This is a genomic window from Fictibacillus nanhaiensis (assembly GCF_019801215.1).
GTDB lineage: Bacteria > Bacillota > Bacilli > Bacillales > Fictibacillaceae > Fictibacillus > Fictibacillus nanhaiensis_C.
This window is the reverse complement of record NZ_JAHVJO010000001.1, coordinates 1,496,648-1,551,662: the sequence shown is the minus strand read 5'-3', so window position 1 is coordinate 1,551,662 and position 55,015 is coordinate 1,496,648. Positions and strand designations below refer to the sequence as shown.

Sequence of the window (55,015 nt, the reverse complement as noted above, 5' to 3'; positions counted from 1 at the left end):
AAAAATTAGAAACCGCAAATTTGTTTTTTGAAACATTTCGATATGAGAATGGTGATTGGAAATTAGTAAGAAGTTATATTGAAGCAGGATTACCTCTAGAGAAGATGGTAGACTTGGGAACTAGTGATTTGATCTTAAAAGAGAAGAGATAGAGATCCTAGTGTTACCAAACAGTTTGTTTTTAGAAGAAAAGAAGAGCTCTCAAGAGTATTAGAGATTACGAATCAACAAAGTATTCTGGAGGAATGTAGCATATGAAAATAATTGATACTGTTTCCTATTTTACTAGTAATTTTCATCCTTCTTTAGAATTTTTAAAGAGCTACTATGAGAAGTATCCACAAATATTTCAAGAATATTTTACGTATCACTGCAAGAACACCGAAGAAAGACTTAATTTATCCATAGCAAAATACTCTGAGTGTTTTTCATTAATACGACAGGTTCATGAAGCAATAATCCCAATTATTAAAGAAGTATCTGAAGAATACTACCGGTTGTACCAAATTACATTTCCGGTTGATATCAATTTGATAGTTGGAGGATTCGGATCAAATGCCTATACACACAGACAAATTATTCCTAACATCACCTTTGCATTAGAGAAACTCTCTCCAGACCCTGACCATTTAAAAACAATCGTAGCACATGAATTTGGTCATGCTGCACAAAACATCATATCAAATGAAGCGGGTATGGATTGGTCAAAACTTAAATGGAACAATCCTCTCACATGGCTTAACCAAGAAGGAGCAGCTACTCATTTTTCCAGACAAACAGCAGTTAATTTACACCCTTCTATTTATTTTTCATTTAACGGTGAAGGCTATGATTGGTTAACATTTGCAGTGAAAAATAAAAAAGAAATTTTTGAAGAGTTTGCAAAAGATTATGCTAACCTATCTCCCCAATCACTGTTTCAGGAATGGTTTTCAATCAATGGTGGTAAAAAATTTGGTTATAGTAGGTTAGCCTATTATGTTGGAGATCAATTTTTCCAATATCAAATAAATAGATTAGGCGAATTAAATGCTGTAATTGCCTGGAAAGAAGAAGAATTTGAAGGACAAATTAAAGAATGGATAGATCAAAAATCGGTGGCTTCAGGTATATAAAAAAACCACCAAAAGATTTTGGCGGTCTTATTGGACTATTGCCCTTCATGCAGAAAGTTAGTTGCACTTAACAAATTTCCATCGGGATCCTTAAAACCAAAACCGCCTACTTCATTAGAATTAACGTTTAGGGGACCGACTTCTATGTTTTTCTCTTTTAGCCAAGTATAGAAATTCTTTAATTCAGGTGTATAGAAATCGATTATGCTATGTACTACATCATTATTTGTGTTTTTAAATGCAATCCCTTTACCTTCTGCTGGATCAGTTTCAACTAAAAAAAACGTCGGGACTCCTTTTTTCTTAAACGTAAGCATCGCGTTTTTCTCGCCTTTAAATTCGACCTCAACACCTAGAACCTCTACATAAAACGCTATTGAATTTTCAAGATTACTTACAGGCACTTCAAGAGTAGCAACATGAGAAACAAATGTGGACATAGGAACCTCCTAAAAAAATTTCTAAACTATATTTCGCTATTTATGAGTACACTCCTGCAAAAAGTCTTAAAGTACACTTTAACGTAAATTGTTATTGACAGATTTTCCAATAAGCCCTATGATAAGTAAAAGTTTTCCATATAAGAAACGCTGTGATTAGGAGTAGTAAGGAGTGTCTGTTGTTAAGAGAGCTGCTGATTTGGTGAAAGGCAGTCAATCAAATTCCCGAACTCGCCTAGGAGTGGTCAGGCTGATTTTATAGGTTTGAACGGTTAACTCCCGTGATAGAGTCTTGAGAAGATTTGCAGTATAGATGTAGGCAAATCAAGAAGAGTGGTACCATGTTAGGATTAGCCTATCGTCTCTTTAGAGATGATGGGCTTTTTTATTTTATAGGGAGTGATGAAAATGGAAGATTGTTTTATCTGTAACAAGCATAAAGGTAATTTGGAGACATCAGGAGTTATGATCTTTGAAGACGATTTTGTATACGTCGGCCATATTGATAACGGTGAAAAACCTTCTTATTTAGGACATATTATGATTGACCTTATGCGGCACGCTCCTTCTCTAGGTGACATGACAATGGATGAAGCTAAAGCGTTCGGCGTCATCATGGCAAGAATAAGTAAAGCCATCAAAGAAACGGAGAATGCTGAACATATTTATTCCGTCGTTTCAGGTAATTCTGTTCCTCATCTGCATATGCATATTATTCCGCGCTATCAAAATACGCCTAAAGAACATTGGGGTCCGTGGGAAGTGTACGATTGGCCGGAAGCCCCTTTTGGGAAGAACGATGAGATTGTTAAAGTGTGTGAGCGGATAAAGAATTATTTGGAGGAACATCCTTATGAATGAGTGGAGCCGGACGGGTAGTGAGAAGCATTTCGTTGATAACTTAGATGTAAGTTTAATAGGTTCCATTGCAGTGGGCAGGTTCGGTGGAAACTCTTCAGTTGGACAGTATAAAAACGAAGATGGGTGCCTGGTTTGGATGAATGAAAGTGCCGATTGGGAGTTCTCTATGATTCTTGATGGCCACAAGACCGCGTCTAGTGTTGAGTTGGTGATTAATCAATTTAATAAAAACAAACATGAGATTCAGAGGGTGCTGTTGTTGCCAGTGGGTGAGGCGTTAAAAAGAATGGATACCCTTATTTTAGACGTTTTTCAAGAACCCGATTTCATGGAGGCATGTCGAAGAACGATAGGAGAAACGGCTTGTATGATCGTGATTCGAAAAGAAAAATACTTGTGGTGGTTTTCAATTGGAGACTGCATTTTGCATATGTTTCATCCAGAGCTGATTGCGCTTGGTGAAAGACAGTTGAATCAGAGAAGCTTTTACGAATGGGTGGGTGAAGTCAATACGTTTGAGATGGCTGTTCCTTGTTACAGCACTGGAAAAAAAGAATTACGGCATGGTGATAACTGGATTTTTATGACAACGGATGGATTGACAGAATGTCCGGGTGTATCGTTTGCAGATCCTAAAGCGGTAGAAGATGTTTGTAAAGGTGTCAGTGTTCATGAAGGAGTCCAGAAATTATTAGAAGAAGTAAAAAGAAGCGGTGTGAGGGACAGTACAACAATTATCTCTTGGTGTGTTAATATTGAGGAAACGGCTACTATGCCTAGTGATCTTTGATGAATGTAAACTGTAGCTGTTTCCTCAGTTTATGCTAATAAGAATTGTGAATGAGTAAATTGTGAGTTATCTCACTTCCAGATAATGCTGCAGGACACGTGGCGGGAAGAATTTAAGAGGCAGTGGACGTAAGGAAACTATAATGGTTGGAGGCATTATAAGATCATGTTGTGCTTGTTTTAAATGGTTATACATGCCTTTTCCGGCAACTGAATTCGCCGAGTGTATGGTAATGCGATTTGCGAAAAGTTTCTCTTCTATCATGATTTGGACAAGCATGGTGCCATTTCTAGTTTTACTCAACAGGTCATGGTCCAATGACAGATGTTCGATATCGAATTTTCGCAATAGTTCAATGCACTCGTCGATGGTCTCGACAAATACATAACCCTCTGGTGGACTACGGTAATCGTCCATAAATACACTGATTTTCTCCATTTTCTTGCACTCCCTTCCATGAACGGAGGGTGACTAAGAAAAGTCGAAAGCCCTAAGTTTTAGTAATATAACTATCATAACATACTTAGTTATAAAAGAAAAAGAAACTGTAAATTACTGGCATAATCCTTCGATGGTTGGTGAAATATGACCCATTGTATTGTAGAAGAGATATGACTCTATTAAGTAGCAATATGTAGTGAACGTCTTCATTGATGGTAAGTTGGTGAGCCGATCTGAGGCTGTATAAGGTACTCAAGTAAACGTTGACTGTATGATAGGAGAATAGCAAATTGGGGAATATGGATAAGCGAAAACGGTTGGAAGAAGAGGTTTTTACTTATAGGGTAACGAAGAACAGTACAATTTTTATTGAGTATAACGGCAAGACAGTAACGACATTAAAGGGTAAGGAAGCGGAGAAAATTCTGAAGAGAATCGAGCAAGCCTCAACAGATCATGAAGTGCAGCTGATTCTAGCAAAAGTGACAGGCAACTTTAAAAGAGGTAATGAGAAGAACGCCTCTAAGAAAAGGCATGAGGACGTATAGAGTGAGACGCTCACGAACAGGAGGATAGACGATGACTGTTGCAGGTATTCTCTCCTACACCATCGTTTTTTAAACGCAAGATGCCTTCTAATAAATATACGCCTTATGATGACATCACAATGGGGAGACAGATTGATGTGATGAAGGACTAGCACATTTACGATACAAAACACGAGATTGAATATAGAGAAGAAATGAGGAATGAAAATGAACCAAAGTATTGATGTAAAACAAATGCTATCTGGACAGAACATTTATATTAGATTACTACATGTTGATGATGCGGAAGAAATGCTGCAACTATTGGTCGAAAACAAAGAGTTTTTTCAAAAGTTTGCAATGGAACGCTCTGCTGATTTCTACACTCTTGAAAGTCAGCAGAAACGGCTGCAAACGCTCGTTGAGAACGCTGAGCAGGATATGGACTATTTCTTTGGTATTTTTACAAATGAAGATGATTTGATTGGTACGATTAATCTGTTCGCAGTCATGCGCGGATCCATTCAAAGTGCGTTTGTTGGATATTTTTTAGATGAAAAGCATAATGGAAAGGGCTTTACGACTGAAGCCTTGAAGATGATTGTCAAATACGCGTTTGAAGAATTAGATCTACATAGGGTTGAAGCAGGAGTCATGCCTCATAATAAAAGTTCCATTCGGGTGTTAGAAAAAGCAGGCTTTGAAAAAGAAGGGCTCGCCCGCAAAAATGTAAAGATTAACGGAAAGTGGGAAGATCACCAGTTGATGGCGATTATTAATCCGGCTGATTAGAAGTTGGTTTGTCATTTTGGTCCTATTAATCGGATTAGTTGGTTGCAATGAGAAAAAGTTGCTTCGAATTGATTATCAGAAAGGCAAGAATCGTTCAGAGGAAAATAAGATCGTAGATGAGAACGAGATTAAGACGATTGAGAGAATCATGAGTAAGGTGGAATGGGAAAACGCCAAGGTGGAGATGACGAGAAAAGAAGACGTGATGCTTACATTCTTTTATCAGTTGGATCCGAACGAACCTGAAAAATTAGAAGAATATCGGATTTGGTTTAATCAGGATATGAATACTGGAATTGTTGACTCAAATCAGAATAGGCATGGCGAGCTGGATGAATCGGATGCCGTAAAATTGAAGGAATTCATTAAGTGATGAGGGAGTCCAGGTGGTAGGTTCTTGAGCGTCTTGATGCCCCAGTGTATGGGAGATTTAACGAATGCAGTATATGGTAGGCCTGCATACTTGATGATAAATGTAAAAATTCTTTGCACTCCTTATTGGTTATATCGGTTGAGATGAGGAGTGCGTAATCCATAAGAGCACGAATATGAGCATTCTTCGATGTATGTTTACATTTTATACATTGCCAATTAGCTGAGATTCGTTCCATCCTTGTGTGGCATTCAGAACATAAGACACCTGTAATTAACTCACTTTTATCAATTCCATAATATTCTAGAATATCTGGATTATAGGGTTCATGGAGTTTCATTAATATTCTATGAATCCTTTTTTTCTCTTTCAAGGTTAACACTTCCTTTTTATATTTTTGATCAAATTCTTGAAATTTTTGTTGTATTCGTGAACTTTTAACGATCGTGCTTATTGTTTGTGAACTATGTATATAGGTTCGGGGATTGGTAAGAACCACGAGAGTTTCAATAGGAACTTCGGGTATTTTATGTTGATTGAGTATTTTGGATAAATGAAAAGATTGTCTCTTTACTTGCTCTATGGGGTCATCAAAGATATCTTCTTTATCGTTGAATTTGCGAATTAATTGTCCATATTTATCATCAAAATAGAGGTGTCCGGCATAATTCTTTATTTCTAAAAGAATAATGAATTTGGAAGTAATGATGAGAGTGTCCATTTGAAAGTAAAAATTCATATGAAGTATTCGAATATTGTGGATAAATTGAACGTCTTGAGGTAAGTACCGGTAAAAGTACTCCAAAGATTTCTCACCGTTTAATCCTGCAAGATGTTTTGCCAGATGTTCTTCAAGTTTTTCGCAAATTTTTGAGTGTTTTGCCACTCTTTTAAGTGCCACTTCTAACTTTTGAATAACCAAAGGATTTTGATGAGGGCTTTTTATAAAAATTCCTCCTTTGCAAGTAATGAATTTAGTTTATAAGGAGTTGTAAAGGGCATCAAAAGTGGATGTTCTTAATGCTGTCATTTTCTAAAGTCATTTATCACATAATTGCTTAGGGTAAACACATAATTTCAAAGCAACATCACATAAGAAATTGAGTCAATCATATAAAAATAGCATCTCATCACATATTTAACCAATTTATTCTAATTACCACTAAGGAATTTCGTTAGATTGCATCTGACCTGTAGTATAATCAGCCTTTCTGCTCTATACTAAGTAATAGAAAGTGCATGGAGTGATAATGATGAGTAAAGCAAAAGCAAATAGCAACAAGAAGAGCGGGGTAGGTCAGGGAACTGGCAAGAAGGGCTGGAACCGTTGGAAATCGAGCGGCAAGAAAAAGGGACCTAAACCGTATGTAAGTAAAGGCACGAAAAAACAAGAGGAACCTAAGGAAAATCAGGATAACTAATTTGACTTAAGAAAAGTCGATAAAAGCTAGTTCACCATTTAAAGGGGAGTTGGCTTTTTTTATTTGGATAAAAGTTATATTTTCATCCCCACCGCAATAAGATTAAATATCAATTTGTAGTAGGGGGACGAGCTGTGGGTAACAAAGTGGATTATTCAATTTCTGAGGACTTGGTGATCAAATACAACACGCTCAATGAGAGGAAAAAAGAGGTTGAAAAGGAATTAGATGAGCTTAAAAAAGTATTTCATATGTATTTCGATAACGTGGTTGGGCCCAATCAAAAAGGTGAAATTACTGTTAATCAATACAAGCTGCAAAGGCAGATCAGGAAAACAGAAAAGTTTCATGATGAGAAGACGGTTCATCGACTAGAAGAATTGAACATGAATGAGCTGATTCATCTCGTAAAAAAACCGGACGAGGAAAAAGTGAAATCTGCGCTTACTCTAGGCTTTATTAATGAAGAGGATTTGGAAGACTGTATCATCAAAAGTGCATCTCAAGCGATTGTGGTCAAACCGATTAAAAAGTGAAGCTGTCATGGGACAGCTTTTTTCTTTTATAAGGAACTGTAGACGGTATTGAGAATTGCCGATAGAATAACTATTAGAAAATATTTACATTGTGAGGCGGTGTTCGTTATCCATTTTTATTCCGTAAATCACTTTCCATCGATCTTAACAGAAAGTATTGCACTTATCCTAGTCAGCATCCTCGCTTACCGAATCTATAAAAAGCAAGACGAAAAGCCGAAGATCTGGAAAGTTCTTCTTTTATTAGTGGCAGGACTCTTTTCATTCTCTATTGATTGGCAGGTGTTTGGTACCTTTTTAAAGATTCCAATCTTGCCGCTTGGGGCTTGGATTTTGTATTTTTGGTTTAGAAACAAAGTGGAGAAGTGGGTTGCATACCGTCCATTTGCATGGTTAGGTTTTTTTGCCAACTTTATTTTTCTGGCTGCAACATTAGCTTCCATTCCGATTCACCATACGTTGTATCCAGAAAAGGAACTATCCACGTATATCTCAAAAGTGGAAGATCCAACAGTGATAACACTTCATCCGTCTGCAAGCAACGTTTCGCTTCAAAAAGGTGTGCTGAAAGAACAATTACATAAGATGAGACCTGAAACTATCGACAGTGATGGCTGGTATAACCAAATTGTCAATATAGATATTGAGCCTAAGGAACGACTAGAAAAGTTCCCCTATCAACTTTTTGGAACCATCCCTAAATGGGGAAGTGGTTTAAGAACATTGGTTTATGTGGAAAGGGACGGGCAAGGCATTTTACTTATAAGCCCCGAAAAGCAATTCTATTTTCGCTCAGATCAATCACTTCTAGTAAAAGGAGGGGGACAAGAGTGAAAAGAACAGTGTGGATACTGTTGGGCTTTATCCTATTTGCATTATTATCTGTAACCATCTATATGTACTTCTATTCAAAGCCAAGTGCTTTTTTGAATGACGATGAATTATTAAAGAAAATAAATAGTACCCATACTACCGCCAAGGCTGTTAGGATACAAGACACCATTTCTGTGGATGACTTTCATTACTTTGTGCCTTTTCAGTCTAAAACCGGAGGACATGGAACGAGTTATTGGGAGTGGAAAAAGAATAAGTGGCAAGTTTTAATGATTGATACTGTCGGTCAACCACTGCTATGGAAGGTTGAAGGAAAAACTCCTTCTACCTATCGTATTGTATGGAATCTGCACCCTGATGACAAGGTGAATTCCAGTCACTACTATTTAACCCGAGAAAGGGGTTATTTTATAACAGGTGACCAGGAAAATTATTTTCCAAAGGTGGAAATGGTTAAAAAGATCACACACGGTAAACAATCATATGGGGTAGTTAAACTGTCTAAAGAGTGGGTCTCTGTTATTGACTCATTGATAAAAATGGAATCCGTAAAACAAACCAATTTTTATGATCATTTTACTTTAAGCCGCTTTATGTATTTAGGTTGGACGCCATATGACCGTTCAGGTAACGAGGTAATAATTGAACACTCCGTCAATGGAAATGGATATCATGTAGATGACATTGATCTCGAGTTTGTCAGGTATATGGACGGAATAGAACTTGAACAATCTGGAGGAAAATAAAAACAGTGAGGCTTCCAAGCGGAAACCACACTGTTTTTTTATCATTACACATTAATATTCACCATTTGATTACGGATAAATTCGTTATTGAAGCAAACAATAAAGATAAAGCAAACGATCTAACGATTACAAGGATTGTGATTTTTTTACATGAGTGAAAATCATTTTTTTTCGCAAATTAAGATTGTTCCACCTAATAAAATATGTACGAAGGAGGTAGGTATACGAATGAATTTCATGCGCATGCTTTTAAGTTTAGGCAATATGCCCATTTTTCAACAGATGACTCGAACGAGAAGAAAGAATAGAAATAATGGAATGATGTTCACGATGTTACTTGTTTCCGTTGCTTTATCAATCTTTGGTATGACAAGAAGAGGTTATGGAAACGGACTCATGAACAAAGGCCTGAACGCCATGACAAACATGTTCCGAAACAATAATGCAATGACCAATCTTGTTCCTAATAAAAATCCGATGAATTTTGCACAGTTTGAATTCGGGAAAGAATTGATCAACATGAAGAACAATTTTAACAAGAAACAACAGAAGTAGTAAAACAAAAACAGTGGGGCTCCTAAACGGAAACCACACTGTTTTTTCATCTATTCTGCTTTCTGCAAGGCGGGTTCAGAGTTTTTGATTCTCTGTAAAATGCCTTGGATGGATGTGTACTCATCGTACAGAAAAACGATTGTGTCGCCTGGCTGTGAGTGCTGCCAAGCTTGTAGCATTGCTTCAGGTTCTTTCGGATACACATGGACCCTTGGTGAATGGTTTGTTTCTTTTACACCGGAATAGAGAAGATGGACGGTTTCACCAGGTATTCGGCCACGCAGGTTTACGTCTTCTTTGATAATAAAAATGTCTGAATAGCGGCCGAAGATTCGACCCATCTCTTGGATGGTCGTGTCTTTTCTGTCACCAGCAGCTGAACCGACAGTGATGATGCGGCCTTTGTTCAAATGTTCAACTGTTTCGAACAATGCTTTTAAACCAGCTGGGTTGTGGGCATAGTCAACCACAATGGTACGGTCATGAATGGTCTGCACGTTAAAGCGGCCGCGGTTTTGGTTTTCGGTCGGCATGAACGTAATGACTTTGCTGCGCAGTTCGGATAATGGACGTCCGAGTGAATGAGCGGCAGCAAGGGCTCCGAGTACGTTTGCACTATTATGTCGGGCCGCTCCGTTAATGGTTAACGGGATATGAGAAACGGGCAGGAATCTTTCTGCTTTTCTGTTCTCGCTATACATCACCCAATCGTTCTCGAGGTACCACACTTTAGAGCCGTTTTCTAATTGTGTTTGAATGACCGGATTTCTGTCAGATAACGAGAAGTAAATGACTTCGCCGTTCGTATGCTGAGCCATGTCTACACATCTCGGGTCGTCCGCGTTCAACACACAGGTTCCTTCGGGAAGAACTACTTCTGCTATCGTTTGCTTTAACTTCTTCAAGTCTTCTAACGTTTCCACACCATTTAACCCCAAATGATCTTCACTAATGTTGGTGACGATTCCAACGTTGCAATAACGGAATGCTAACCCTTCACGAAGCATGCCGCCTCTTGCAGTTTCAAGAACGGCAACATCAACAGAAGGATGGGACAGTACTTTGCGAGCACTTCTTGGGCCGCTGCAGTCGCCTTCATCCAGCTGCTGTTCACCGACCCATACGCCGTCAGAGCATGTAAGTCCAACGGTCACATTCTCTTTTTGTAAAAGGTGTGAGACAAGACGGGAAGTGGTTGTTTTCCCATTCGTTCCCGTAACCGCTACAACAGGGATGGCTGCTTCCTCTCGAGAAGAGAACAAATAGTCGACGATAGCGCCGCCTGCATCTCGGCTTTCTCCTTGAGAAGGATAAAGGTGCATGCGGATCCCAGGCGCGGCATTTACCTCTAGAATCGCCGCTTCTCCTTCAACAAAAGGAACCGTTACATCAGTCGAAAGAATATCGATTCCTGCAATGTCTAGACCGACTGCACTTGCAGCTTCGATGGCCATCTTTCGATAATGAGGATGCACGTCGTCTGTTACATCAATGGCAGATCCGCCTGTTGATAGATTCGCATTTCCCAGCACTTCAAGAGCTTCTCCATTTTTTAAAACAGAGTGTAGGGAATAGCCGCTTTTCTCCAGGTGAACCACAGTACGCTCATCCATAGGAATCTTGCTCATCGCTTTTTCATGACCATCACCACGCAATGGATTCAAGTTTTCCTCATCGATCAGCTCGCCAATCGTTTTGTAGCCGTCACCCTTTACGATTGGTGGAAGGCGGAGACTCGCGGCAACGAGTTCGTTGTTTACTACAAAAAAGCGATAGTCGTTTCCGGCATAATATCGTTCTAATATATAGTGTGTTCCTTCACTATACACACAGTGAAATGCAGCTAACAGGTCTTCATCATTTTGGATATTCGTTACGATGTTCTGACCTTGCCTGCCGTTAAGCGGCTTGATCACAAGCGGGTATCCGATTTTCTCTGCAGACTGAAGCAATTCATATTCATTGGATACCACATCACCTTTAGGAACAGGAAGTCCTGCACTTTTTAGAAGGGTTTTCGTCATATCTTTATCACATGAATTCTCAACAGCTAGATATGACGTCTGACTTGAAATGGTCGCTTGAACAGACTTTTGCTTTTTACCGGTTCCAAGGCGGAGGTAACTGTTCGTCCCGATTCGTTCCACAGGAATCTTGCGTTTTCGAGCCGCATTGTAGATCGCCTCTGTACTCGGACCTAATTTATGTAGATGATAAAGGTCAGAGGTATGCTTAATGAAAGGGTCCGCGCTGATTTCATGGCCGTCAAGTATCGCGGTTACAATTTCAAGCGCTGCTTCAAATGCGTAATAACCAGACTTAGGTTCTACATAATCATAGGTGACAAAATAGATGCCTTTTCGTTCACTCGTAATCGTTTTGCCGCGTTTTACAGAAATGCCGGCAAGATGCTGGATCTCGAGTGCGATGTGTTCTAATATGTGACCCATCCATGTGCCTTCATGAAGACGTTCCACGAATCCGCCTTCGTATCCTCGTGAACACGTATGGGTATGAAGAGAAGGAATAACTTGCAAGAGTTTTTCAGTAAAACCTGGTAATGTATGTGAAGGTTTTTCTTCAAATTCTTCTATATCAAGCTCAATCCAAATGGTTGGTTTGAAGCTGTAAAGATTTGGGCCAGTCAAATAATTAACGCGATTGATTTTCATTTATATGCTCGCTCCTTAAGAGATGATTAATTCTCGTTTGCGTAAATCAAAAACCGCGCCCGCACCAAGTGTATGGAAACGGATATCGGAAATCGTCATATTCCCTTTGTTTTCGGCAACATCAACATAAGTAGAGGTTTTGCCGTCAAATATGCTTACGTTATATTCACCGATCACTTCGAATTGCTCACCATCGTTATGCACCCAGATTGCCGTGTTTTCATCGATTCCGATGCCAATGATCTGAGGGTTTAACGCTATAGCGCGCATTAACCGGCTAAAACGGTCACGCTGGGAAAAATGCTGGTCAATAATAACATCTTCCAAAAAGCCAAATCCTGAACCCATTTCGAGTACAGAAACGTCCTCTCTTTCAAAAAGCTTGGAAGAAATAATCATCAATCTGCTCATGACAGCAGCACCGGCACTCGTTCCGCCGATGATTAATCCGTTCTTCCATCCTTGAAACAGGTGTTTGTAAAAAGAAGTACCACCAAGTATACTCGTAAGCCTCAGCTGGTCTCCTCCTGTCATGAATAGTCCAGACAAAGAAGATAGCTGTTCGGGCAATGCAGGATCTTCCGCTTTTTCACGGGAATCCAAATGGAAAAGCAGTGGCTTTGTTCCATGTAAGGTTTGAAACAATGCATCGTATTCGCTGCCTACTTCTTCCGGAAAGCCGGATGCTGTTGTCAGTATCCCGATAGGGCCTTGACGGTTTTTACATAATGCAGCGAACCTCGACAGAATTATTTTTTTCTCGCTCTTGTCTTCGTTGCCACCAATGATCAAAAGATCACCTTTTGCCATTCTTCATCAGCCTCTTTGCTAAAATTTTGTGCTTCATCGAAAAAGGTCGAGATTTGTGTCTATTTCGACCTGTTATGTATACCACGTTTTTCCATTGTTCAAACCACTTTGAGGAAATTTTTTACTGAATATTTAAAGTGTTAAAATTATTGTAGAAATATATAGTTTTTTGTCAAAAGGCTTAGTATAATTTACCTACTGGAAGTATTTTGCTTTCAACCGTTGTAAAGGAAGGAGGATTGGAAGGTTACGTTAAGTAATAAGGGAGGATGAATAAATGGAAAAAACCATACTTCTAAGTTCTTACGAAATCAATACGAGTACAATGGCGCTCTTACCGTTTTACAATGAGTTTGGCGTTGTTCACACAGAAGTGCTTGAAACGGAAAAAAATGAGAGAGTTATACTCAGTCCTATTAAAATCATCAATGAAAGTTGTTTGTTCTTTGGCTCAAGCTATGAAGGCCGACGAGAAGCTGTCCGCCGCTCTATGGGCTATGTGAGTCTATCCCCAATCATGATTAACCTCGAACTAGGTATTTTCTTTTTTCCTGTAGAATCTCCTAAAAACGAAACATGCATCTGGTTATCCCAATCACACGTTCAACGCATCGAATCCATAGATTCTGACACGTGTAGCGTTCATTTTAAAAATACTGCAAGTCTCATCATGCCCCAATCGAAGTATGCATTAGAGGCAAAGCTTTTTCGGACTGCACAGTACCGGTATATTTTAAGTGAACGAGTAAGTGAAAGAAACATGAGATATTAATAAACAGATAGAATAAAAGAAGCGCCCGATGCAGAATGATGCACGGGCGTTATTTAATGGAACTTTCTTCCTTTTGATTCGTATATTCTACAAAAGAGGAGGGAATGGAATGAGGAACATCATGGTGTGTTTGGTTACATGCCTGTTTTTGGTAGGAGTGAACTATGGTCTCGCAATGTTTTTTAAATGGCAGTTTATAGATTTTTCTTTATTTGTAGGTTTGTCCACTACACTGATCATTCGCTACTTCACTTCTACAGGCGGTATGTCATCAAACATGGTTCGTATGCAGGCTCAAGCCATAACGGGAATGAAAATAGAAGAAACAAAATCAACATTTAAGCCTACGTATGCGTATTACACAGCGATGATTTATACGATCGTGTCTCTTATCGCCGTTTTAGTATATTATAAAGACTACTTTTTGTAAGATGAATGTAACGTGATGTCTACTCTTTTCGACTGTTTATTGAGGTGAAAAAAATGAAAAAACTATTACTCAGTTTGTTGGTGATATCCGTTGTCGGTTTAACCGCCTGTAAGGAAGAAGAGGGAACGATCAGTTCTTCAAACATCGATGCTGAAGAAGTGCTGACACTTAACCCGGATGCTGATATCTTTCAGTGGGATGGGGTTGTCTATAAAACAGGGGTAGATTGGGTAGAGGAACTCCACTTAACAATGAATAAAGAGCTTGGAGAAATCACTTCTCTGTCTCCTAACCCAAACAATTATCGTTATGAAAATGGAATGGCTAATAAATTGACGATTGGTTCAAAAATATACACTTCAAAAGAAAGAAATGACATTCTTCTTGTCGAAAGTGATGGGAAGATCAAAAAATATTTAGGCGTAGGTGAGGGATAAGCCGTGGAATGGAAGGAGCAAATTAATGATTTTAAACTCGGTAACGTACATAAAGGAAAAAGAGCAGCAAGGATTTCCTTTTACCCTTCCATTGCTTGAATCACTCGACTCCATGACATTTAATAAACCAGTTACAATATTGGTCGGAGAGAACGGAACAGGAAAATCCACTCTAATTCAAGCAATCGCAGATCAAGCCCAGTCAATCCGGATCGATCAACAAAATGAAAATCCTTCTGTCCGTCTGCTATCTAATCAATTAAAGCTAACGTGGAGTATTAGAACAAGAGACGGTTTCTTTTTGACAGCAGAAGATTTTGTGAACTATGTGAAACGTGTTTCTGAAATGCGTGAAGAAGCAAAACGAAGCTTGGAAGAAATAGAAATAGAATACAAGGATCGGTCGCAATTCGCGAAGAATTTGGCATCGATGCCTCATAATCATACCTTGTACGACCTGCAAAATCTCTATGATGATGGACTGGAATTCAGGTCACATGGGGAACGCTTCCTTGACTTTTTTCAATCGCGCCTCCGTCCAAAGGGCCTTTATATCCTTGATGAGCCTGAAGTGCCTCTGTCTCCAACAAAACAGTTGAGTTTTATCTCTTTAATTAAAGAGATGACAAAGAAAAATGCTCAGTTTATCATCGCCACGCATTCCCCGATATTGATGGCGATTCCTGATGCAGAAATCATCAGTCTCGATTCATTGCCCCCAAAGACGTGCCAGTATGAGGATTTGGAGCATGTTCAACTCACAAAATCTTTCCTGGAAAGCCCAGAACGTTTCCTGAGACATCTTTAATTTACTGGTGCAGCGAAATAGCCTATGCTAATTGCTGCATTTTTTTTGTTAATAAAAATCAGCTTTTTACAAAACCTATTGAAAAAGGAGGTACGATTCATGGTTTTAGAATTACTGACTGTTGCGATGCGAATTTTTACAATCATCCCTTTACTGCTTGTAGCAACCTTGTATATGGGGAGAAGATCAATTGGCGAGTTGCCGGTGTTTGATTTCTTGATCATTATTACTTTAGGAGCTGTAGTGGGAGCAGATATAGCAGATCCTAAAATTGAGCATATCCATACAGCTGTTGCAGTCGTTTTAATCGCAATCCTCCAAAAAACCGTAATCTATTTAAAAATAAAGTTTAGAAAGTTCGGAAAGCTCATTACGTTCGAACCGGTAATGGTCGTATATGAAGGTGAATTCATGAAAAGCAACTTAAAAAAGATCAAATACTCCGTTGAGAATATTTTATCTTTACTTCGAGAAAAAGATATTTATTATCTCGAAGAAGTAAGAGCAGCTTTCATTGAGCCAAACGGCAATATTTCAGTCATTAAAAAGTCGGGTTTCGATTTCGTAACAAAGAACGATTTGCAGATTACAGATAAAGAGAATCAAATCGCTTATCCTGTTATTATAGAAGGCAGAATACATACAAAATTATTAAATCAGCTGGGCTTTTCTGAAAAGTGGCTGATGGAGCGAATTGAAAATAGAAATATGAACTTGTCTAGCGTGTTCTATGCATCGCTTACGATAGATGGCAAACTTCATGTTTCTCAAGAACATGCCCTTCAACAAATGCCAGACCTGCTTCATTAAACTTTATTATGGTGTGTAATCCTTCTGTTTGCCCATGAAACGTACCATTTCTACATTAAGCTCAGCTGCCGCTTTCGTAGGGATCTGATGCTTTACGTTTTCTATAAATTTGAGCTCGTTATGAGGCAGTTTTTTATGAAGGATCTTTGCATACGCATGAAATTGTCTATCTTTCCTGCCATAAACAAGCAAAACGGGAAGATGGATTTTTTTAAGCTGGTCTGTACAGTTATAATCAAAGCTGTATCCGTAATATTGTTCAATATTTTTTGCGTTGCCTTTCATAGCAGCCTGTAATAACAGCTGATACATGTCATCGTTGTTTGAATTGCTTTTGCAAACCGACAATGCTAGGAGTGGAATAGCCTTTTGTTTTGCGAGAGAATATCCTAAAAAAACTTTATCTTTTAAAACGCCAAATACCTCTGACATCCCGCTGATCACGATGCCTCCAAAGGCTCTATCCCCATACGTGAGCAAAAATTCTAATACGATCGAACCGCCTGTAGAATAACCGCACAAAAACGCTTTTGGAATTTGAAGATGGTCCAAAAGACTTTTGATATCTTGAGCTATTATTGAATAGGTAAGGGGAGTACAAGAGTAACTGCTCTTGCCGTGACCTCTAATATCAAAAGTAATTACCTGATATTGTTTGGAAAGTTCGTCTACCTGATATTTGAAATTCTCAGAGGTAAGGAGAGGTGGATGGATAAAGACGATTGGCAAACCTTCACCTTGCACACTGTAAAATAAAGAAGCACCATCTCTTTCTAAGTGGGGCATGTATAAACACCTCTAAATCTTGTTTTGTACTATAACAGATTATTCTTTAATTCGTTCTAGCGGCAAGGTCATGCAACGGATGCCGCCACCGCCTTTTTCTAATTCGTTAACATTGATCTCAATCAGCCTTTTCTTTTGTAATTTAGGATGATGACTAAAAATTTTCTTATTCGCTCCTGAACTAATAAGTATGGTCTCGGGATCAAGATTCAAGAAATTAATATCAGAGACGGTATGTTTCACCTCACCAGTCCACTCAACATCAAAGCCATGACGATTCAGAAATTCTTGCATCATCTGATATTTTGACGCTTTTTCTGTTATAAGGTGAATAGGAAAATACCTCATGTAACTTTTTGCGATAAGAATATCGGACCCAGCGACATTACAGTTCATATCCAAATGCAAGGTATCTGGTCTTCGAGGCAGATCAATAATGCCAATCTCGGAAAACCCCGCTTGAAATATATGAGGTTTAATTCTTTCAATACTTTCGATGCTTGTTCGAATACCTGTGTTAATAAAGACAGCATCTTTGTTTAAAATCAGCACATCGCCATACTCTAAGGCTTTCCATTCATTGTTCGCTTGAATGCGAAAGGTATCTTTCTGATCAAACCATTTTTGAAACAATACGTGCGATTGTACATATTCAGGCCGTCTCATAGAAGTTCCTGCTTCACCAGGGATAACTATATTTCCGAACACACAAGCTAAGTCACGAACAAAGATCCTGTTAATCAATTGCTCATGAAGCTGTAAGTCATCAGAAGACAGATACTCCGAATAATCTATAACTTTAACACCCGCTTGTTCCATTGCACGAACCAGGTTTTCATGATGTTGAAAGGCAATTCTTTGATCAACCGCTTTTTCCCATTGGACATCCTTTGCGGTCTGCAAATCTGGTACATCTAAAGCGGAAGGAGAACAAACAAGGACCGTCTTTAAAGCATCATGCTCACTCCAACAATTCGGATAAATGTTCATTTCCGTTCAAACTCCTTTATGAACTAAACTTTTTTTACTATCTCCCAGATGTAACAAATTATTCTAGAAATGGTGGGATCAGTAGGATTGTGAAGGTTATCAGACAAATAAAAAAAGCCTTCACGGTCGAAGGCTTTTCATTTTATTCATCATAGCTGTGAAAGGGCATTTTGAAGGAGTGGATTCATCATCACTCAAAAAATATTGTTTCCACTCATGATTATCTTTCTGGCCATACCATTTTAAATTTGGATGCGGATCGACACCATCGTAGCTGATGAGGCGTCTGCGTATTGCTTTTTTTAATTTTTGCCCAAGCGATGTAGAAGCATTAATCTCATCAAACACAAATCTTGGTTGAAAAGCTAATAGAAAATAAGGGAACTTTCGGCTTTTTCGAACCGAATGAGCAGGTGTCGCACAAAAGGCAAAATACGGTTCACCATCAAAGCAAAATTCCCACGCGCTATCATGCGGATCTGTAGGGATGTGCTCGGGCCAAGGTGTTTGATCTATTTCATGAACACCATTTAATATGGACCAAAACAAATCTTGATACGTCTCGATACTTGTCGAAGGATCGATTGAACGAGAATCACAAAACACAACAAGTGAAGCGTATTTTCCAGTTTCACGCGAGACCTTTCCATATGATTTAAGTAACGAGGCAAGCTGTTCACAAGAAGCGGTTTCTCTTGGGTCATCTACAAATCCGAACCTTAAGTTGTCGTCTTGAAAACCGATCTTTCCAGGAACACACGGATAAGGGTGTGATTCATCGCAAATCATCTCAGTAAAATGGTTGTATGCTGATTGCTTCCAATTTTCAAGCTTTTGTACATGTTGATCGAGCCAACTCTTAGACACTAAATCCATTAAATAATCCCTCCCTAGGCTAAAATTATCCTATTAGGAGGGGGGGAGTTAGGTGTCTGTCTAAGTGATAAATTGGTGTAGAGCTTGAATGCCAAAATAGATGCCAAAGCCAATAAGAACGATGCCAGACAATACGGAAATACCACGTTGTACTTGAGGGTTCACCATTCTTCTCGCTCCAGTCGCCACACCAGCCATGGTCAGGTCCCATATAGTAATACCAAGAAAAATGCCTGTACTATAAAGGAGGAGCTGATAAGATTCATATTTACTAGAGGTTTGTGCCAGAATGGAACCGTATATGCCTAACCAAAACAATATATTTAACGGGTTAGAAATGGCCATAAAAAAACCGGTTCCGAACGATTTTTTCTTCGTTTCGTGACGGCCATTTCCATTTTCGAGGTGTGCTGACGCTTTTGATTTAACAATACTCTCAATACCTGTATATGTTAATACGAAAAATCCGAACAGCCAAAGAAATGTTTTGATATAAGGGGTATCCACAAAGCTGGCAACTCCGAAGTAAATGAAAAGCATGAATATACCATCCGCTGCCATAGCTCCTACACCAACAAGCCAGGCATGCATAAAGCCATATCGGATACCCTTGTCCAATTGAGCAGCATTGATCGGACCCATAGGGGCAGACAACGACAATCCTAATAAGATGTAACTAAAGAATACACTCATATGTAGACCACCTCTCGCATCATCCGTATAGTATATTCGGACATGTCTGGAAGTATTAACGGTTTTGAAAGGAGAAGTATGATCAAACATTCATAAAAAAACCTGGGCGTTTTCAAGATAACGTCCAGGGGGAGACTCTACTTAATGAGGCATATTTCCTTGGTTCGGCTTTCCTTGTTGTGGTGCGGGTGCAGGAGCATAGCTTTGAAGCATAAGAGCCATATCTTGATCATTTAATTGGGGAACCTGGTAATAACCGTGTTTATTTTGATAAAGGTACGTTTCATAACTCATCTCAATAAAGTTAGGTACGCTGTCAGCGATAACCCGGCGTAGAACAGGATTAGTCATCTCTAGTGCAGTCATGGCTAATAGGGATGCTAATGATTTTGTGTTACCTAGCATATAAGCAGATAAGCCTTGGTCGGATAGATCATTCACTGATTTATTAGGCTTCTTCGGCTGTCCCGGCTTAACACCATATATCGAATTATTGTTTTGGTTCATTTTATATTGTTGAGTAGGTACTTGTGGATCTTGTCCTGTTTTGAAGCAGTCCACGATCGTATTGTACATTTGTGTAACGAATGCAGCTTGACGGTGGTTAATGTCCTTTAGTTCTGGATCTTGAATGTGCTGATCATACAGTTGATACAGATCGAGCATGCTGATGATTCCAGCAATAACTTCATGAGCATCAAATAATTCGTGACCACCATGGTTTTGATTCATTGCTTGATTGCCCATCATGTTAGGGGGCATCTGTGTTCCGTTTTGTATTTGATTTTGGTTTTGGTTAGGCATAGCAGTTTCCTCCTAAAAATATCATTTTCGTATTTAGGATACCTACTTTACCCACAATCATGTATGTAAAAATCAAATTTAAATAAAAGGGCTGTTTTCGTAAAACTTGTTGTTTTTGAATGTAGTTGTCTTCGTTACAGGAGTCTCGCCCCTTGCACTCCAACCAACTTGTCAAAGAAGAAAAAGTGACCATTAGCAACATTCTTTGAGAAAAGAACCTAAAAAAACCGGCGCAATTTTGGTTTTGTTACTACCATTTGTGCCAGTCCGTATGTCTTTTATTTAATTATGGTTGTTTGCTTCGTCATCTCGCATTAACCAACCCTCGAAATGCCGTTTCACGTGATTTTCAGCTGCTTGGAAACTGTCAAACGTCTCCTCTACAGGATGAGTTTTATGTGTAATCAACCATGTTGTGTTATCTTCAGAAAATATCTTTGAAACGTCTTGGTATTTGTTTACGTATAACGTTCCATCAGGATTTTCTTTCACGTTCTGCTCATTCTTTGGCGCATCGTTTCTTCGAGGCTGTTCTTGGAAAGCTGCCACGACGAACTTTTCGAATGCTTCAGGTGTCATCGTTCCGCCAGATGCTTTAGGGTGGCCACCGCCTCCGTATTGCTTTGCATAAACGGAACAATCTACTTCCTCATGAATGGTGCGGAGACCGATTCGTTTGTTAGCGATATTAAGAATAACAATCAAATCCAGATGTGGATTTTCACGGTTGATTTCGTTACCGAGTTCAGAATGATAACGTTCAGCGTGTAAAATACCAATCTTGTAAGTCTTCTCCTCAGATCCTTCACCAAGAGACCAAGTATCCCAGATTTCCACCATCTGACGCTGTTTCTTCTTAATATAATCAGCGATGTTTTCTTCTTCGAGGTCTAGGATTGTCGTTTCTGTTTCAGAGAATTCGAATGAATCACCTTTAAGGCGTTCCATGATTTGTGCTTCGAATTTATCAGGAGGCAGGATGAAGAATAAATCGTTCAAGCGTTTCGCTTCTACCTTTTCATCAAACCATTCCCAAGTGTCATAGAGTCTTACAAGTTCCACGTACTCTTTTAAAGCACCGGTATCTTTAAGCTTTCCGTTCTCTAATAAGTACTCATAGAACAAAGAAGTGGCACAAGTAAGACGTTCATCGTCATAACGAACTTGAACGTGTCCCCAGTCAAAGCCATTAAAATGAAGAGCTGTTGCATGGTGATCGATAAGTTTTACTTTTCCGCCTGCGTTAGAACGTTCATCCAATCGCATCATTAAATCTTCATTAACCGCAATATCGGTGATAATAATTTCTGTTTTTCGTTCTTTCGGGTTATCCAATAGCTGTTCTACACGGTCGTTAATGGTGCCGTGAGAACAATAAGATATTTTGCAATTGTCTCCAAATGCTAATTGTGCCAGGTATCCGCACGATTTTCCGTCTAAATCATTGTGTGAAAATAAATGAATCATGTCAGTATCCTCTCTATTTTGCTCTCTGTCTAGAGTATCGTCATAATGCCTAAAGTTCAACCTAAAAAAACATTTACAAAAGTTGGAATTAGGTAGAAAATGGTAAGTGGATATATGTTTCAAACATAATGGAGGTCGTTTGATGAAGGATTTTCTGAAAATATTTCAGAACCGAAACTTTAGTAAGTTGTTCTTTGCCGGTTTTACTTCAACGATGGGTAGTATTATCGGCGTTACCGCATTTATGTTTTATTTATTAGATAAGTTTGGCGAACAGCCCTTTTATGCAACATTGGCAGAATTGATGTATTCTCTTCCTACACTTGCTGTTTTTTTTATTGTGGGTGTACTGGCTGACCGGATGGACCGACAAAAGATTGCCATCTATTGTGATTGGATCTGTGCGGCTCTTAGTCTTGCGCTCATAGGAGCAATTTTGCTGGACTGGATGCCGTTAATTTTTGCCATTCTGTTTCTGCGAAGTGCTGTTAGTAAGTTCTTTTTTCCAGCTGATTCTGCTATGGTGCAGGGAATTTTATCAAAGGACGAATATACGCTAGCCGCAGGTTTAAATCAAATGGTAGGTAGTGTGTTTATGCTTTTCGGAAATATGATAGCGATATTTATCTATTGGACGATCGGAATCCAAGGGGCAATCGTGTTCGATCTTGTAACATATGTTATCTCTGCATTGTTAATAATGAGCATGAAAGTGGACGAAGAAATTCGTCTTCCTAACGGAAATCACAAGTATAAAGATATAAACATCAAATTGGTATGGCAAGATTTTGGAGCGGGTTTTTCCTATATAAAAAGTTCAAAATTACTCATGTCCTTAATTTTTGGTTTCTTTATGTTTGGAGTAGTAAACGGTGGTTTGTCCGTTATGCCTGCGTTCATCATGAAGTACAAACTCGCACCGGATAATTACGAGCAGATGATGATGTGGATGGGAGTCGTCTTTGGTGTTTCAGTTCTCGTTGGCAGTGTGTTATGTTCAATGATTGCAAACAAGATAAAGCTTTCCTATGCCATTGTGCTTGGACTTTTTATTAGTGGAGCAGCCATTGGCTTATGTGCGATTGCCCAACATATATGGACATTCTTTGTGTTCACGGGAATTTTGGGTCTATCAATCCCACTTATCAACATAGGAATTGGAGGATGGCTGCCAAAGATTGTTGATCCTAAAATGATGGGGCGTGTTCAAGGCTGGATTACCCCGATCAATATGTTGTCACATACGATCACTCTCGGATTAATCGCTGCATTCTTCCCGAAATTTGTGACTGTAGAAGCTCTTTTTTGGGTCGTCAGTGTGTCACTAATAATCGTTGGTGTCTTTTATTTACTCACATTACCAAGATATGAAGATGAAGAATCAGAAGCTGAGAAAGAGGTAGTTTTTAAAGAAAAAGTACCAGTTTAAAGCTGGAGAAAGTAACGAACCCCTTATATAATGAAAAGCGGAGGGGAAGTTATGGATTTATTTCAAACTGGTTTATTTTGGCTCCTTACTATAGCACCTATTGTACTGTTTATTGTGGCAATTGCCAGAACATCCTGGGTGCTGATGATCGTCAATCTGCTTTTAACGCTTCCGCTTGTAGGGTTTGTGAGCTGGATTGCAGATCGATATGGAGCTGTACTTGTAGTAATAGCGATTCATCTCGTTTTAGCTCTATGGTTGTGGGTCAAAAGGCAACGAATGTACTAAGAAGAAGTTCTGCTAACCTAATCGTTTGCAGAGCTTTTTTGTACGGTTTGCTGTATGTTAAGAAACGAGTTTTTTTCCTGTAAATGGATGAGAGGGGCTATAATGATGGAAAACACAAGTGATTTTGCAGAAAAATTGTACGAGAATCAAGATGTCATTAGGCAAGAAGAAAAACGCCTAAAAAAAGGCGTTCAATTTAAACTTTATTATTGTTTTTGCCATCGTTCCCCTTGTCAAGACCAGTAATATTATTAACTACTTGAGCAACCAAGTTTAACCCCTGATCCACAGGGTTCATAGAATCTGCTTTTTGGTTACTATCTTTTGATTTATCTTGTTTTTTCATTTTTGTCGCCTCCACTAGTTAGGATTTGTAAAAAAACAAAATATATTACAAAATTAACTTTTTTATAATTTTACACAGTAAGCTTATGTGCGTTATTCTAGAGTCGAATGCATTGATCTAGTAGGTTTAACGTTTTTTCTATTTTTGAAAAAAAGACCGGCTGGGTGGGCCGGTCTGCTGGTGGGGAGGTTAGGTGTTGGAAGTTCTAACCTACATATAGAATAACACGAACAAGTGTTCTTGTAAATGCTTTTGAATCTATTTTTTCCAAACCATAGAAAACGTACTTCCTTGTAGAGAACTTTCTTTTAATACAAGATCTGCACCCAGTGCTTTGGCAAGCATTTTACTAAATGGCAAGCCTAAACCGAGTCCTCTAACCTTTAGTTTCTTCTTTTCTCCCCGAAAAAAACGCTCGAACACATAAGGTTGTTCTTTTTCAGGAATTCCAGAACCCGTATCTTGTACGTCGATGCTGTTTTCGGTAAGAGTTACGGTTATTGAACCTGTAGAATCAATAGAGTGATAGGAATTATTGAAAAGGTTGATCAAAATCTGCTGCAAGCGAAGCGGGTCCGTTTCTCTATAAATGTTGGCACGAGGAAGAATCACTTCTATATCAATATCTTCATTTTGTGTCATTTTCCACTGATGCACGATATCTTCTACCATTTCATTAAAATGGCAGGTTTCGCTGCGAATGGAAAAAGCACCAGCAGAAAGTGAGTTGTAATCGAGCAAGTCCTCAATCATCCTTTGTAAACGGTTGACTTCTTTTAATGTGATTTCCAAAAATTCATTTCGTTCTTCGCCAGAAACAACGCCGTCTTTTACGGCCTGAACAAGACCACTGATTGAGGTGACGGGTGTTTTTAAATCGTGCGTTACACCTGCCAGCAATTCCGCTCGAAGCTTCTCTAGGTGTGATAAACGACTTGTCATCTCCTCAAATGACGTTAATAGTTCATATAATTCCTTTTCTTTTGCGTGGGTGTTCAGGTTGATGTCGTAATTACCGTCTTTAATTTGGGATGCTGCTCGTGCCACATCTTGAATGGGTTTAACGATTTTTTTAGATAGAAAATAAATCACTATCCAGCCTAAGAGGCCTATACCAACTAATAAGAAGATTGGGAATCTGTATTCTTGATTTACGTTCGTTACTTGTGAAGCGGTCTGCACCACAACAACCCATCCAGCTTGATTGCCCTCAAACATAATGGGCTTTTTGACGACATACACGGGCTTGCTATCTATCTTTACCTTTTGAATTGTTTCATTCGTATCTAAAATTTTTGCCGGAATTTTCTTTAGACTTTGAAGTGGATGCTCATTTGGCAATCGGCCTCTATGAGGTGATCTGGCATTTAAAATGTTGCCGTTCAAATTCGTAATAAACAACTCTGGCGGTTTTTTCATTTGAAGTAACTTAGCCCGGTCATCAAGCCTTCGGTTAAAGGAATTAAAATCATTTCTTCTATCTGTAAGCCCGATTCGGTCGGCTGTTTCTGCTGCAGTATATTCCATAAGTGTTAACCGGTTTTCTATTGTATTGTGCCTGATCCACCATAAAGAAAACACGCCAAGAATAAGCAGTCCGATAAAAAGAGTAGACACGTATCGAGTCGTCCAATATTTTAGCAAAGTGGTCCGGTTTTTATTTTTCGTAAACACAGAACTGATACCCCAATCCTCTTAATGTCCGGATTTCTCCTTGGGAACTAGGCCATTTTGCCAATGCTTGACGGATTCGTTTTATCGCAAGATCTACTGCTCGATCGCTACCATCGTAATCCATACCCCACACATTCCCAATCAAGCTGTCTCTCGTAAATGTGCGGTTCGGTCTAGTTGATAAAAAGAGGAGCAAGGAAAGGTCTTTCGGCGTTAATACGACTGTTTCTCCGTTTATCTTAACGACGTGAGAATCCAGGTTGATCGTAAGGCAGCCGTATTGTTTCGTATTTTCCGAATCTAAAACATTTGGAGAGCGGCGCAATACCGCATTGACCCTGGCAATGACTTCCTCGCTGATAAATGGTTTCGTTATGTAATCATCTGCCCCTTGATTTAATCCTTTTAACCGGTAATCAATATCTCCAAGAGCGGTTAACAAGATAACAGGGCAGGAACTGATCTCACGAATCTCTTGAAGAATGCTCCAACCGTCTTTGTCCGGAAGCATGACGTCCAGTATAACAAGATTAGGAGTCTGCTCGAGAAAAAGTGTTAGTGCTTTCTCACCATTAAAGGCTTGCAGCACTTCGTATCCCTCATGTTGTAAGTACACCGTCAATACTCTTGAAATGGTTTCTTCGTCTTCAACAAGCAAAATGGTTTTCATCGCTGCCCCTCCCGTTATCCCTACTATACTTGAAAAATCCCCAGTTTTATAGACTGGGGACCGTTTAACAGATTACAATTCGTTTCCGCTTTCAATCTGTAATTCTGTATTCATTTGGAGTTCGCCTTCACCACCAGAAGGTGCATCTTCACGAAAATTTTTCTGACCAGCGTCATGATGTTTATCCCCATGATGTCCTCTTGATCCGAAGAACCCTTTTTTAACGAAAAAATCATCATCACGTAATTCTTTTATCTTATCGGCATCTTTTTCCCTAATGGCATCAATCAGTTCTTTTGTTGTTTTGTCTTCTGTAGGAATTCCTAATTCTTTTGCTACGTTCTGCACTTTTTTCGTTCGTACTTCAAATGTAATTTCACGAATCCTCTTTCCGTCGATTATGATGTTTAGCTTTTGAGCTTCTAGCTTGACGCGAGCAGATACGACCTCACGCGCTAGCTCTTTTAATGGCTTGCCATCTGTTGGTATTCCAAGTTCTTTTGCTTCTTTATGAATCACGGCTGTCATCACTTCAAGTTTTACAGTGTGCAAATCTTTCCCATCAGTTGAGATATTAAGTTCTTCGGCTTTTTTATACAATATTGCTTTATGAATATCTTCCTTTAGTGTTTGTGCATTTTTTCCGTCAGTAGTAACACCAAGATCTTTCGCTTTTATTTTTAGCTGTGCGAAATGGATTTCTTTATGAAGGGTGCTGGCATCTTTATTGTTAGTAGAGATTCCTAGATTCTTTGCTTTCTTCTGTAGCTTTGCGAGTCGAACTTCCTCACGAAGTGTATCGATGGCTTTGTTCTGCGTCTCAATTCCTAATTTCTTTGCTTCTTCTGTAATCCTCACTTCACGAATTTCTTTCATTAAGGTTCCCGCATCTTTCCCACTCGTGTTGATTCCAAGATCCTTCGCTTTTTGTAGGAGATCTTCTGAGCTGCCCTTAAAATGGCCGTGGCCTTTTCCTTTCAGTCCCCACAGTTTTGATGAGGTGAAGGTTGATTCCGACTTATTGTTGTCCGCTGCAAGAGAGGTAGTCGCGTATCCTCCGACTAGCAGTGCACCAGCAAGTGTAAAACCGATAACTGATTTCTTCATAAAACATGTACCTCCTAGTTGATGTGGTTGTAAAGGTCAATAAATGGAGCTGAACCTTGTACACTTAATGTATCCAATGAAAATGTCAGTACCATGTCAAAAGGATGCAATCGTGAAAAAAACTTTAGAAATAGTTCTCTCTGCAAAGTGATCAAGCAAACTAAATAAAATGTGGAAGAATCGCCATAAAGAAAAAAATAGGAATGTGTCAGGAAGAAGTCAAACGGGAATTATGGGACTAATACCTTGCCGTTTTTTTAAGAAAAAGCATACACTATACTTCAAAACCATAGTGTTCTGATTTGTTAGGAAGGGATTGGCGTTTAAGTGAGTTATTTAAATGAGATGTATATAAAAAATGAAGAACAGCAAGAGTGGTTTACTAAAATCGATACACTTGCTTATCAGTTTGCCAAACGAGCAGACAAGCATGATCAGGAAAGCAGTTTCCCTTTTGAGAATATAGAAGAGTTAAAACAAGCAGGCTATTTATCGCTCACCATACCGAAAGAGTTTGGTGGAGAGGGTTTGAGTTTATATGAATTTGTACTTTTGCAAGAAAGAATTGCAGAGGGGGATGCCGCAACAGCACTCTGTCTCGGCTGGCACTTAGGCTGTTTTTTAGAATTGGCTGAAGAACGATCATGGAATGAAGCAATATTTCGATCATTATGTGAAAAAGTTGTTCAACAGCAGGCACTCGTAAATCGAGCGGCAACGGAACCTGCAACAGGCAGTCCAACGCGCGGAGGCATGCCGCAAACTAGAGCGGTGAAGGAAAACGGAAATTGGGTCATTAATGGAACAAAGACATTCACCTCAATGGCTCCTGCACTAGATTATGCAATTGTTTCTGCACAAATCGGTGACACAGGTAAAAAAGGAAACTATTTAATCGATATGAAACAAAACGGGGTATCCATTGAAGAAACATGGGACATGATAGCGATGCGCGGTACCCGAAGTGACGATCTTATTATGAAAGATGTAAAGGTAAGTGAGAACGCACTCGTAGAAGAGGAGAGGGGAAGTCGGGATGTACCAAAAGCTTGGCTGCTTCACATTCCAGCCTGTTACTTAGGTGTGGCGTTAGCTGCTCGAAACGAAGCTGTTAACTTTGCAAAAACGTATAAACCAAACAGCTTGCCGGGCCCAATTGGAGAAGTTCCCGAAGTTCAGCGTAAGATCGGTGAAATGGAACTGGAACTTTTTAAAGCGAGAGAGCTGTTGTATGGTGCTGCAGCAAAATGGGTAAACGAGCCACAGTCGAGAATGGAGATGGGACCTTCTTTACTCGCTGTAAAGCATGTGGCGACGAACTCTGCGGCAAAAGTGGTAGATCTTGCGATGCGGATTGTGGGGGCGAGAAGCCTTGCGATGTCAAGTCCCTTGCAGCGGTATTATCGTGATGTTCGGGCAGGTCTGCACAATCCGCCAATGGATGATATGGTTATTAGTATGCTTGCCAAAAGAGCGCTTTTGTGAGGCAGAATAACTCCAAGTTGGATTAATCACAAATGAAAAAGAGCGGGGAAATATCCGCTCTTTTATTTTTTCAACTCTTGTAAGGGTTCAAAAAAACAAATCTGGTTGCCAAAAGGGTCGGTAATCGTCATTTCTAACTGCCCGTGGGCTTCTTCAAAATCTGGTCTGCAGTACTTATCCTCTTTTAAGAGCAACGTCTCCTGAAGTACATGGATTGCCTCAACTTCAATCCGAATTTTAACACCTGGACTTGAGTCTCCATAATGCTCTGATAAATGCAGCTTACAAGAACCTAAAGAAACTTGCATGTATAATGGGAAGTTTTCCTCATATCGATGCTCCCAATCTAAGGCGAACTCCAAAAAGTTAAGATAAAAGGCTTTTGCTTTCTCGACATCAAAGATACGTAGAATAGGGGTAACATCTTTTACATAAAATCCTTTGTTATTCATTGCCTTAACTCCTGTTCATCTCGAATGATTTCTGTATGTGATTGATGTTCTTCATGAAAAGTTGAGGAAGTGACCAATCTTTATACTTCATGGGCATTTCTATCTGGTCTCCACCACTCGTACAGTTTGCAAGCACTTCTATATCTTGGATGTATTGTATCAAGGTCTTAAGATCTGATTTTGTTCCGATTGGGCCATGACCTGGGACGACTGTCTCCACGCTCCATGTTTCCAGTTTTCCTAAAGTACGCTTCCAGTTCTCAAGATCGGATTCATCAAAAAATGATGCGTGGGTGTTGACGAATAATAGGTCACCCATAAAGAGTACTTCATCTTCAGGCAAGTATAGAAATGCATCACATGGCGAGTGAGCCGGACCCCATGTAAATAACTTTGCTGTCCGTTCATTGCCATGAAACGTAAATTCTTCCTTGAACGTGTATGAAGGAAGTGTCAATTCTAGAGTAGGCAAGGAAACGGACATCTCTTGTAAGAAACTGATTTGAACCAATATCTTTGGATCCGAAGTCTGCTCAAATTCTTTTTGTAATGAAAGAAAATGATTTTGTAAGCCTTCTAAATCTTGTTTTTGTGACGCAATGCGGGAGGGCTGAACCTCCTTGATTTTTTTGTATGTCTGTTCACTCGAAAGAATTCCACTGTTTAAAAAGACTTGATTTCCGCGAATATGATCACCATGGTAATGACTGTTCACGACCCACGATACGGGTCGATTCGTTAACTCCTCGGCACAGTGCTTTAAGTCCATGGCTGCTTGCTGTGTGTTGAACGTGTCAAACACGATGGTTCGGTTTCCTAAATCTATAAAACCCGCATTTCCTACCGCACCGCCACCGTCTTTACTGATAGCTGCATATATTCCTTCTTTCATTTTGTGAAGTTCGAAATGATTACTTCGATAGTCTATTAACATATTTAAAATCGACCTCCTCTCTTTGTAATTTTCTCTTTCATACTTGTAAATCCTTGGTCAATGAAGGATTTTCTTTAGATAAAAAAGAATTATTACTCATAAAGTTAATGGAGAGGAGGATAATGGATGAATGAAAAACTAATGCGAGTTGGCACTACGTATGTGCCCGTTCAGAACCCGGCTGATTCAGCCAAATGGTATGCGGAGAAACTTGGGGCCGAAATCCAATTTCAAGATAAAGATAAAGCCATCATGAATTTAGCGAATCAAAGTTTTTTTCTTGTAAAATCTCAACAAAATGAAAGTGCAAACTTTATTGATTATAACGGACAAACAAGATGTTGTTTAACCTTTGAAGTGGATGGAGCAGACTGCTTGTATGCTTTGCATGAGAAGTTTAAACAACTAGGAATCCAAACTGGGGAAATTGAAGATCGAGGTCATACAGGTGAGAACTTTATCTTTTCTGATCCAGACGGAAACCGGTTTGATGTGTGGAGTGTATTAAGTCCTAATTTTAAAAGAATGCAAGACTTACTTCATACAGAGGTAAAAAGATGAGATGGATAACGGGTATCCTCTTTTCCTTGATCGGTGTACTTTTGTTGACAGAAGGGATGAACTTAAGGGCAATCGGAGCCGAAGACGTTGATGGATCCGGAATCGGGGTCTCGTTTTTGTGGATAGAAATCAATAAAAACGTACCAACAGCAGAAATTCCTGCCTATGCGAATGGATTCCTTGGTACTGGTGCTATATTCTTGCTTCTTGCTGTCAGCTCGTTTGTTATCCTTTTAAAAGAGAAAAGTTCATTAGAACCGATCCGGAGAAAAAATCTTGCTTAAATACGTTGCAAAAAGGGAAATCAAATAGAAACGATAATTTTGAACCAGAGAGACCGCTCTTGGTTCTTCTTTCTTTTTGTAAACGGGTCAGGGGGTGAGAGTATGAGATGGGGCATTGGGTTACTATTCGTATGCGGGTACATACTGCTTGATCCATCTGCAAAAGCATTGTCTCCAACGACCATGTATCCTATTCAAAACATTTCTCACTATACTCCAATCAGCACGGTGATCGTCAACAATGAATCTTGCAATAAACAAGATCCGCCCCGTTAAAAGGGCGGATTTTTTATCTTGTGTTATCGTTTTCCACTTATTCCGTACATGATGAATTCCACGATCTGCTCAATCTCTTTTTCATCGTCCCATTCATGATTTGAGAAAAGAAGGAATCGGGGAAGGATGTATCCGATAATGCTTGCTGCTGACATCCGCATGATCGTTTCAGGTGGCAGCTTAATAATTTCTCCTTTTTCCTGGAAATGTTCAATGATCTTTTTAAATTTCAAAAAGACATGCTCTGTGAACAATTTTTGATAAGGCTCGCGAAGTTCATCATGAAACGCGATTTCTTGAATAAAAATCTTCAGCACCGGAAAGTGTTTTTTTACAAATTCTAAGCGATTCCGGGCAACCGTTCGTAAGAAATCGTCATAATGCTCATACTCATTCTCAAACACTTCTTTAGCAAAAGTTTTAATGAAAAAAGGAGCGATAAACTTTGCTATTGTTGGCGTTACGATCGCGAGCAAGAGTTCCTTCTTTGTTTTATAGTGACGGAAGATCGTACCTTCTGCAACGCCTGCTTTTTTTGCAATCTCACTTGTGGAAGAGGCAGCATATCCTTTTTCGGAAAACGTATCAATAGCTGCTTCTAAAATTTTTCGCTGTTTGTCGCTGATTACAGTGTCATCGTTATCGTTCATGAGTACTGTTATCCATTCTTGATCGGACATATGTGTTTCTCCTTTTATTACGGTGCATTTCTTTTCATTATAGACACATTTTCTTTAAGGAACAAACGTGTTACAATTTGCGATGTTTTTTGAGTGCCAGTACGTTTAACATCATGAACAACAATGAAAAACCAGCAAGTACAAGAACTTCATCATAGATTTGAGCCCAGCCTCCGCCTTGAATCATGATGTCTCGAAGCGCTTGCCCTCCGTACGTAAGAGGCATGATGACGCTTAACGGCTGCAGCCAGTCGGTCATCGTTTCAATGCTGAACAGACCTGAGAAGAATACTTGAGGTACGATGACAAGCGGGATGAACTGAATCATTTGAAGTTCGTTTTTAGCAAAAGCTGAAAGCAATGTTCCAAGAGATAATGCCGTTACAGAAAGCATCAAGGTGATGAGCATGACGAACCAGATAGCCCCTGCCATAATGATGTCGAGTACATAAATAGAAAACGTGACAATGATTGCTGATTGAATAACGGTAAAAATTCCGAATCCAAGGACGTATCCAACAACCATTTCCCAGCGGCGTAAGGGTGTTGCTAATAATCTTTCCAAGGTTCCTGTTGTCCTTTCTCGTAAGAATGAGACACCTGCGATTAAGAATACGAAAAAGAAGATGAAGAATCCGATTAGAAACGGGCCGATATAGTCAAACGTCTCCATGTCCGATGAACCATGCAAGTAATCAATTTCAGGCTTTATGACCGTTTGCGTCTGTTCGTTTTTTGGATTCAATGTTTTTAATGCTTTTTCAATCGTCATGAGAGCCATTTTGTTCGCTGTAGGATTGCTGCCTTCTAATGTGATTTTAGTGGATGAAGGATTGAACTCTATAACCGCATCCAATTCTGCATTCTCTAAGTCGTTCATCGCGTCATCACTATTTTTATAAAGTGTAAATGCTTTATCCGCTTCTATTAATTTCTCTGCAATTTGTTGCTGTTTGCTAACGACAGCGATTTTCGGTACATAGTCGTTTCCTGAAAAAACGAGATTCACTAACGTTAAAATCAGAAGCGGTGCAAGAAACATCATGGCGAGTGTTCGTTTATCACGACCGAACTGGCGGATGATTCGTTTGACAAGAGCTCTAATTCTCATAGCGAATACCTCCGTAATAAAGGAATGCATCTTCAATTGTTACACTTGATGTGGACTCTCTTAATTGTGTGGGAGACCCTGACGCGATTAAACGTCCATCTCGCAGCATACCGAGCTGACTGCATTTTTCAGCTTCATCCATAACATGTGTGGTGACAAGAATAGTTGTTCCGCTCTTGCTCAATTTGTAAAGTTCGTTCCAAATCGACTGACGTAGAACGGGGTCAATGCCAACAGTCGGCTCATCAAGGATCAGAATTTCGGGTTCGTGAAGAAGAGCGGCTGCAAGCGAGAGGCGTCGCTTCATTCCGCCTGAGTACTGATGAACAGGTTTTTTTAAGAAATCTGTTAAGTTTACAAGTGCTGCGACATGAGAAATGCGCTCCTTTTTTTTGTTTCCTTTTAACCCGTATATGGAGGCAAAAAAATCCAAGTTTTCTTTACCGCTTAGTTCACCGTAAAGAGCGTCAGACTGTGCCATAAATCCAATGCGTGTCATGATGGGAAGACTTGGCATGGCCGTATCAAGGACCGTTATCTTTCCTGACGAAGGTGTTTCAATTCCAGCGATCATCTTAACGAGTGTGGTTTTTCCGGCACCAGATGGGCCAAGTAATCCGTATATCTCATTCTTGTCAACGTTAAGTGAAATATCTTCTAAAACACGGTGGGATTTGAAGTTTTTCGAGACATTGGACACTTGTATCATAGAGTTCATTTAGAGACCTCCCTCAATTAATTATAAAAAGTGAGTAATCACTCACTAACTACTTTTAGCATATGCAGATGGATTGATCTTGTCAAGTGAGTACTCACTCATTTTATACATGTATATTGACTTACTTTTCAGAAGCAACAAAGTAATAAAAAAAAGAACCATTCGCTCTTTAAGAACAAATGGTTGTTTTTTATCTTCTTGTAATAAACATGGAGTCCTTTAATTACGGTTGATCTTGCGTTTTTCGATAGCGATACTGCTGCCATTGAAAACGGATAAAACATCCGACGCAAAAGCCTAGTATGGCAATAAAGGAAGCCAGGGCGACCAAGCTAGTGGCGATAAGTGCAACAGAAGTCCAGCCAAATGAATAGCTCATGAAACCAAGAGCTAAAAGGAAGATAGCGATGTATTGATTGAACTGCTGCTGCTCTTTATCTTCAGGAATGTATTCAGAGGGCTTCTTAGTTAAGAATAATTTCGCCACTTTCATCACAGGATTATAACCGAAAAACGTGCCTAGTAATCCAGCGGTTAATGGAAGCACCAGAATCCACGATTGATCCGTGAGCCAAGTAGCAATAACGGACAAAAAGATGAACCATTGATTCGCTCGAACTAAAGGTCTAGGGATGGAAGCAGTATTTTGAGTCATCGATAATTCCGACCTTTCTTATTGGTTTAGTTATTTTATTGTAATTGTATTCGAGTCGATTGTGAAGTGTTAAGCACTGGAAGAAATCACTGAACTCATGGTAAGAAGATAAAGTGGAGAAAAGAATTGGCACAAGACGCAGGTGAGTGGGTTTTTTTGGCGGAAGAATGACTATTCTGAGTGAAGGGAAGAGAGGTATTTAACAAAATTACACAAAAACTGAGTGAGGCGCTAAATGCCTTCACTCCGTTTTCATTAACTCTGTAGGGTTTTCTTAATGTACTTGATCGTTTTTCTTAAGTCTTCCGCTGTTGGACGGCCGAATGGACCGGTTTGGATATCAAAGTACAGTACGCGTTTTTTATCGTCCACTAAAAATAAGGCAGGTTCCCCGTGATCCCCGTGATCTTCATAGAGCTGACCATTGTGATACTGAACACCATATGGTTCAGCTGCCTTTCGTTCAGGGTCACTGAAGAGAGGGAAAGAGAGCGAGTGCGTTTCACGCATTTTATTCAAATTCTGGGCTTCATCCGTCGAAATCGCAAGAATGTGGGTGTTCAATTCATTAAATGTATCAATGTTTTGTTCAAGTTCTTTTAATTGATCGTTACAGACCGGACACCACTCGCCACGGAAGAAAACGAGAAGGTGGAAACGATTATCACTTTCCATATGCTGATGAAATGAAAATGAATCGCCGTTTTTGCTATTTAACGTAAAATCTGGTGCTTGATCTCCTACTTTTAACATATAAACATCCCTCCAAAAAATTAAGTCTACATGTGTAGGTATTCCTTTTATCACGAAAATTAAACAAACCTGTCTATTTTTAGAACCTTGCCTTTTACACTGAATATAATAGAGAAGGCAAACTATTAAATAAAAGGATTGTTATATTTGATTATTAAACCATTTATATTAAACAGCGTTCCGAAGAGCGGCACACACCTTTTGCTGCAAATTATAGAGGGAATTCCTGAAATGAAATTGGTTTTGCCGTACATTATGGGTTATATGAATGAAGAGAACCCTCATAATATACAGCGAATAACCTCGATACCAGCAAACCACTTCATCTATGGGCATTTATTTTATTCCACGTTTAATGCTGAAAAACTAAATAATAATAAGGTTAAACAATTATTTCTGATTAGAGACCCAAGAGATATTATCGTATCCCTGTACTATTACATGTATAGAACTCTCCCCGATCACCCCGTTCTACGCTATGCCAATGAATATAATCTAACAAAAGAACAAATTATCAACCATCTCATTACAGGAATTAAGGAAGAAGAATTTGCCTACTCAGGTACAAATGTGATTATCGGAACCTTTACAAAATGGATAGGGGATCCTAATGTACTCGTTTTGAAATATGAAGATGTGAGAGAACCTGGAAAACAAGATCATGAATTCTATAGAATCCTTTATCATCTGACAGATGGTAAATTGCCAAGTAACTATTATCAAATCATCCAAGCTATGAAAAAAAACATAGAGCCTTCAAAATCCGGGACTTTCAGAAAAGGTACAAGCGGTGGTTGGAAGACCGAATTTACTAATTCCAACATCAAAACCTTTATTAGAGAGTGCCAAGACTTATTGGAGGACATGGGTTATGAATAGAGCGCCACTTGGACAATGACAACATTTCCATCTAGTCCTACTACCCAATAATTTTTTTTCTAAACTTTATATTTCTCTTAATAAAAATCGCTTGCCGTGCCGCGAATTTCCTGCATGTAGATGAAGAAAGATATAATTTTTATGAACTTGAAAACAGTGCATATTTCCTATTTTAAGTTAAAACTTTTAAAATTTAGTAGGATTTATTTGTTTTTGTTAGAATAGTAAAATTTTTCTTTATTTTCTGTCATTTCACCCCTATATTAGTAATTGTTAGTCATCTAATAATCTAAAGGAGTGAAGTACATGTTAAAGAAGATTGCCACTATGGCAGCGGTTTTACCATTAGTAGTATCTCTAGCATCACCAGCTTCAGCAGCATTGAGCAAAGAAGAGAAAGGGAAAGTGACTCCTCAGGAAATTATCGTAAAATTTAAAGATGATGTTTCAGATGCAAAAGCAAAGTCATTGACTGCCAATGCAAAAGATGAAGTAAAAGAAAAAGGTCCCAAATTCCATGTTATTAAAGTAAAAGAAGGCACGGTAGAAGAAGCGATTGCAGAATACGAAAAAAGTGGAGAAGTAGAATACGCGGAGCCAAACTATACATATGGTATAAGCTGGACACCGAATGATACGTATTTCAACAATGGCGTACAATGGGCACCACAAAAAGTAAGTGCACAATCTGCATGGGATATCACACGCGGATCTTCAACTGTAAAAGTAGCAATTCTCGACACTGGCGTAGATTACAATCACCCTGATCTAACAGGTGGAGTAATTAAAGGGTATGACTACGTAGATAACGATTGGGACCCAATGGATTTGCATGACCACGGAACTCACGCAGCAGGTATTGCGGCTGCAACGACAAACAACGCTAAAGGAATTGCAGGTATGGCTCCGAACGTTATGATTTATGCCGTTCGTGTACTTGATGCAAACGGAAGCGGAACTCTTGATGACATTGCAAATGGAATCTATCATGCAGTTGATAACGGAGCTAAAGTTGTTTCTATGAGCCTTGGTGGACCAAGCGGGTCAACTTCCCTTCAAAACGCTGTAAACTATGCAGCTTCTAAAGGGGTAGTAGTAGTGGCGGCAGCTGGTAATGAAAGCACATCTGCTCCTAGCTATCCGGCTTATTACTCAAATGCGATCGCTGTAGCAGCAACTGACCGCAACGATATTAAAGCTTCATTCTCGAACTATGGATCTTCTTGGGTGGATGTAGCAGCACCTGGAGTAGATATCGCTTCTACTGTTCGTAATGGTGGATATGCGTATATGTCAGGTACATCAATGGCTTGTCCGCTAGTTGCAGGTATCGCTGGATTACTAGCTTCACAAGGCCGAAGTGCAGCTAACATTCGTGCTGCAATCGAAAACACAACGAATTCCACTCCTGGTACAGGCACGTATTACTCGAAAGGCCGTGTAAACGCAGCAAATGCTGTTCGTTACTAATCGGTTATAACAAAAAAAGACTCTCAATATCGGGCAAATGTCCGGTTTGGGGGTCTTTGTTTTTGAAAATAGTTTTATAAGACTAGGGATTGGTGTCGAATTGTCGGATGGAATGTAAGGAAAGTCTTAGGGATACTTGCGTAAAATGTCGATGTAGACATAATTCCTCATTTATAAAACAGGACTTGTGGTAACTTTTGACAGTTTGGTAGAATAATGATAATAGCACCCTCAGCGAGAATCTACACGTTCTATTAAACTACCAATTTAAAAGGAGGTAAGAACGATGGGTGAAATTCGCTTAATCCCGTTTGTGTTAGAAGATGTCATGGAAACATCAAAAGAAGAAATTCCATATGGTGTCGAAATGATCAATGCTCCTGCTTTTTGGAGGGAAGGCGAGAAAGGACAAAGTGTCGTAGTGGCCGTGCTAGATACGGGCTGTGACACAAGTCATCCTGAGCTTGCTAACCGCATCGTTGGAGGACGGAATTTTGTACAAGGTGAAAAAGACGACTATACCGATGCTCATTATCATGGAACACATGTGGCAGGAACCATTGCAGCAACTTTAAACAATGCTGGTGTTGCGGGAGTTGCACCTGATGTGAAGCTGTTGATCTGTAGAGTGCTTGGTAAAAATGGAAGCGGAACGTATCAAGGAATCATTGATGCGATCGATTATTCCGTTAAATGGCGTGGTGAGAACGGCGAGAGAGTGCGTGTAATCTCAATGTCGCTCGGTGGACCGAACGATGTGAAAGAACTGCATGAATCGATAAAACGAGCGGTTTTGGAGGACGTACTTGTAGTCTGTGCGGCTGGAAATGAAGGGGACAACAAAGAAGACACAAACGAGCATGCGTATCCTGGTGCTTATAAGGAAGTGGTTCAGGTCGGTGCTGTTGATAAAAAAATGAAACTGGCACCTTTTTCAAATACAAACGACGAGATTGACCTAGTGGCTCCTGGAGTTGATGTTATTTCAACCTACCCTGGGAACAAATATGCCAAGCTGTCTGGAACTTCAATGGCGACACCACATGTATCAGGGGCAGCAGCTTTGCTGATCGAACGCGAGGAAAAATTGTTTGGCCGTGAACTATCAGAAGCGGAAGTATATGCACAGCTCGTGAAAAATACGTTAAGCATCGGACTCACGAAAAAAGCAGAAGGGAACGGACTGCTCGTTTTAAACGCGCAAGATAAAGCAGTTTGTGATAAAGATACATTTAGAGCAATGAGAACTCCGATTGAAACGGCTGCAACAAGAGAGTCAGATTCATGATTACGGCCCAATTTCTAGTATGGAAGGGCGTGATGGAGGATGGCGTATAAAATTTTGGCACTCCTTATCAGCTTTGCTACGCTTTGTGTACGTGTCTATGAAGAGATGCGAAGGCGGGCTAAAAACCAGATGAAAAAAGAAGAGCTAGAACGTAAAAAGAAGAAACGAAAGAAGAAAAACGCCAAGAAAAGAGAGAAGGAAAGTGCTTAAATGAATAGAGAAGAGTGAAAGCTGATCTGTTGGACAACACTTGTGTCCAGTATGGGTCAGCTTTTTGTGTGTGGTAAAAACGATATAAAACAGTTTTTTTGAAGAAAAAACTCTCCGCAAATCACTGTAACAAAATGTATCAACAAGCTTCCTCCTGCTCGTGCTTATGAAAAGCAGACATATCGCTCCATTTATTTTTAGTCTTAAAAAGTTGTGAACGAGGAAACATAAGTAGTAGTATGTTATTACCATTGTACGTGTAGAAAGGAAGAAAGCATGTTTGTACTATTTATTTTCATTGTAGTTATCATTTCCGTCATTCTATTCTTAAATTTTCATCCTGTTTTTGGACGCAAGCCTCATAAGGAAACAATAGCTGTATTTAACGAACTGAAGCATCACTCAAAAGGCAGATTTGTTAATCAAATTCCTACAGAAATGGCTAACGATTTTCGTACTATGCTTCCAGTGTTAAAAGAATATTTAAAAGGAAACCCAGACAGACAGCCTAAAGACCCACTACCGATTGAATCGTTACAACTGTCACACCGAAACGTAGGTAAGGAATCAACCCTTACGTGGTTCGGTCATTCTGCGTTTTTATTAGAGATGGATGGAAAACGCGTGCTCATTGACCCTATGTTTGGGAAGGCCCCATCACCTGCCCCATGGTTTGGCAACAAACGGTACAGCAAAAAACTGCCTTTTAGGATTGAAGAGCTTCCTTCGATTGATTTAGTGATTCTTTCGCATGATCATTACGATCATCTGGATTACGGATCAATCAAAAAGCTGCAAAGCAAAGTTCGACAGTTCATCGTACCGCTTGGAGTAGGTGGACATCTTGAAAGATGGGGTGTCAATTCGGACAGCATTAGAGAATGTAATTGGTGGGATTCTGTAGAGTTTGAAAATCTTTCAATCGTCTGCACACCAGCACGGCATTTTTCTGGTAGAGGATTAAGAGATCGAAACACTACGTTATGGTGCTCGTGGGCAGTAAAAGGCCAAGATACAAACCTTTATTTCAGCGGAGACAGCGGATATGGTCCCCATTTCAAGGAGATTGGTGAAAAGTTAGGACCGTTCGACGTAACATTGATGGAGTGCGGGCAATATCATGAAAAATGGTCCAGCATCCATATGATTCCAGAAGAAACGATACAGGCACATCTTGATGTAAAAGGACGGACATTGATTCCCATTCATTGGGGTGCCTTTACGTTATCTCTGCATGACTGGACAGATCCTGTAGAACGGGCCATAAAAGCTGCGAAAAAATATAATGTCGCCATTTCAACCCCAAGAATTGGAGAGATTGTCAAGCTTGATCGAGAGTTCCCGCAATCAACTTGGTGGAAATAACGTGTCTATAAGCAATACGCCCATATTCTGAAATTCCGCACCAAGTAAGCATGCTAAAAAAGCTGACACCATTAGGGCAGATGCTCTTGTCCTTTTGAGTCAGCTTATACATCTTTACTTCTTCCATAGGTTGAGCAATGGTCCTTCTTTACCGAAAACCGGATCACGATCAGGCAAGGGAACCAACATGATGTCATCTAGGACAGATGGCCGCTCAACAGGGTTTCCTTTTTTTAGATTATGCTCGATTCCGTTTGGATAAGCTCCTGCAACCCTAAAGTCCGGACTTGCGTTCATTTTTTTGTGCCCCGTGCCTGCTGGCAGGACAACAACATCACCGGCTGCAACATTTACAGACACTCCATTTTCGCCGCCAAGAAGAATTTCTGCTTCACCACTTATGACTCCTAACACTTCATGTGTGTTGCTGTGATAATGATGATAATCGAACACACCATTCTCCCATCCATTTGTCCAACCGTTCTCACTGAATATGTGTAAAGCATTTTCGGGCTCCTTCAATTCACCCACGTAAAGAAGAACAGGCAGAGAAGGATGATTCGGGATTTTTCCGTCATCTGTAAAAAACAGTGTTTTGACATCTTCACTCAACATTTTCATGAGTCCAAAACTCCTCGCACTTTTTTTAAATCTCATTCCCTTATTTATACAATTGTAATCTTCTTTTTTTATATTATAAGGAGATAGGTTATTAAGAAAATGAAAGGATACGTGCGAAAGAACTCAATATTTGACGAAAACTAATGTGCTAAAAAAAGTTTCTTTTTTTGGAAGAAGTGGTATTAAAGAAGTAAGAGGTTTAAAAGCTAGTGAAAGGTGGAAATCAGTATGAAATACAAAGTAAAGGATTGGCTCCGGTTAACGCCGCATGAGAGATACCTGCTTTTGTTCGCTGTTTCCCAACTCCAGAAAAAACTCAGAGCAGGGTAAAAGGACCAAATAAATGAAATTTTAAGGCGTTTTCATTGCCACAACTCCCCCTTGTTTGGTTACAATAAGAGGAGAAGATGAACAGGGAGGAAATACAGAATGACTGACCTCAATACATGGTTTGAAAAAGGCATGACTCGCTATGCATATATTCATGCTATGAACACGCACAAAGACAATCTGCTTACAATCTATAATGCATTCGTACTTCCAGATCCGATGAAAGATGCGTTGCAAGGCATGCAAAAAAACCGGTTAAGAGCAATCGTAATCACTGAAGACTGGTGTGGTGATGCGATGCTGAATCTCCCTGTTTTTATGCGGATGGCGGACGAAGCCCTTATTGATGTCCGTTTTATATTGCGTGACAAGCATTCAGAACTAATGGATCGTTACTTAACAAACAAAGCGAAGTCGATTCCAATCCTTATTTTTATTGATGAAAAAGGAAAAGAAATCGTGAAGTGGGGACCTCGTGCTCCAAAACTTCAGACGCTTGTTGAAGAACGTAAAAAGAAACTTCCTGCTAAAGATGACCCGCGGTATGAAAAAGCGTTCAAGCTTTTTGCGGAAAAAATAGCTACACTTTTTACGACAGACCATGCCCTATGGGAAGAGGTCAGTCTGGATATTATTAAAAAGTTATTATCGAAAGTCAATCCTAACAGCCTATAATAAGGGCTGTTTTTTTGCATGACGATATAGTAGAATGCAACAATCAATGATCTTTTTATGAGGTGCTACATGAAAAAAGTGAACGTCCTTATTTTAGCGGGCTTTTTGGGAAGTGGAAAAACAACGTTGCTCAAGCAGCTGCTGAAACGTGAGAAAGAACAAAACCATAAAACAGCGGTATTAATGAATGAACTCGGTGAGGTGTCTATTGACTCAGATGCGGTTCCTGGGGATGTTCCGTTAAAAGAGTTACTAAATGGCTGTATTTGCTGTTCGTTATCCGATCAGCTAGAAAAGCAGCTATGGGCGCTTTGTAAAGAAAATGAACTGGATACGTTAATTATTGAAGCCACTGGTGCTGCTCATCCCATTGATGTACTTGACGCTTGCTTGTCCCCTTATTTGCTGGATGACTTGTACGTATCTGGAATCATTTCCGTTATGGATGCACCAAGATGGCTTGACCGGAACACGATGAGTGTACAAGCTAAAATGCTCATACTCGAACAGATCAAGCATGCGGACTTTATTATATGGAACAAGTCAGGGAGATTAACCGAAGAACAAACTCAGCAGTTGAAAGACGATTCCAAACAAATGAATGATGGAACGCCTTATGTCTTGACTGATTTTGCGAAGGTAGATCTTGATCAGCTATTTGCTTTACATGCAAAAGAAAGAAAAGAGCATCAAAGAGTAACGGAAGACCATTTAAAAGTGAAAACATGGGTATATTCGTTCAAGGGATCGGTCAACAAAGAAGACTTTGAAAATTGGCTCCGCGAAGCTCCGTCGTCCATTTATCGCATCAAGGGATATGTAAAACTAGAAGATGGTCAGATCTATCTTTTCCAATATTCCTATGGTTTGCCTTCTTATGAAAAAGAATGGATGAAGATGCCTTTACGCCTTGTTTTTATTGGAGAAAATCTAGATATAGAGTCATTAACAGAAGGCTTAAAGAAGATTGAAAAAGAATAGGACGTACAGAAAACGCTTGGAGACATCAACCAAGCGTTTTTTATTTTAAACAATACTCATTCATATATGCGTCCTTATCGAGCATTTCCGTCACACCTGGATCTGTTTCCGACACCGCAATGTAGCTATCAAGAATTTCCCCGCCATCAGTAAGGAGAACTGCCTCTAAGTCCCTATGATGACAGCTTTCTTTTAATCGATATCTGTACTGTGTAATCGTCTTTTTTTGTACCCATTAAAGTGTACGTTGGCTAATTGAAAAGATTCGATTGCTTCTGGGTATTGAGGGACTTCAAATGTCTTTTTTTTCGGGAAATAGGAGGCCATAGGCAAGCCTTTTTCTTTAATCCACACTTCATGTTCAATCGGAATCGCACTCTTCATATACACGTTCATTAGTAAAAAAATCGTAAAAAAAGAAAGAACAGAAACACCGATTCCATAAAGTATCCTTTTCTTCATAAAAAACTCCTTTTACGTAACCATAATCCAGTTATTTTATGGTAGTCTAATATTATCATAATTTTCCAATTAGTTGATATGGGAGTAATCCTTTGAAAACGAAGGCGATGACTTACTTTCACTGGAAAAGTCATAGAGAAATCTATTTAACTCCTGCCATGAAGTGTCATGAGCCACATACGTGGAGACCGGTCGTAAGTGTAGGGCTAGAATAGCAGAACGGAGAACAAAATGAGCATTGATAACGTCAGATTTAAACTTGAACTTCAAGAAGAGAAAAAGAGTCTTAGTTTCTTATTGCTCCTTGTGTTTGCAGGATTAATAATCAGTTCAATCGTTTTGCTCGTTCTTGGTATTGGAGAACAGGATGAATGGACACAGCAAAGTATTGCTAGTCAATGGGCACAAGCTGAACTGCAATCGAACGATTCAATGAAATACATCCTCTTGTCTGATCAGGAAAAGACACCGTTCATTGAAGAATATGCCAAAACAAGAGGCGAGAAAGAAGTGGTGTACGAATTTGAAGCGTACGATCTTATCCAATACAAACGAAATAATAAGGACTATATCTATAAATTCCATTATTATGAAATGAAATCTTGTTCAGCTTGTCAAAAAAATGTCTGGGTAAGAGTGGTGAATCAAAATGGGGAATGGGTCATACCTGATCACCATTTTACTGAACTCAAAGCAGATTCATTAATAAATAATATTGAGGGGGAACGAATACCAACTACCCTTGAACAAGAAGAAGAAATGGCTCGAGAAAAGTCCATACTTCATCGGTTTTTTCAAATGTTCATCTTAAATGCAGTAAAGAATAGAACATAAAAAAGAAAAAGGATTGCTCATCAGCAATCCCCTTCTATACGGTTACTATTTCACTGAGATCATGAAAGATGTAATCTGGTTTTATTCCAAGTTCATCTACTTCTAATCCCGCGCGGTTAATCCAAGCGGTACGGAACCCGAATGAAGCTGCCCCTGTAATATCCCAGAAGTTTGAGCTCATGAACAAGACTTCGTTGCGATCAACACCTAGTGTTTCAAGAGCGTATTTATACGCAATTGGTGAAGGCTTGTATTGCTTGACATCATCAACGGATAAAACATCCAGTAAGTGATCCAGTTCTCTTTTTTCAACAAGGGGCTTAAGCATCTCATACGTCCCGTTGGAGTAGATCGTTTGTTTTTTGCTTTTGTTTTTTAATGTCTGTAATGTTTCTCGCACCTCTTCATACACGTTTAATTCTAAGTAGGCATTCATTAAATCGTGTAAGTCGTCTTCGTTGCACGAAAGGGATAAATTTTTTAAAGTATAAAGAAGGGCATTTTTAGTGACTTCAGAAAAGGGCTTGTAATTTCCTGTTAGCTGATGGAGCATAAAGTATTCAAGTTGTTTTTTACGCCATTGTTCGCTTATTTCTTTTCCTTTTCCCTTATAAAGAGATTCTGCTTTCTCTGCAACGGAATGCACGTCAAAAAGAGTTCCGTATGCATCATAAACATAAGCTTTTATTGTCATCTCAGTGCACCACCTTATTTATAGAGCATACCCGAAATATATCAAACTCAAATCAATTAAAAAATTTTTTAGCTTATCCAGGAGAAATTCCCGGCGTTTACGGGAATAGATAATAATGAGGTGATAACTATGAAAATGCAATTGTACTTAATCTTTGGCTTTATATTTGCTCTTTTGATTGCAACTTTTGCCGTCATTAATGTTGGAGATGTTGAGATCAACTACCTTTTTGGTACGGCAACTTGGCCGCTTGTGCTTGTTATACTTGGTTCTGCAGTGATTGGAGGTCTTTCAGTTGGTTTATTCGGTCTAATAAAAGTCATACAACTGCAAAGACAAGTAAAAAAACTGCATCAGATTCAAAGAGAAAAAGAATCGTGGAAAGTTGAGGAAAAGGAAGAGACTGTTTCAGAAACAGTCGCACCCACTCAAGAAATTCCTCACGAAAAAGCAGAAGATAAATAAAGTTTTTATAAGCCCTGAAAGAGCCTGGAGTGGTTCTATCAGGGTTTTCTTTTTATCAGCTTCGATTTATTTGTTAACTAAAATAAAAAGTAAGTTGACGTAAATGTAAACCTTCGCTATTCTTAAAACGTAAACAGTCTTACATATGGAGGTTTGTTCAAATGACAACTGCAAGAAGAAGCGGGTTAAAAACAATCGATATAACGTTGATTGGGATGTTTGTTGCTCTAATGGCGATCGGTGCCAATATTACGACTATCTTTCCGTTCATGATGGTTGGAGGAGTTCCGATCACGCTTCAGACGTTTTTCTGTGTCTTGGCTGGAGCTCTTTTAGGGAGCAGACTAGGCGCAATCGCAATGAGTGTTTATGTTCTCGTAGGTTTGATCGGTGCACCTGTGTTTGCTAAATTCAGTGGTGGGTTTGCTACGGTAATCAGCCCAACATTCGGTTTCTTGTTATCTTTCATTCTAGCAGCATATATTACCGGTTTGATTATAGAAAAGAACGGCGGTAAAGCATCCTATGTTGTGGCTACGCTTATAGGGATGATCATTAATTATGTAGTAGGTACAAACCTAATGTTTATGGCGTACAAGATGTGGGCTGCTGCACCTGAAGGCTTCACATACGGAATGGCGTGGGGCTGGATGATGGTTCCGCTTCCTAAAGATATTTTTCTAGCAGTATGTGCCGGGATACTTGCACCACGCATTAATATCGCACGTAAAAAGACAATGTCACACCAGACAAAACACGCATAAATAGGGGAGGACACTCAATGATTTGGAACGAATTAGCGGAAAACGTGTTAGAAGGTCAAGAGATCACGGACGAAGAGGCACTCTCCATCCTAGAGTGTCCTGATGAAGACTTGCTGTTACTTCTGCATGGTGCCTATCAAATTCGAAAGCACTATTATGGCAATCTCGTAAAACTGAACATGATCATTAACACGAAGTCAGGGGCTTGCCCAGAGAACTGCGGGTATTGCTCGCAGTCCATCATTTCCACTGCTCCGATCGAAACGTACAAGATGATGGGAAAAGACGAGATGGTAAAGGGTGCAGAAACGGCATATAACCTAAACGTTGGTACGTATTGCATCGTCGCAAGCGGTCGCGGACCAACAAACCGAGATGTAGACAAAGTAGTTGAAGCAGTTAAAGAAATTAAAGATACATATGGACTAAAAGTATGTGCATGTCTAGGGATCTTAAAGCCTGAGCAAGCACAGCGCTTAAAAGAGGCGGGTGTGGATCGGTATAACCATAACTTAAACACTTCTGCCAGAAATCACGAAAACATTACGACTTCACATACGTATGATGACCGAGTAAATACGGTAAACGTAGTAAAAGAGAGCGGCATCTCGCCATGCTCTGGTGTTATTGTCGGGATGAAAGAAACGATGCAAGATGTAATTGATATGGCAAGAAGCCTTAAGGTTCTCGACGCCGATTCAATCCCGGTAAACTTTTTGCATGCGATCGACGGCACACCTCTTGAAGGCACCAATGAACTGGATCCGCGCTATTGTTTAAAGGTGCTTGCGCTGTTCCGATTTATCAATCCCACGAAAGAGATCCGCATTTCTGGAGGTCGTGAAGTGAATTTAAGAAGTCTTCAGCCGTTAGGTCTTTACGCAGCGAACTCTATCTTTGTTGGCGACTATTTAACAACAGCGGGCCAGGAATCGACGGCTGATCATAAAATGCTGGAAGATATGGGATTTGAAATCGACCGCACCCCCGTTACAGCCATGTAGTTCAATAGATATCGTTTGAAAAGCCTCTCTCTGCCTTGTTACAATAGAATTTATTCTATTGAACATGTGGGAGTGGTTTTTTTTGGATAAATGGATAGAGAACGTAAATTGGGCTAAATTGATGCTCGATGCAGGAATTTGGGCGGCGAAGTTTTTATTAATTATCGTGCTTTTCCTAATTATTCGATCGATCGGCAAACGATTAATCAATCGAATGTTTGACCGGGCAGCAACGAACCGCAAAATGTCGAGCGGACGGATTATAACCTTGCAAAAGCTTGTGGTGAACTTGTTTTCCTATTTGTTAATTTTTATTTTTGCAGGCATTTTGTTTAAACAGTTTGGTCTGGAAATTGGAACGCTTATTGCTGGAGCAGGTATCATTGGTCTTGCAGTTGGTTTCGGTGCACAGGGGCTTGTGAGTGACGTGGTTACAGGTTTCTTTATCCTTTTGGAAAAACAGATGGAAGTAGGAGATTATGTAACAATCGGTGGAGTAGACGGAATCGTCGAGGAAGTGGGTCTCAGAACAACTCACATTCGCTCATTTGACGGAACTCTTTTTTATATGCCGAACCGCGAAATTAGTACACTTGCCAATCATTCAAGAGGCAATATGCGAGCGTTAGTGGATATTGGAATCGCTTATGAGGAAAACATTGATAAGGCAGTAAAAGTTCTTCAAGCCGCTTGTGACAAGGTGAAAGAGAACAATGAAAACATCATCGAAGGTCCTAATGTGCTTGGGGTACAAACGCTTGGTTCTTCAGATGTCGTGATCCGAATCATCTCAAAAACAAAAAATGGCGAGCAGTGGGCTGTTGAGCGAGAGCTTCGTAAAGGTTTAAAAGAAGCACTCGATACGAATGGTATTGAAATTCCATATCCTCACCAAGTGAACGTGGATAAAGGAGCTTAATGGTAAAAGGATATGATATACTTGAAAAAGCCTGGAAATAGTAGGCTTTTTTTTGAAAAGGAGGCGTTCATTATGACAAATGATATACATTTATTCGAAGAACACGATAAGGGGAGAACGTCTAATTAACGAAATGATTACACGCTCCTCAACACAGAGAGGGGAAAAAACATGATTTCTGAACATGTAAAGCTAGTAGAGGTAAACGCAGAAAATTGGTATGACTGTTGTAAATTAGAGGTGTCAGAAGATCAAAAGAAATATCTGGAGCCTAATGCCATATCGATTGCTCAATCCAAATATGAGCCAACCCTGAAGCCATGGGCTATCTATTATGAAGAAAAAGTAGTCGGCTTTTTGATGTACAATACTGTGCAGGAAGAACTTGATGGTTATTGGGTGTACCGAATTATGGTCGATCAAGAATATCAAGGTAAAGGCATTGGGAAAGTGGCAACAAAGTTAATGCTTGCAGAGATGGCTAAACTCGCCAATGCCAATAGAATCGTTGTAGGGTATCATCCAAGTAACGTAGGCGCACATCAATTATATGCCAGCTTAGGATTTATCGACTATGGTAATCGGTTTGGTAAGGAAATGGCAGTTATAAAAGATATTAAAGGATAATGATGTTGTCCAATAATAGGGAGAAGGGGACGAAAGGATTTGTCCTCTTTTTTTTTTGAGTTGAGCGAGTATATTTGATAATGGGTAGGACACCTTTATATGGAAATAGTTAAAGACAATGTACAACTAGTAACAATTTACATTTTATCCAAAAGCGGGTAATGTTGACAGATAAACAAAACATCAAAAAGACTTCACCATATATTTACATGCAACATAAATTATTGTTGTAAAGTTTTTTCTCCTTCATTTGCGGGTATGAAGTAGTTGAAGAGATTTTCAGGAGGGATTGACGTGTCAGCGGACCATCAAAAACGGGAAAACTTAATTGCTGATCTATTGCTACATAACATATATAAAACAAAAGATGGACGTCATCTGTACGAACTTTCTTTACAGGATCTTGAACAACAATTTCAGGATATTCTATCTCCACCCGCACATGAAGAAGCAACTTAAAAACGTCTTTAATGAAGTTGAGACTGGTTCAATGGGTATGAAAGTACCTGTATGAACCAGTTTTTTTTTGACGCAAGTACGAATTACGAGCGTTGGTTGAAATTTACGAGCGTTGGTTGAAATTTACGAGCGTTGGTTGAAATTTACGAGCGTTGGTTGAGATTTACGAGCGGTAGTTGAGATTTACGAGCGTTACTTAAGATTTACGAGCGGAAGTTGAGATTTACGAGCGGTAAATAGGATTTGAAAGCGAGACATTTATATAATACGCGCAAAAAAGCAGACTCCCACACCGGAAGTCTGCTTTCTCTGTATCTTATTTATTTCCTGCAGTATCTTCTTCCCAGACTTCCGTGTTCTTTAGTCCAATACTGGACGGGCGGAACACAGGGTCTTTACCTTCTTTTTTCTGTTTCATGTAATCACCAAGGGCATCAAACGCAATTTTTCCAAGTAAGGAGATTGCGATTAAATTGATGATCGCCATCAGACCCATGAACATGTCTGCTAAGCTCCATACAAAGTCTAGCGATGCAATGGCACCGAAAGCAACCATGCCTACCACGGCAATACGGTAAAGCATCAACCATATCTTATTTTTGCTGATGAATTCTATATTAGACTCACCATAATAGTAGTTACCAACAACAGAACTGAAGGCGAACATGAGAACGATGATGGCCAAGAACGGTCCGCCCCATGAGCCAAGCAGATTTGTTAAGGCTTGCTGTGTTAAAACGATGCCATCTGCTTCTTTTGACGTATGCATTCCTGAAAGCAATACGATAAATGCGGTAGAAGAACAAATCAATAACGTATCTACAAAAACACCTAAAGACTGAATCAAACCTTGCTTAACAGGGTGACTCACATCAGCTGTAGCAGCTGCGTTAGGTGCACTACCCATACCGGCCTCGTTAGAGAACAATCCACGCTTAATTCCGTTCATCATTGCGGCTCCTAAAGCTCCGCCAGCTATCTCTTCCATACCGAACGCACCTTTGACAATCATGCTTACAATTGCTGGCAGCTCTGTGATGTTTGTAACCATAACAAACAAAGCGATTAAAATGTAAAGTCCAGCCATGATCGGCACGATGATCTCAGACACTTTTGCAATACGCTTAATACCGCCAAAAATGATAACGCCTGTTACGACAGCGAGGAAGATGCTGATGTATACCGGTTCAATGTTGAAGGACTGGCCGAATGCACTTGCAATTGTGTTTGATTGAACAGAGTTAAATGCAAGACCAAACGTAATGGAAATCAATACGGCAAATATGACTCCCATCCATCGCGCATTCAAAGCCTTTTCCATATAATAAGCAGGGCCTCCGCGGAAGGCAACCCCGTCACGAACCTTATAAATCTGTGCAAGCGTACTTTCCACAAATGCTGAAGCGGATCCGATCAATGCGATCAGCCACATCCAGAAAACAGCGCCAGGACCTCCTGCAGTGATCGCAAGTGCAACACCTGCTAAGTTCCCTGTACCAACACGGGATGCAGTACTAATACAAAATGCTTGAAACGATGAAACGCCTTTTTTGTCGGCAGTCGCTCCTTCACCTAAGAGTCGAATCATTTCTCCCAGCATGCGGAACTGAACAAATTTTGTTCTGACCGTAAAGTAAAGTCCTAAGCCAATAAGCATGACAATCAGAATATACGTCCACAAGTAATTGTTAACTGTACCTATGAAACTGTTAATCCACTCCATGTAATACACCTCATTTAATCTTATGTCTATCTCAGCTGTACACTGCTTACCAATGTAACAAAAGCTCACATATTTTTCAATTAAAATTTTTACCAATTTCGTTCTTATATGCTCATCAACTCACTCTTATTTCCCTTTTTTGTTAGAAAATAAACTCATTCTATTCAAAAATAGGCTTAGTCTTTTTCACCTTAAAAGGCTTTTTGAATAATATAAATAAAACCGATTGAATTAATCGGAATTATGAAAGTGAGGTAGAGAGAATGGAAGGCGGAACAGCTTTGTTCATTCAAAAATTTATTCAATCCCCTTTGCAAGTGGGAAGCCTTTTTCCAAGCTCAGCTGCCTTGGCAAGGAAAATGACCGCATCACTAGCTTGGCAAAATATAGAGCTAGCAGCAGAACTAGGTGCGGGAACTGGAGTTATAACCAATGAGATCATGAGATGTATGGAACCTGGTACAAAGCTTCATGTTTTTGAAAAAGATCTTGAGATGAGAAAACGGCTGCAAAAGAAATATGGTCCGAGTGCAGACTATCATGAAGATGCGTGTGAGATTTTGAAGAGTATCGGTAAGGAAGAGGGAGCACTTGATGTTGTTCTTTCAGGACTTCCGTTTGCCAATTTTGATAAAAGTCTTCAGGCACAACTTGTAACAGAAATATATCGTTCGCTTAGACCAGGGGGAGTATTGGTTGCGTTTCAGTATTCCACACAAATGAAAAAGACATTTCAGGCCACGTTTACAGAAGTGGAGATTTCCTTTGAACCACGAAATTTTCCACCGGCATTTGTTTATACGTGCATAAAATAAAAAGAATAGAAGTCTAAAGTAAAAATAGACTTCCTATACTTACATAAAAGAACGGCACTCTACCCGTGGTAAGGAGCCGGCTTTTTCACGTTGTTTATCGATACGAGTGATCCAAGTGATCAGAGATGAGATGTTTATGAAGCATCGCTTCCATAATCGTAAGGATAAGGGCCGTTAAAAAGGCACCCCACAACGTAATCTCAACAGCTGGTAATAAGAGCCCTAACAAAAAAACGAGCACAAATGACGTAGCGAAATCAAACATCAACTGTTTACCATAGGAGATTCTTGAAATCATGATGTATTCCATGAGTACTCCAATTGGAGCTAGGATCACGCTCATCCAGATGATCGGATGGACAAGTTTAAAATCTACACTATCAAACAGAAAGTTCGCTAGAATAAGCACTACGGGAATTCCAATCAACTTAATCATTAAGCTTTGCAAGAAAAGTTCCTCCTTTATAAATTGTTGTTTTGCTGGCTGATTTCGCCTTCGTTCAAGTATTGATTGGCGTCTTCCACATCCTTGTGTGCATCAACAGAGTCGCCTCTATATTTCTTTGCGTTACTTACTTCTACGTTCAGGTTTTGTTTATCGTTTTCGTTTTTCATCAACCATACCTCCTTATGTTTCCAATAACAGAAATCTCTATCAGAATGAACGTTGAGCACGGGTTTTATACCTTTTTTGAAAAGTTCTCGATAGAAATGTCATAAAAAGACCGAAGAGTGGGTATTACTTCAGTAAGAAAGTTTTTATAAGGAGGCGGGAGAGGTGGAATATTCGCTGTACAAAAAAGACGGCAAGTTTCCATGCGATGTAACGGTGGATTATGAGAACATGGTCTTTACGGTTCGGGACAGCGATACAACGGGTGAGGTATTTAACAGTGCGAGTGAGGTAGCGGAATGGATCAAGCAGCACTGGTCAGTTGAACAGTTTCAGAAACCTGATGATTATTATGACTTAATGAAGCATCTTGAAAGTTCTCTTCAAGAAGAGATTAAATACGAGTGAGTGGCAGGTGGGATCAATCCATCTGCCCTTTTTTTATGGTGTAATATGGAAACTAGTGGCATAATAGAAGAATTAAGAAATGGGGGAATTCATCATGAAAACTAGTGAGTTTGAAAAGTTGATGGAGCTGTTATTTAGCAACTATCTTAAAGATGAGGGAGAGTTTGGTTTTACATACCGAGTTGAAAAAGCCATAAGACGAATCGCTTATGCGACGAATTTGACACCTGAAACTGTAGAGAAAGCAGCTGAAGCAGGAGCTGATCTGCTTATCACTCATCACGACGCATGGGATTTTCTTTTTGGTATGAGAGAGGTGTGTGTGGCAGAATTAGAGAAACATGAGATCTCACATTACTTTACTCATTCTCCACTTGATTTTGTCCAGTTTGGTACATGTACGGCTCTTTTCGAACAAATTCAAATTGACGAAATTACCCGTTATTCAACGTATGAAAATGATAAAGAATATCCAGGTATCGGAGTTTTTGAATCAGCTCTATCCTTTACAGAGCTGAAGAACCGTCTTGAGCATGTACTAAGAGAACCGGTTAAAGCTTGGCAAAACCATGAGCGACCTGTTAAGAAGGTCGCGATCCTAACAGGAGCTGGCAACAATAGTGCTCACATTCAGTACGCCAAGGAAAACGGCTGTGATGCGTTTATTACGGGTGAACGAACTTTGTATTCTGTACAGTACGCCAAATTCGCAGGTGTGAACCTATATGTTGGCAGTCATACCTACACTGAAATTTTTGGAGTTCGAAACTTAGCGGAAAACATACAAGAAAAATACACGGCTTTGGAGATTGTACAGATCAATGAGGATCACATTGAAACCGTGCCTTTAGCATATCCTGTAAATAAATGAAGGTATTCGTAACGTCTAGGGATAAATAGTACATACTGTTTATCCTTGTTTTTTGTTTTTAAAGTTTCAATAGAGGTAATGGCACTCATCATTCGATATAATAGATTAGAAGAATGGGGGGAATTGTATAGTGGAAATTACACACACCAATGATAATTCAAAAGATATGATGACGGAAGAAACCGTTCAATCTATTGTAAGAGAACACCGGAAGTTAACAAAAGGAAAATTGATTCTTCGCGGGATATTAATTACGATCGGTGCCATCTTAATGGCGGTAGGACTGGAGATTTTTCTCGTTCCTAATCATGTTATTGATGGTGGGATAGCTGGTATCTCGATCATGCTTTCCCATGTAACAGGTTTAAAGTTAGGGCTGTTCCTATTTATTCTCAACTTGCCCTTTATTTTCATCGGCTACAAGCAGATAGGCAAGACGTTTGCCATCTCGACTTTGTACGGAATTATTATTCTTTCTACTGCTACTACACTTTTGCATCCTGTACCTGCATTTACAGATGACCTGCTTCTTGCCACTGTTTTTGGCGGCATTTTTATCGGTGTCGGGATTGGTATGGTTATTAGGAGCGGGGGTTCTTTAGATGGAACCGAAATTTTAGCCATTTTAACTTACAATAAACTGCCTTTTTCAGTAGGCGAAATAATTATGTTCTTTAACATCTTTATTCTTGGAACAGCTGGATTTGTTTTTACATGGGACAGAGCGATGTACTCCTTGATTGCCTATTTTATCGCCTATAAAACCATTGATCTGACGATTACAGGTCTTGAAGAGTCTAAATCAGCTTGGATCATTAGTGAAAATCATAAAGAAATTGGTGAGGCGATCCTTCACAGACTAGGTCGTGGTGTTACCTATTTGAAAGGAGAAGGCGCGTATACAGGAGACGAAAAAGGGGTCGTGTTCTGCGTCATCACTCGTTTAGAAGAAGCAAAACTAAAAGATATTGTGGATGAATTCGATTCAGGCGCGTTTCTTGCCATTGCGGATATTGCAGAAGTAAAGGGCGGAAGGTTTAAAAAGAGAGGGATTCACTAAAATTAAAAAAAAATGAAAAATACGCCTTTTTGTGGGCGTTTTTACTTTTTTAAGAGCCATTCAATTCCACCTTTTAAGTTATCAGCAAAATAGTCTGGTTGTACAGGAGAATGTCTATGGTTCTGATACCAAGAGGTTTTTCCTGAGCCTGTTAAAACTAATGTTCCTGTACAGCCCGCAGACTTTGCAGCAAGGATATCTGTCCAACGGTCTCCAAAAACAGCACATTTTGACAGGTCTAAATCATAATCTTTTGCTGCTTTATGAAG

General features: G+C 39.5%; 71 protein-coding genes and 1 other annotated feature (2 of these 72 cut by a window edge). Of the genes, 42 read left to right on the top strand and 29 right to left on the bottom strand.

What is annotated here, in order from left to right; all coding sequences use genetic code 11:
* Nucleotides 1–152: the 3' portion of a flavoprotein gene (locus KUV80_RS08085; RefSeq protein ID WP_222462131.1), read on the top strand. 286 nt of this gene lie to the left of the window's left edge; only the last 152 of its 438 coding nucleotides appear in the window; the start codon falls outside the window, past its left edge; it ends in the stop codon at nt 150–152.
* Between the two features lie 102 nt (nt 153–254).
* Nucleotides 255–1,115 (top strand): DUF5700 domain-containing putative Zn-dependent protease, encoded by an 861-nt coding sequence (locus KUV80_RS08080; RefSeq protein WP_222462130.1) that lies wholly within the window; start codon nt 255–257, stop codon nt 1,113–1,115.
* Nucleotides 1,116–1,150: 35 nt separating this feature from the next.
* Here the strand turns inward: KUV80_RS08080 and KUV80_RS08075 are convergent, their stop codons facing one another.
* A complete protein-coding gene (locus KUV80_RS08075; protein WP_222462129.1) occupies nt 1,151–1,555 on the bottom strand; it encodes a VOC family protein in 405 nt (134 codons plus the stop codon).
* A 143-nt stretch (nt 1,556–1,698) separates the two neighbouring features.
* Nucleotides 1,699–1,924: a binding site (T-box leader), on the top strand.
* Between the two features lie 39 nt (nt 1,925–1,963).
* On the opposite strand from KUV80_RS08075, the gene KUV80_RS08070 reads away from it, so the two are divergent.
* Complete coding sequence (locus KUV80_RS08070; protein WP_222462128.1) at nt 1,964–2,416, top strand: HIT family protein; 453 nt, start codon at nt 1,964–1,966, stop codon at nt 2,414–2,416.
* On the top strand, nt 2,409–3,206 hold the full coding sequence (locus KUV80_RS08065) for a protein phosphatase 2C domain-containing protein (RefSeq protein ID WP_222462127.1): 798 nt from the start codon (nt 2,409–2,411) through the stop codon (nt 3,204–3,206). The genes KUV80_RS08070 and KUV80_RS08065 overlap by 8 nt, the downstream gene beginning before the upstream one ends.
* Nucleotides 3,207–3,272: 66 nt before the next feature.
* Here the strand turns inward: KUV80_RS08065 and KUV80_RS08060 are convergent, their stop codons facing one another.
* Nucleotides 3,273–3,644: a cyclic-phosphate processing receiver domain-containing protein gene (locus KUV80_RS08060; RefSeq protein WP_222462126.1), complete on the bottom strand. Its 372-nt coding sequence runs from the start codon at nt 3,642–3,644 to the stop codon at nt 3,273–3,275.
* A gap of 293 nt (nt 3,645–3,937) precedes the next feature.
* Between KUV80_RS08060 and KUV80_RS08055 the strand changes: the two genes are divergently transcribed.
* From KUV80_RS08055 to KUV80_RS08045, 3 genes are all read left to right on the top strand, one after another.
* Nucleotides 3,938–4,195 (top strand): hypothetical protein, encoded by a 258-nt coding sequence (locus KUV80_RS08055; protein WP_222462125.1) that lies wholly within the window; start codon nt 3,938–3,940, stop codon nt 4,193–4,195.
* A 234-nt stretch (nt 4,196–4,429) separates the two neighbouring features.
* Nucleotides 4,430–4,966 (top strand): GNAT family N-acetyltransferase, encoded by a 537-nt coding sequence (locus KUV80_RS08050; protein WP_222462292.1) that lies wholly within the window; start codon nt 4,430–4,432, stop codon nt 4,964–4,966.
* Between the two features lie 16 nt (nt 4,967–4,982).
* Nucleotides 4,983–5,339, top strand: a complete 357-nt coding sequence (locus tag KUV80_RS08045) for a hypothetical protein (protein ID WP_222462124.1) — start codon at nt 4,983–4,985, stop codon at nt 5,337–5,339.
* Here KUV80_RS08045 and KUV80_RS08040 read toward each other — a convergent pair.
* Nucleotides 5,332–6,225 (bottom strand): nuclease-related domain-containing protein, encoded by an 894-nt coding sequence (locus tag KUV80_RS08040; protein ID WP_222462123.1) that lies wholly within the window; start codon nt 6,223–6,225, stop codon nt 5,332–5,334. The two genes, KUV80_RS08045 and KUV80_RS08040, sit on opposite strands and share 8 nt — an antisense overlap.
* Nucleotides 6,226–6,592: 367 nt before the next feature.
* Here KUV80_RS08040 and KUV80_RS08035 point away from each other — a divergent pair, with 367 nt between their 5' ends.
* From KUV80_RS08035 to KUV80_RS08015, 5 genes are all read left to right on the top strand, one after another.
* Nucleotides 6,593–6,760: a DUF3934 family protein gene (locus KUV80_RS08035; RefSeq protein WP_222462122.1), complete on the top strand. Its 168-nt coding sequence runs from the start codon at nt 6,593–6,595 to the stop codon at nt 6,758–6,760.
* A 134-nt stretch (nt 6,761–6,894) separates the two neighbouring features.
* Complete coding sequence (locus tag KUV80_RS08030) at nt 6,895–7,296, top strand: hypothetical protein (protein WP_222462121.1); 402 nt, start codon at nt 6,895–6,897, stop codon at nt 7,294–7,296.
* Nucleotides 7,297–7,344: 48 nt separating this feature from the next.
* The gene (locus KUV80_RS08025) at nt 7,345–8,130 is read left to right on the top strand and encodes a hypothetical protein (protein WP_222462120.1); all 786 of its coding nucleotides are present in this window, start codon (nt 7,345–7,347) and stop codon (nt 8,128–8,130) included.
* Nucleotides 8,127–8,876 carry a hypothetical protein gene (locus tag KUV80_RS08020; RefSeq protein WP_222462119.1) on the top strand — a complete coding sequence of 250 codons (750 nt, stop codon included), beginning with the start codon at nt 8,127–8,129 and terminating at the stop codon, nt 8,874–8,876. Before KUV80_RS08025 ends, KUV80_RS08020 begins: the two co-directional genes overlap by 4 nt.
* A gap of 228 nt (nt 8,877–9,104) precedes the next feature.
* Nucleotides 9,105–9,431, top strand: coding sequence for a hypothetical protein (locus tag KUV80_RS08015; protein WP_222462118.1), 327 nt, complete (start codon nt 9,105–9,107; stop codon nt 9,429–9,431).
* Between the two features lie 50 nt (nt 9,432–9,481).
* On the opposite strand, the gene cphA is transcribed toward KUV80_RS08015, so the two are convergent.
* Together cphA and KUV80_RS08005 are read right to left on the bottom strand one after the other, a co-directional pair.
* Nucleotides 9,482–12,103 (bottom strand): cyanophycin synthetase, encoded by a 2,622-nt coding sequence (cphA, locus tag KUV80_RS08010; protein WP_222462117.1) that lies wholly within the window; start codon nt 12,101–12,103, stop codon nt 9,482–9,484.
* A 15-nt stretch (nt 12,104–12,118) separates the two neighbouring features.
* Nucleotides 12,119–12,913: a cyanophycinase gene (locus KUV80_RS08005; protein ID WP_222462116.1), complete on the bottom strand. Its 795-nt coding sequence runs from the start codon at nt 12,911–12,913 to the stop codon at nt 12,119–12,121.
* Nucleotides 12,914–13,190: 277 nt separating this feature from the next.
* On the opposite strand from KUV80_RS08005, the gene KUV80_RS08000 reads away from it, so the two are divergent.
* The 5 genes from KUV80_RS08000 (at nt 13,191) to KUV80_RS07980 (ending at nt 16,170) form a co-directional block, all read left to right on the top strand.
* A complete protein-coding gene (locus KUV80_RS08000; RefSeq protein ID WP_222462115.1) occupies nt 13,191–13,685 on the top strand; it encodes a competence protein ComK in 495 nt (164 codons plus the stop codon).
* 109 nt (nt 13,686–13,794) lie between these two features.
* Nucleotides 13,795–14,115 (top strand): hypothetical protein, encoded by a 321-nt coding sequence (locus KUV80_RS07995; RefSeq protein ID WP_222462114.1) that lies wholly within the window; start codon nt 13,795–13,797, stop codon nt 14,113–14,115.
* Nucleotides 14,116–14,168: 53 nt separating this feature from the next.
* The gene (locus KUV80_RS07990) at nt 14,169–14,552 is read left to right on the top strand and encodes a hypothetical protein (RefSeq protein WP_246625048.1); all 384 of its coding nucleotides are present in this window, start codon (nt 14,169–14,171) and stop codon (nt 14,550–14,552) included.
* Nucleotides 14,553–14,577: 25 nt separating this feature from the next.
* Entirely contained in the window at nt 14,578–15,360 is a 783-nt protein-coding gene (locus KUV80_RS07985; protein ID WP_222462113.1) for an AAA family ATPase, read from the top strand.
* Between the two features lie 99 nt (nt 15,361–15,459).
* Nucleotides 15,460–16,170 (top strand): DUF421 domain-containing protein, encoded by a 711-nt coding sequence (locus KUV80_RS07980; RefSeq protein ID WP_222462112.1) that lies wholly within the window; start codon nt 15,460–15,462, stop codon nt 16,168–16,170.
* A 6-nt stretch (nt 16,171–16,176) separates the two neighbouring features.
* On the opposite strand, the gene KUV80_RS07975 is transcribed toward KUV80_RS07980, so the two are convergent.
* The 6 genes from KUV80_RS07975 to KUV80_RS07950 all read right to left on the bottom strand — a co-directional run bounded on the left by KUV80_RS07975 (nt 16,177) and on the right by KUV80_RS07950 (nt 21,786).
* Nucleotides 16,177–16,956, bottom strand: a complete 780-nt coding sequence (locus tag KUV80_RS07975) for an alpha/beta fold hydrolase (RefSeq protein WP_222462111.1) — start codon at nt 16,954–16,956, stop codon at nt 16,177–16,179.
* A gap of 39 nt (nt 16,957–16,995) precedes the next feature.
* The gene (locus KUV80_RS07970) at nt 16,996–17,946 is read right to left on the bottom strand and encodes an arginine deiminase family protein (RefSeq protein ID WP_222462110.1); all 951 of its coding nucleotides are present in this window, start codon (nt 17,944–17,946) and stop codon (nt 16,996–16,998) included.
* A gap of 120 nt (nt 17,947–18,066) precedes the next feature.
* Entirely contained in the window at nt 18,067–18,822 is a 756-nt protein-coding gene (locus KUV80_RS07965) for a YqcI/YcgG family protein (RefSeq protein ID WP_222462109.1), read from the bottom strand.
* A gap of 60 nt (nt 18,823–18,882) precedes the next feature.
* Nucleotides 18,883–19,515, bottom strand: coding sequence for a LysE family transporter (locus tag KUV80_RS07960; RefSeq protein ID WP_222462108.1), 633 nt, complete (start codon nt 19,513–19,515; stop codon nt 18,883–18,885).
* Between the two features lie 141 nt (nt 19,516–19,656).
* On the bottom strand, nt 19,657–20,319 hold the full coding sequence (locus KUV80_RS07955; RefSeq protein ID WP_222462107.1) for a spore coat protein: 663 nt from the start codon (nt 20,317–20,319) through the stop codon (nt 19,657–19,659).
* A gap of 282 nt (nt 20,320–20,601) precedes the next feature.
* Complete coding sequence (locus KUV80_RS07950) at nt 20,602–21,786, bottom strand: DHH family phosphoesterase (RefSeq protein WP_222462106.1); 1,185 nt, start codon at nt 21,784–21,786, stop codon at nt 20,602–20,604.
* 142 nt (nt 21,787–21,928) lie between these two features.
* Between KUV80_RS07950 and KUV80_RS07945 the strand changes: the two genes are divergently transcribed.
* Both KUV80_RS07945 and KUV80_RS07940 read left to right on the top strand, forming a co-directional pair.
* The gene (locus tag KUV80_RS07945) at nt 21,929–23,215 is read left to right on the top strand and encodes an MFS transporter (protein ID WP_222462105.1); all 1,287 of its coding nucleotides are present in this window, start codon (nt 21,929–21,931) and stop codon (nt 23,213–23,215) included.
* A gap of 51 nt (nt 23,216–23,266) precedes the next feature.
* Entirely contained in the window at nt 23,267–23,503 is a 237-nt protein-coding gene (locus KUV80_RS07940; protein WP_222462104.1) for a hypothetical protein, read from the top strand.
* A gap of 196 nt (nt 23,504–23,699) precedes the next feature.
* Here the strand turns inward: KUV80_RS07940 and KUV80_RS07935 are convergent, their stop codons facing one another.
* The 4 genes from KUV80_RS07935 to KUV80_RS07920 all read right to left on the bottom strand — a co-directional run bounded on the left by KUV80_RS07935 (nt 23,700) and on the right by KUV80_RS07920 (nt 27,300).
* Nucleotides 23,700–23,849: a hypothetical protein gene (locus KUV80_RS07935; protein WP_222462103.1), complete on the bottom strand. Its 150-nt coding sequence runs from the start codon at nt 23,847–23,849 to the stop codon at nt 23,700–23,702.
* A gap of 258 nt (nt 23,850–24,107) precedes the next feature.
* Nucleotides 24,108–25,523: a sensor histidine kinase gene (locus KUV80_RS07930; RefSeq protein ID WP_222462102.1), complete on the bottom strand. Its 1,416-nt coding sequence runs from the start codon at nt 25,521–25,523 to the stop codon at nt 24,108–24,110.
* Entirely contained in the window at nt 25,507–26,193 is a 687-nt protein-coding gene (locus KUV80_RS07925) for a response regulator transcription factor (protein ID WP_222462101.1), read from the bottom strand. The genes KUV80_RS07930 and KUV80_RS07925 overlap by 17 nt, the downstream gene beginning before the upstream one ends.
* 72 nt (nt 26,194–26,265) lie before the next feature.
* Nucleotides 26,266–27,300, bottom strand: a complete 1,035-nt coding sequence (locus KUV80_RS07920) for a hypothetical protein (RefSeq protein ID WP_222462100.1) — start codon at nt 27,298–27,300, stop codon at nt 26,266–26,268.
* Between the two features lie 345 nt (nt 27,301–27,645).
* Between KUV80_RS07920 and KUV80_RS07915 the strand changes: the two genes are divergently transcribed.
* Nucleotides 27,646–28,785, top strand: coding sequence for an acyl-CoA dehydrogenase family protein (locus KUV80_RS07915; protein ID WP_222462290.1), 1,140 nt, complete (start codon nt 27,646–27,648; stop codon nt 28,783–28,785).
* Between the two features lie 62 nt (nt 28,786–28,847).
* On the opposite strand, the gene KUV80_RS07910 is transcribed toward KUV80_RS07915, so the two are convergent.
* Nucleotides 28,848–29,237 (bottom strand): glyoxalase superfamily protein, encoded by a 390-nt coding sequence (locus tag KUV80_RS07910; RefSeq protein ID WP_222462099.1) that lies wholly within the window; start codon nt 29,235–29,237, stop codon nt 28,848–28,850.
* A gap of 4 nt (nt 29,238–29,241) precedes the next feature.
* A complete protein-coding gene (locus KUV80_RS07905; RefSeq protein WP_222462098.1) occupies nt 29,242–30,171 on the bottom strand; it encodes an MBL fold metallo-hydrolase in 930 nt (309 codons plus the stop codon).
* A 126-nt stretch (nt 30,172–30,297) separates the two neighbouring features.
* On the opposite strand from KUV80_RS07905, the gene KUV80_RS07900 reads away from it, so the two are divergent.
* The 3 genes from KUV80_RS07900 to KUV80_RS07890 all read left to right on the top strand — a co-directional run bounded on the left by KUV80_RS07900 (nt 30,298) and on the right by KUV80_RS07890 (nt 31,292).
* Complete coding sequence (locus KUV80_RS07900) at nt 30,298–30,732, top strand: VOC family protein (protein WP_222462097.1); 435 nt, start codon at nt 30,298–30,300, stop codon at nt 30,730–30,732.
* Nucleotides 30,729–31,016 (top strand): hypothetical protein, encoded by a 288-nt coding sequence (locus KUV80_RS07895; RefSeq protein ID WP_222462096.1) that lies wholly within the window; start codon nt 30,729–30,731, stop codon nt 31,014–31,016. The genes KUV80_RS07900 and KUV80_RS07895 overlap by 4 nt, the downstream gene beginning before the upstream one ends.
* Before the next feature lie 102 nt (nt 31,017–31,118).
* Nucleotides 31,119–31,292 (top strand): hypothetical protein, encoded by a 174-nt coding sequence (locus KUV80_RS07890; protein ID WP_222462095.1) that lies wholly within the window; start codon nt 31,119–31,121, stop codon nt 31,290–31,292.
* 23 nt (nt 31,293–31,315) lie between these two features.
* Here the strand turns inward: KUV80_RS07890 and KUV80_RS07885 are convergent, their stop codons facing one another.
* From KUV80_RS07885 to KUV80_RS07865, 5 genes are all read right to left on the bottom strand, one after another.
* Nucleotides 31,316–31,972, bottom strand: a complete 657-nt coding sequence (locus KUV80_RS07885; RefSeq protein ID WP_222462094.1) for a TetR/AcrR family transcriptional regulator — start codon at nt 31,970–31,972, stop codon at nt 31,316–31,318.
* Between the two features lie 70 nt (nt 31,973–32,042).
* Nucleotides 32,043–33,083, bottom strand: a complete 1,041-nt coding sequence (locus tag KUV80_RS07880) for an ABC transporter permease (RefSeq protein ID WP_222462093.1) — start codon at nt 33,081–33,083, stop codon at nt 32,043–32,045.
* Nucleotides 33,073–33,801, bottom strand: coding sequence for an ABC transporter ATP-binding protein (locus tag KUV80_RS07875; RefSeq protein ID WP_222462092.1), 729 nt, complete (start codon nt 33,799–33,801; stop codon nt 33,073–33,075). Before KUV80_RS07875 ends, KUV80_RS07880 begins: the two co-directional genes overlap by 11 nt.
* 223 nt (nt 33,802–34,024) lie before the next feature.
* Nucleotides 34,025–34,456 carry a DUF4395 domain-containing protein gene (locus tag KUV80_RS07870; RefSeq protein ID WP_222462091.1) on the bottom strand — a complete coding sequence of 144 codons (432 nt, stop codon included), beginning with the start codon at nt 34,454–34,456 and terminating at the stop codon, nt 34,025–34,027.
* A gap of 255 nt (nt 34,457–34,711) precedes the next feature.
* Nucleotides 34,712–35,209 carry a peroxiredoxin family protein gene (locus KUV80_RS07865; protein WP_222462090.1) on the bottom strand — a complete coding sequence of 166 codons (498 nt, stop codon included), beginning with the start codon at nt 35,207–35,209 and terminating at the stop codon, nt 34,712–34,714.
* Nucleotides 35,210–35,356: 147 nt separating this feature from the next.
* Here KUV80_RS07865 and KUV80_RS07860 point away from each other — a divergent pair, with 147 nt between their 5' ends.
* From KUV80_RS07860 to KUV80_RS07840, 5 genes are all read left to right on the top strand, one after another.
* Entirely contained in the window at nt 35,357–36,088 is a 732-nt protein-coding gene (locus KUV80_RS07860; protein WP_222462089.1) for a sulfotransferase domain-containing protein, read from the top strand.
* A 306-nt stretch (nt 36,089–36,394) separates the two neighbouring features.
* A complete protein-coding gene (locus tag KUV80_RS07855; protein WP_222462088.1) occupies nt 36,395–37,558 on the top strand; it encodes a S8 family peptidase in 1,164 nt (387 codons plus the stop codon).
* Between the two features lie 286 nt (nt 37,559–37,844).
* Nucleotides 37,845–38,846, top strand: a complete 1,002-nt coding sequence (locus KUV80_RS07850; protein ID WP_222462087.1) for a S8 family peptidase — start codon at nt 37,845–37,847, stop codon at nt 38,844–38,846.
* Nucleotides 38,847–38,885: 39 nt separating this feature from the next.
* The gene (locus KUV80_RS07845; RefSeq protein WP_222462086.1) at nt 38,886–39,056 is read left to right on the top strand and encodes a hypothetical protein; all 171 of its coding nucleotides are present in this window, start codon (nt 38,886–38,888) and stop codon (nt 39,054–39,056) included.
* Between the two features lie 276 nt (nt 39,057–39,332).
* Nucleotides 39,333–40,421: an MBL fold metallo-hydrolase gene (locus KUV80_RS07840; protein ID WP_222462085.1), complete on the top strand. Its 1,089-nt coding sequence runs from the start codon at nt 39,333–39,335 to the stop codon at nt 40,419–40,421.
* Between the two features lie 114 nt (nt 40,422–40,535).
* Here KUV80_RS07840 and KUV80_RS07835 read toward each other — a convergent pair whose 3' ends face one another.
* On the bottom strand, nt 40,536–41,042 hold the full coding sequence (locus KUV80_RS07835; RefSeq protein ID WP_425308416.1) for a cupin domain-containing protein: 507 nt from the start codon (nt 41,040–41,042) through the stop codon (nt 40,536–40,538).
* 429 nt (nt 41,043–41,471) lie between these two features.
* On the opposite strand from KUV80_RS07835, the gene KUV80_RS07830 reads away from it, so the two are divergent.
* Both KUV80_RS07830 and KUV80_RS07825 read left to right on the top strand, forming a co-directional pair.
* Nucleotides 41,472–42,047: a thioredoxin family protein gene (locus tag KUV80_RS07830; RefSeq protein ID WP_222462084.1), complete on the top strand. Its 576-nt coding sequence runs from the start codon at nt 41,472–41,474 to the stop codon at nt 42,045–42,047.
* Between the two features lie 69 nt (nt 42,048–42,116).
* Nucleotides 42,117–43,028, top strand: a complete 912-nt coding sequence (locus tag KUV80_RS07825) for a CobW family GTP-binding protein (protein ID WP_222462083.1) — start codon at nt 42,117–42,119, stop codon at nt 43,026–43,028.
* A gap of 192 nt (nt 43,029–43,220) precedes the next feature.
* Here the strand turns inward: KUV80_RS07825 and KUV80_RS07820 are convergent, their stop codons facing one another.
* Nucleotides 43,221–43,490, bottom strand: coding sequence for a hypothetical protein (locus KUV80_RS07820; protein WP_222462082.1), 270 nt, complete (start codon nt 43,488–43,490; stop codon nt 43,221–43,223).
* A 92-nt stretch (nt 43,491–43,582) separates the two neighbouring features.
* Between KUV80_RS07820 and KUV80_RS18730 the strand changes: the two genes are divergently transcribed.
* Entirely contained in the window at nt 43,583–43,705 is a 123-nt protein-coding gene (locus KUV80_RS18730; RefSeq protein ID WP_276516606.1) for a hypothetical protein, read from the top strand.
* Between the two features lie 16 nt (nt 43,706–43,721).
* Nucleotides 43,722–44,324, top strand: coding sequence for a hypothetical protein (locus tag KUV80_RS07815; RefSeq protein WP_222462081.1), 603 nt, complete (start codon nt 43,722–43,724; stop codon nt 44,322–44,324).
* A 34-nt stretch (nt 44,325–44,358) separates the two neighbouring features.
* On the opposite strand, the gene KUV80_RS07810 is transcribed toward KUV80_RS07815, so the two are convergent.
* Nucleotides 44,359–45,018, bottom strand: coding sequence for a haloacid dehalogenase type II (locus KUV80_RS07810; RefSeq protein ID WP_222462080.1), 660 nt, complete (start codon nt 45,016–45,018; stop codon nt 44,359–44,361).
* Nucleotides 45,019–45,147: 129 nt separating this feature from the next.
* Between KUV80_RS07810 and KUV80_RS07805 the strand changes: the two genes are divergently transcribed.
* The 6 genes from KUV80_RS07805 (at nt 45,148) to KUV80_RS18725 (ending at nt 49,256) form a co-directional block, all read left to right on the top strand.
* Entirely contained in the window at nt 45,148–45,483 is a 336-nt protein-coding gene (locus KUV80_RS07805) for a LapA family protein (protein ID WP_222462079.1), read from the top strand.
* A 161-nt stretch (nt 45,484–45,644) separates the two neighbouring features.
* Complete coding sequence (locus KUV80_RS07800; protein ID WP_222462078.1) at nt 45,645–46,247, top strand: biotin transporter BioY; 603 nt, start codon at nt 45,645–45,647, stop codon at nt 46,245–46,247.
* Between the two features lie 17 nt (nt 46,248–46,264).
* Nucleotides 46,265–47,251 carry a biotin synthase BioB gene (bioB, locus tag KUV80_RS07795; RefSeq protein ID WP_222462077.1) on the top strand — a complete coding sequence of 329 codons (987 nt, stop codon included), beginning with the start codon at nt 46,265–46,267 and terminating at the stop codon, nt 47,249–47,251.
* Between the two features lie 121 nt (nt 47,252–47,372).
* Entirely contained in the window at nt 47,373–48,170 is a 798-nt protein-coding gene (locus tag KUV80_RS07790; RefSeq protein ID WP_425308488.1) for a mechanosensitive ion channel family protein, read from the top strand.
* 171 nt (nt 48,171–48,341) lie between these two features.
* Entirely contained in the window at nt 48,342–48,797 is a 456-nt protein-coding gene (locus tag KUV80_RS07785) for a GNAT family N-acetyltransferase (RefSeq protein WP_222462075.1), read from the top strand.
* Nucleotides 48,798–49,091: 294 nt separating this feature from the next.
* Nucleotides 49,092–49,256, top strand: coding sequence for a Fur-regulated basic protein FbpA (locus KUV80_RS18725; RefSeq protein ID WP_222462074.1), 165 nt, complete (start codon nt 49,092–49,094; stop codon nt 49,254–49,256).
* 316 nt (nt 49,257–49,572) lie between these two features.
* Here KUV80_RS18725 and KUV80_RS07775 read toward each other — a convergent pair whose 3' ends face one another.
* On the bottom strand, nt 49,573–50,979 hold the full coding sequence (locus tag KUV80_RS07775; RefSeq protein WP_222462073.1) for an alanine/glycine:cation symporter family protein: 1,407 nt from the start codon (nt 50,977–50,979) through the stop codon (nt 49,573–49,575).
* Between the two features lie 263 nt (nt 50,980–51,242).
* On the opposite strand from KUV80_RS07775, the gene KUV80_RS07770 reads away from it, so the two are divergent.
* Entirely contained in the window at nt 51,243–51,794 is a 552-nt protein-coding gene (locus tag KUV80_RS07770; RefSeq protein ID WP_222462072.1) for a class I SAM-dependent methyltransferase, read from the top strand.
* A gap of 94 nt (nt 51,795–51,888) precedes the next feature.
* Here the strand turns inward: KUV80_RS07770 and KUV80_RS07765 are convergent, their stop codons facing one another.
* Together KUV80_RS07765 and KUV80_RS07760 are read right to left on the bottom strand one after the other, a co-directional pair.
* Nucleotides 51,889–52,242: a DUF2512 family protein gene (locus tag KUV80_RS07765; RefSeq protein ID WP_222462071.1), complete on the bottom strand. Its 354-nt coding sequence runs from the start codon at nt 52,240–52,242 to the stop codon at nt 51,889–51,891.
* A 14-nt stretch (nt 52,243–52,256) separates the two neighbouring features.
* Nucleotides 52,257–52,409, bottom strand: coding sequence for a hypothetical protein (locus tag KUV80_RS07760; RefSeq protein ID WP_222462070.1), 153 nt, complete (start codon nt 52,407–52,409; stop codon nt 52,257–52,259).
* A gap of 163 nt (nt 52,410–52,572) precedes the next feature.
* On the opposite strand from KUV80_RS07760, the gene KUV80_RS07755 reads away from it, so the two are divergent.
* The 3 genes from KUV80_RS07755 (at nt 52,573) to KUV80_RS07745 (ending at nt 54,746) form a co-directional block, all read left to right on the top strand.
* On the top strand, nt 52,573–52,815 hold the full coding sequence (locus KUV80_RS07755) for a hypothetical protein (RefSeq protein WP_077362128.1): 243 nt from the start codon (nt 52,573–52,575) through the stop codon (nt 52,813–52,815).
* Nucleotides 52,816–52,909: 94 nt separating this feature from the next.
* A complete protein-coding gene (locus KUV80_RS07750; protein ID WP_222462069.1) occupies nt 52,910–53,686 on the top strand; it encodes a Nif3-like dinuclear metal center hexameric protein in 777 nt (258 codons plus the stop codon).
* 169 nt (nt 53,687–53,855) lie between these two features.
* Nucleotides 53,856–54,746: a YitT family protein gene (locus tag KUV80_RS07745; protein ID WP_222462288.1), complete on the top strand. Its 891-nt coding sequence runs from the start codon at nt 53,856–53,858 to the stop codon at nt 54,744–54,746.
* A gap of 41 nt (nt 54,747–54,787) precedes the next feature.
* Here KUV80_RS07745 and KUV80_RS07740 read toward each other — a convergent pair whose 3' ends face one another.
* Nucleotides 54,788–55,015, bottom strand: the 3' portion of a protein-coding gene (locus KUV80_RS07740; protein WP_222462068.1) for an HAD-IIIA family hydrolase. Its footprint extends 297 nt past the window's final position; only the last 228 of its 525 coding nucleotides appear in the window; its start codon lies off the right edge, out of view; the stop codon is at nt 54,788–54,790.

Coding starts and splice junctions, on each gene's coding strand:
- KUV80_RS08035 (WP_222462122.1), top strand. CDS start 6,593: ATGAGTAAAGCAAAAGCAAATAGCAACAAGAAGAGCGGGGTAGGTCAG.
- KUV80_RS07830 (WP_222462084.1), top strand. CDS start 41,472: ATGACTGACCTCAATACATGGTTTGAAAAAGGCATGACTCGCTATGCA.
- KUV80_RS08015 (WP_222462118.1), top strand. CDS start 9,105: ATGAATTTCATGCGCATGCTTTTAAGTTTAGGCAATATGCCCATTTTT.
- KUV80_RS08000 (WP_222462115.1), top strand. CDS start 13,191: ATGGAAAAAACCATACTTCTAAGTTCTTACGAAATCAATACGAGTACA.
- KUV80_RS07785 (WP_222462075.1), top strand. CDS start 48,342: ATGATTTCTGAACATGTAAAGCTAGTAGAGGTAAACGCAGAAAATTGG.
- KUV80_RS07820 (WP_222462082.1), bottom strand. CDS start 43,490: ATGAAGAAAAGGATACTTTATGGAATCGGTGTTTCTGTTCTTTCTTTT.
- KUV80_RS07910 (WP_222462099.1), bottom strand. CDS start 29,237: ATGAATAACAAAGGATTTTATGTAAAAGATGTTACCCCTATTCTACGT.
- cphA (WP_222462117.1), bottom strand. CDS start 12,103: ATGAAAATCAATCGCGTTAATTATTTGACTGGCCCAAATCTTTACAGC.
- KUV80_RS07890 (WP_222462095.1), top strand. CDS start 31,119: ATGAGATGGGGCATTGGGTTACTATTCGTATGCGGGTACATACTGCTT.
- KUV80_RS07965 (WP_222462109.1), bottom strand. CDS start 18,822: ATGGATTTAGTGTCTAAGAGTTGGCTCGATCAACATGTACAAAAGCTT.
- KUV80_RS07745 (WP_222462288.1), top strand. CDS start 53,856: ATGACGGAAGAAACCGTTCAATCTATTGTAAGAGAACACCGGAAGTTA.
- KUV80_RS07990 (WP_246625048.1), top strand. CDS start 14,169: ATGAAAAAACTATTACTCAGTTTGTTGGTGATATCCGTTGTCGGTTTA.
- KUV80_RS07980 (WP_222462112.1), top strand. CDS start 15,460: ATGGTTTTAGAATTACTGACTGTTGCGATGCGAATTTTTACAATCATC.
- KUV80_RS07915 (WP_222462290.1), top strand. CDS start 27,646: ATGTATATAAAAAATGAAGAACAGCAAGAGTGGTTTACTAAAATCGAT.
- KUV80_RS07935 (WP_222462103.1), bottom strand. CDS start 23,849: ATGAAAAAACAAGATAAATCAAAAGATAGTAACCAAAAAGCAGATTCT.
- KUV80_RS07825 (WP_222462083.1), top strand. CDS start 42,117: ATGAAAAAAGTGAACGTCCTTATTTTAGCGGGCTTTTTGGGAAGTGGA.
- KUV80_RS08080 (WP_222462130.1), top strand. CDS start 255: ATGAAAATAATTGATACTGTTTCCTATTTTACTAGTAATTTTCATCCT.
- KUV80_RS07845 (WP_222462086.1), top strand. CDS start 38,886: ATGGCGTATAAAATTTTGGCACTCCTTATCAGCTTTGCTACGCTTTGT.
- KUV80_RS07805 (WP_222462079.1), top strand. CDS start 45,148: ATGAAAATGCAATTGTACTTAATCTTTGGCTTTATATTTGCTCTTTTG.
- KUV80_RS07900 (WP_222462097.1), top strand. CDS start 30,298: ATGAATGAAAAACTAATGCGAGTTGGCACTACGTATGTGCCCGTTCAG.
- KUV80_RS07815 (WP_222462081.1), top strand. CDS start 43,722: ATGAGCATTGATAACGTCAGATTTAAACTTGAACTTCAAGAAGAGAAA.
- KUV80_RS07875 (WP_222462092.1), bottom strand. CDS start 33,801: ATGAACTCTATGATACAAGTGTCCAATGTCTCGAAAAACTTCAAATCC.
- KUV80_RS07950 (WP_222462106.1), bottom strand. CDS start 21,786: ATGATTCATTTATTTTCACACAATGATTTAGACGGAAAATCGTGCGGA.
- KUV80_RS07885 (WP_222462094.1), bottom strand. CDS start 31,972: ATGTCCGATCAAGAATGGATAACAGTACTCATGAACGATAACGATGAC.
- KUV80_RS07940 (WP_222462104.1), top strand. CDS start 23,267: ATGGATTTATTTCAAACTGGTTTATTTTGGCTCCTTACTATAGCACCT.
- KUV80_RS07870 (WP_222462091.1), bottom strand. CDS start 34,456: ATGACTCAAAATACTGCTTCCATCCCTAGACCTTTAGTTCGAGCGAAT.
- KUV80_RS07985 (WP_222462113.1), top strand. CDS start 14,578: ATGATTTTAAACTCGGTAACGTACATAAAGGAAAAAGAGCAGCAAGGA.
- KUV80_RS07975 (WP_222462111.1), bottom strand. CDS start 16,956: ATGCCCCACTTAGAAAGAGATGGTGCTTCTTTATTTTACAGTGTGCAA.
- KUV80_RS07880 (WP_222462093.1), bottom strand. CDS start 33,083: ATGAGAATTAGAGCTCTTGTCAAACGAATCATCCGCCAGTTCGGTCGT.
- KUV80_RS07995 (WP_222462114.1), top strand. CDS start 13,795: ATGAGGAACATCATGGTGTGTTTGGTTACATGCCTGTTTTTGGTAGGA.
- KUV80_RS07905 (WP_222462098.1), bottom strand. CDS start 30,171: ATGTTAATAGACTATCGAAGTAATCATTTCGAACTTCACAAAATGAAA.
- KUV80_RS07920 (WP_222462100.1), bottom strand. CDS start 27,300: ATGAAGAAATCAGTTATCGGTTTTACACTTGCTGGTGCACTGCTAGTC.
- KUV80_RS07760 (WP_222462070.1), bottom strand. CDS start 52,409: ATGAAAAACGAAAACGATAAACAAAACCTGAACGTAGAAGTAAGTAAC.
- KUV80_RS07960 (WP_222462108.1), bottom strand. CDS start 19,515: ATGAGTGTATTCTTTAGTTACATCTTATTAGGATTGTCGTTGTCTGCC.
- KUV80_RS07970 (WP_222462110.1), bottom strand. CDS start 17,946: ATGAACATTTATCCGAATTGTTGGAGTGAGCATGATGCTTTAAAGACG.
- KUV80_RS07835 (WP_425308416.1), bottom strand. CDS start 41,042: ATGAAAATGTTGAGTGAAGATGTCAAAACACTGTTTTTTACAGATGAC.
- KUV80_RS07850 (WP_222462087.1), top strand. CDS start 37,845: ATGGGTGAAATTCGCTTAATCCCGTTTGTGTTAGAAGATGTCATGGAA.
- KUV80_RS08005 (WP_222462116.1), bottom strand. CDS start 12,913: ATGGCAAAAGGTGATCTTTTGATCATTGGTGGCAACGAAGACAAGAGC.
- KUV80_RS07925 (WP_222462101.1), bottom strand. CDS start 26,193: ATGAAAACCATTTTGCTTGTTGAAGACGAAGAAACCATTTCAAGAGTA.
- KUV80_RS07775 (WP_222462073.1), bottom strand. CDS start 50,979: ATGGAGTGGATTAACAGTTTCATAGGTACAGTTAACAATTACTTGTGG.
- KUV80_RS07895 (WP_222462096.1), top strand. CDS start 30,729: ATGAGATGGATAACGGGTATCCTCTTTTCCTTGATCGGTGTACTTTTG.
- KUV80_RS07800 (WP_222462078.1), top strand. CDS start 45,645: ATGACAACTGCAAGAAGAAGCGGGTTAAAAACAATCGATATAACGTTG.
- KUV80_RS07840 (WP_222462085.1), top strand. CDS start 39,333: ATGTTTGTACTATTTATTTTCATTGTAGTTATCATTTCCGTCATTCTA.
- KUV80_RS08065 (WP_222462127.1), top strand. CDS start 2,409: ATGAATGAGTGGAGCCGGACGGGTAGTGAGAAGCATTTCGTTGATAAC.
- KUV80_RS07955 (WP_222462107.1), bottom strand. CDS start 20,319: ATGCCTAACCAAAACCAAAATCAAATACAAAACGGAACACAGATGCCC.
- KUV80_RS08050 (WP_222462292.1), top strand. CDS start 4,430: ATGCTATCTGGACAGAACATTTATATTAGATTACTACATGTTGATGAT.
- KUV80_RS07750 (WP_222462069.1), top strand. CDS start 52,910: ATGAAAACTAGTGAGTTTGAAAAGTTGATGGAGCTGTTATTTAGCAAC.
- KUV80_RS08070 (WP_222462128.1), top strand. CDS start 1,964: ATGGAAGATTGTTTTATCTGTAACAAGCATAAAGGTAATTTGGAGACA.
- KUV80_RS07770 (WP_222462072.1), top strand. CDS start 51,243: ATGGAAGGCGGAACAGCTTTGTTCATTCAAAAATTTATTCAATCCCCT.
- KUV80_RS08060 (WP_222462126.1), bottom strand. CDS start 3,644: ATGGAGAAAATCAGTGTATTTATGGACGATTACCGTAGTCCACCAGAG.
- bioB (WP_222462077.1), top strand. CDS start 46,265: ATGATTTGGAACGAATTAGCGGAAAACGTGTTAGAAGGTCAAGAGATC.
- KUV80_RS08075 (WP_222462129.1), bottom strand. CDS start 1,555: ATGTCCACATTTGTTTCTCATGTTGCTACTCTTGAAGTGCCTGTAAGT.
- KUV80_RS07810 (WP_222462080.1), bottom strand. CDS start 45,018: ATGACAATAAAAGCTTATGTTTATGATGCATACGGAACTCTTTTTGAC.
- KUV80_RS07945 (WP_222462105.1), top strand. CDS start 21,929: ATGAAGGATTTTCTGAAAATATTTCAGAACCGAAACTTTAGTAAGTTG.
- KUV80_RS07855 (WP_222462088.1), top strand. CDS start 36,395: ATGTTAAAGAAGATTGCCACTATGGCAGCGGTTTTACCATTAGTAGTA.
- KUV80_RS07865 (WP_222462090.1), bottom strand. CDS start 35,209: ATGTTAAAAGTAGGAGATCAAGCACCAGATTTTACGTTAAATAGCAAA.
- KUV80_RS07790 (WP_425308488.1), top strand. CDS start 47,373: ATGCTCGATGCAGGAATTTGGGCGGCGAAGTTTTTATTAATTATCGTG.